Genomic DNA, 54681 nt, shown 5'->3' with positions numbered 1-54681 from the left:
GCCGCCACCAGGAAAAAGCCGAGCCAAAGGCCGTTGAGCATCCGCGATTACCCCCTGAAAAATGCCCGAATGATAGCGTATCGGCGTGCCTGGCTGGAGGCCCCGTGCTGTCGACGCGGCCCATCGCGAGCTCTGCTCGCTCCTACCAATCGTACGCAAAGCCTTTGTAGGAGCGAGCAACGCTCGCGATAGGCCGCTGCACCTTTTCGAACCCCAACAAAAAGCCCCGACAAGTCGGGGCTTTCTGCTTCAGCGGTTCAGGCTCAACGCTTGGCCGGTTCGCCAACCACAGCAGCCTGCTGCTTGTCGGCCATCAGCGAGGCGTAGTACTTCTCGCCTTTAGCTGCGTCGTACATGCCTTCCCAACGGGCAACCACCAGGGCTGCCAGGGCGTTGCCGATCACGTTCAAGGCGGTACGCGCCATGTCCATGATGCGGTCGACACCGGCGATGAAGGCCAGGCCTTCCAGCGGGATGCCCACGCTGCCCAGGGTGGCCAGCAACACCACGAAGGAAACACCCGGTACGCCAGCGATACCCTTGGAGGTCACCATCAAGGTCAGCACCAGCAGCAGCTGCTGGCTCCACGACAGGTCGATACCGTACAACTGGGCGATGAAGATGGCCGCGATGCTCTGGTACAGGGTCGAGCCATCGAGGTTGAACGAGTAGCCGGTCGGCACCACGAACGAGCAGATCGACTTCGGCGCACCGTACTTCTCCATCTTCTCGATCACGCGCGGCAGCACGGTTTCGGAGCTGGAAGTGGAGTAGGCGAGGATCAGCTCATCTTTCATGATGCGCATGATCTTGATCACCGAGAAGCCGAACAGGCGTGCGACCAGGCCCAGCACCATGAAGGCGAAGAAGGCGATGGCGAAGTACACCAGCAGCACCAGCTTGGCCAGCGGCAACAGCGAGCTGAAGCCAAAGTTGGCGACCGTCACGGCGATCAGGGCGAACACGCCGATCGGGGCGTAGTTCATGATCATGTGGGTGACCTTGAACATGGTTTCCGACACGGCCTGGAAGGTACGCACCAGCGGCTCGCGCAGGTCGGCCTGGAGGCTCGACAGGCCCAGGCCGAACATCACCGAGAAGAAGATGATCGGCAGCATCTCGCCACGCATCAGCGCTGCGAAGATGTTCGACGGAATCAGGTTCAGCAGGGTCTCGATGAACGCATGTTCATGCTGTACCTCGGCCGCGGTGGCCTGGTACTTGGAGATGTCGACGGTCCCCAGGGTGCTCATGTCGATGCCGGCGCCCGGGTGGAACAGGTTGGCCAACACCAGGCCGACGACGATGGCGATGGTGGTCACCACCTCGAAGTAGAGGATGGTCTTCAGGCCGATGCTGCCCAGTTTCTTCGCATCGCCAACCCCGGCGATACCCACGATCAGCGACGAAATCACGATCGGGACGACGATCATCTTGATCAGGCGAATGAAGATGTCACCGGCGGGCTGGAGAACGTTGCTGATCCACCAGGCCTTTTCCGCGCTGAAGTGGTTCAGCAGCGCGCCGACTGCAACGCCCAGTACCAGACCGATGACGATCTGCCAGGCGAGGCTCAGTTTTGCCTTCTTCATGTCTTTACCCTTTGTTCTAGTGGTCACGGGCACCGACCGGAAAAAGCGCGTAACAGAGCCGTTGGCAACGTCACGGGGAGCTTTTGGCTTCCGTCCGGAGACCTCATGTAAGGACACCGCGAGCGAGCGACAAGGCGCTCGTGCCAGCGAAAAAGGCCGCAACTATTGCGATGGGGGAGGCTTAAATCTAATGCCGGAAACGCATACCCCATACCGATTCGGCATGGGCTTACAGGTCAAAATGCGCCGCACGTAAGTCATTGATTTATAACGTTCGGAAATCCGAACAAGGCCAAACCGCCATATTTCGGCAGTTTTAGCGGTATGCTGAAGCGCTGAAAAACGGCTTGTTCGACAATCCGAATGGCAGAAATGCCACTTGCAAGGCACCTTGTGTGACCCTAAAAAAATTGACGTGCGGTCATCACAAAATGTGTCTTGGAGATCAATTCCTGAAAGGAATCAGCATGAGGGGTAGATGGCGCCTCGGAAGCCAGGCCTGGGTCGGGTGATTGTCAGACACCGCCACGACCTGATGCTTCCGATTCTGCCTTTTCCTGACCCGGCCCACTGATGGAGGTACTCCCTGTACCCCTAGGCCACTCCGATCCTGTAGCAATCAGAACAGCCCGGCCCCCTGGTCATGTGCCGCTCCTCCTCGAAGCGGCGCATCATAGAAGCGAGAAAGATAGAAAGGTTCCGCTTCTATTACGTGACAGCGCGTGACCGCTGGTCAGTACCACTTCGGGTCACGCTTGAGCTGCTCCTGCAGCATGGCCTTCATGCCGTCGTCCGGCTTGCCCAGCCAGCGGTATTGGGCGTGGCGGGTCGGCGACTTGTCGCTCGGCAGGCCTTCGGGCACTTCCACGAGCATCCCGTAGGCATCGTCCTTGTCCCAGCTGAACGCCACGATCAGCCGTTTGTAGGTGCAGTTGTCGGCGGTTTCACACAGCGGGCCGACGAGGTATTTGTCGCCATCCTCGGTCACCGCCGACATCTGCTGCTGGGCACTACCGGTCAGGTTGATGACCCAATCGGGCAGGCGTTCCTCGCCTTTGATCGCATGTTGCCAAGCTGCCCGGTATTCGGGGTCCGAGCCGAGCAATTGGTCGGCCCGCACCTGGCCATCATTGGCCGCCAGCGCCGCCGTACTGCCGCCCAACAGCAGGGCGGCAGCCAGGGCAGTGGATAATCCCCTGCTCATGTTCAACCTCGACCACGTCCAAAGAAGAAGGAGGCCACGAACAACACCAGGAAGACGATGAACAGAATCTTCGCGATGCCGGTTGCGGCGCCGGCGATACCACCGAAGCCCAGTACCGCAGCGGCAATGGCAATGATGAGGAAAGTGACTGCCCAGCTCAGCATGATGATTCTCCTTTCTTTGTCGAAATCGGTCCGGTGCGCGACTTAGAACACCCAGCGTTGTGCCGGTACGGCAGTGTCGACGGTGGCCGGTGAGGTATCGGCGGCAGGCCGCTGCCCGGTGGGCTCGGCTGCCTGGACCAGGGTACTGGCACGGCTCGCCTGGATTTGCGCCAGCAGGGCGGTTTGCGCCGCCACCTGGTCGGCCAGGCGCGCGGTCTGCCAGCTGTAGTAGAAGAGGCCGGCGGCCAGGGTCAGCAGCAGCGCCATCCCGAGGATCAGGAACTGGCGCACAGGCAGTGCGGCATTGCGCGAGCGGTTGACGGATGGGCGGTTCATGCCGGCTTCTCCTGCTGTAATTTTTCTATTCAAACCTGAACAGGTAATTGCAGCCTGCGTGCCAGCCTTTTTAATCCAATAAAACCCTTATAAATCAATAAGTTAAGTAATCTTGACAATTCGATTGAGGACGTATCCTGCACGATGCCCGCTGTAGCGTCGTGCGAATTGCACGATTCACCCTTGAACTTTCGTTGCCACGCGCAACAGGTCGGCGTCCACCCCCCGCACGCCGACGATCTGCCGTGCGATCTCCACGGCAATGGTCTTCTGCTCGCTGCTGACCACCTCGCCCGAGAGCCGCACCATGCCCTGTTCGCTGGCCACCTTGATATTCAAGCCATCGAGGTTGCGGCTGAAGCGGTAGCTGGTCTGGATCTTGTCCACCACCCAGCTATCGCTTGGCTGGGGGCCACTGGGTGCACCCACCGGGGTTTCCCGCGCCTTGGCCATGGCAGCAGAGTCCAGGCTCACCAGGTTGTTGACCAGGTGCACGCCATCGGTGGAGCTTGCCAGCATGCCGGCCAGTTCCTTGGCCTCGGCGCTGTCGACCTTGCCACGCAACGTCACCACGCCTTCGCTGCTCTGCACCTCGATGGCCGCCTTTTCCGTGGTGCGGCTCCACAGCAGGCGTGCACGAATCACCGCAGCCAAGGTGGCGTCCTCCAGGCGCTGGGCATAGGCGCGCAGTTCCAGCGGGCGCTCCACCAGCTGTGCATTGACGCGCAACTGGTTGTCGACCTGGTCGATGCCCCGGGTAGCCAACGCCACCTGCTCGGCCAGGTCGCGCTCGACGGCATTTTCCACTTCACCGTCCAGGCGCGCCCGGGCGTCCTCGACCTCGACCTTGATGGTGAAAGGGTTGAGTATCCGGTTCAGCGCCAGCGCCGTTTGCAACGCGCCTTGCAGGCGGGCGTCCTGCACTGGGCCTGCGAACGCCGGCACGCAATTGGACAGCAGCGCGGCCGCCAACACGGCCATTCGGGGGTTAAAGGGCATGGCTACACCTCCTTTTGTTGGCAAAAGCTGAAAATCGTCGCAACCAATGTGCCAGCGCGCACCTCTAAGGAAATCATCGGGATATCACGGCTTGGCGTTATGAATTGGCCATTGGCTAGCATGCAAAGGACAGATTCATTCAGAATTGACCATGCAACTTGCCCGATTTTTCCCACACTAAACAAAGATCTTTCCCTAAGGAGCGCAGCACATGGAATCAGCCCAGGACAACCAAGGCCGCATTCTGCTGGTGGATGACGAGTCCGCGATCCTGCGCACCTTCCGTTACTGCCTGGAAGATGAAGGCTACAGCGTGGCCACCGCCAACAGCGCCGCCCAGGCCGAAGCGTTGCTGCAACGCCAGGTCTTCGACCTGTGCTTTCTCGACCTGCGCCTGGGCGAAGACAACGGCTTGGACGTGCTGGCCCAGATGCGCGTGCAGGCGCCCTGGATGCGCGTGGTGATCGTCACCGCCCATTCGGCGATCGACACCGCCGTCGATGCCATCCAGGCCGGCGCCGCCGATTACCTGGTCAAGCCTTGCAGCCCCGACCAACTGCGCCTGGCCACCGCCAAGCAACTGGAAGTGCGTCAGCTCTCGGCGCGCCTGGAAGCCCTGGAGGGCGAAGTACGCAAACCCAAGGATGGCCTCGACTCCCACAGCCCGGCGATGATGGCGGTGCTGGAAACCGCCCGCCAGGTGGCCACCACCGACGCCAACATCCTCATCCTTGGCGAGTCGGGCACCGGCAAAGGCGAACTGGCCCGCGCCATTCACGGCTGGAGCAAGCGTGCGCGCAAGGCTTGCGTCACCATCAACTGCCCATCGCTCAATGCCGAGCTGATGGAAAGCGAACTGTTCGGCCACACCCGTGGCGCCTTCACCGGGGCCAGCGAAAGTACCCTGGGGCGGGTCAGCCAGGCCGACGGCGGCACCCTGTTCCTCGATGAGATCGGTGACTTCCCACTGACCCTGCAACCGAAACTGCTGCGTTTCATCCAGGACAAGGAATACGAGCGGGTCGGCGACCCGGTCACGCGCCGCGCCGATGTGCGCATCCTCGCCGCTACCAACCTCAACCTTGAGGAGATGGTGCGCGAGAGCCGCTTCCGGGAAGACCTGCTGTACCGCCTGAACGTCATCACCCTGCACCTGCCGCCGCTGCGCGAGCGCAGCGAGGACATCCTGACCCTGGCCGACCGTTTCCTCGCCCGCTTCGTCAAGGAGTACTCGCGCCCGGCCCGCGGCTTCAGCGACGAGGCCCGCGCCGCACTGCTCAACTACCGCTGGCCGGGCAACATCCGCGAGCTGCGTAACGTGATCGAACGCGCCAGCATCATCTGCCCGCAGGAGCGGGTAGAAATCAGCCACCTGGGCATGGGCGAGCAACCTACCGGCAATGCGCCACGGGTGGGCGCGGCATTGAGCCTGGACGAACTGGAGCGTGCGCACATCGGCGCGGTGCTGGCCACCAGCGACACCCTCGACCAAGCCGCCAAAACCCTGGGCATCGATGCCTCGACCCTTTACCGCAAGCGTAAGCAGTACAACCTATGAAGTGGCAAATGAAGCTGCGCACGCGGCTTTTCCTCAGCATCTCGGCGCTGGTTACGGTGGCCCTGCTGGGCCTGCTGCTGGGCCTGGTCAGCGTGCTGCAGATGGCCACCGTGCAGCAAGAATCGGTGCGCGAGACGACCCAGGCCCTGGAAACGGGCCTGAAGTTGCGGCAAAACCTTGGCGAGCAACTGACCTTGCTGCTGGACGAGGACACCGCGCCCACCAGCCTGGTGGCCCTGCAAGACAACTTCAAGGCACTGCTCGACCAAGGCCTGGCCCAGGGCGGTGAGCGCTCGGGCTTCAGCAAGGCCAACAGCAACTACCAGGCGTTCCTCCAGGCCTACCACGAAAGCCCGGCACCGGCCCGCAGCATGGGCGCGGAACAGCCGCTGGGAGCTGCGTTCAACCAGGTGCGCAGCGACCTGATCGACTCGCACAAACAGGCGCTGGAGCTGATTACCCGCAGTGAAGAGCACACCCGCGACCGCGCCCTGCTGGTCAGCGGCGTGCTCGGCCTGATGGGCCTGGTGGTGCTGGTGTTGGGCTTCATCACCGCACACAACATCGCCCGGCGCTTCGGCCAGCCGATCGAAGCGCTGGCCAAGGCCGCAGACCAGCTGGGCCAGGGCAACTTCGATGTCACCCTGCCCGTGACCCAGGCCATCGAGCTCAACCAGCTCACCCGCCGCTTCGGGCTGATGGCCGATGCCCTGCGCAAGCACCAGGCAACTAACGTCGACGAATTGCTGGCCGGCCAGCAGCGCTTGCAGGCGGTGCTCGACAGCATCGACGACGGCTTGCTGATCATCGACCGCCAAGGGCGCCTGGAACACCTTAACCCGGTGGCCCAGCGCCAACTGGGCTGGAGCGATAGCCGCGTCGGCAGCGCCCTGGCCGAGGCCCTGCAGCGGCCAGAGCTGGAAGCGCAACTGCGCCAGGTGCTGCGCGGTGGCAGCCTGGACCGCCCGCCCGAAGACCTGAGCATCGAGGTCGACGAAGAAATGCGCTTGCTGACCTACAGCCTGACCCCGGTCAGCCACCCGCAGGGGCCGATTCTCGGTGCGGTGATGGTGCTGCACGACGTGACCGAGCAGCGCGCCTTCGAGCGCGTGCGCAGTGAATTCGTGCTGCGCGCCTCCCATGAACTGCGCACCCCGGTCACTGGTATGCACATGGCCTTCGGGCTGTTGCGCGAGCGGGTGAAGTTCCCGCCCGAAGCACGCGAGAACGACCTGCTGGAAACCATCGGTGAGGAAATGCAGCGCCTGACCCAGCTGATCAACGACCTGCTGAATTTCTCGCGCTACCAGAGCGGCCTGCAAAAACTCGAACTGGCGCCGTGTGCCATAGACGAGTTGCTTGAGCGCGCCCTGGCACGGGCCAGTGAGCACGCGGCGGACAAGCAAATCGAGCTGGTCAAGGCGCTGGAGCCGCCGTTGCCGCGTATTCAGGCCGACATCGCGCAGCTGGACCGGGTACTCGACAACCTGCTGCACAACGCCATCCGCCATACCGCCAACGGCGGGCGCATCCGCCTGCACGCACGGCGCCATGCCGAGCGGGTGATCGTCAGCGTCGAAGATAACGGCGAGGGGATAGCCTACGGGCAGCAGGGGCGGATTTTCGAACCGTTCGTGCAGGTGGGGCGCAAGAAAGGCGGGGCAGGGCTGGGGCTGGCCCTGTGCAAGGAGATCGTGCAGTTGCATGGCGGGCGCATGGGCGTGTTTTCCCGGCCAGGGCAGGGCACCCAGTTCTACATGGCCTTGCCCGTTTGATGTCGCCTGGTAGGAGCGAGCGTAGCTCGCGATGGGGCGCACAGCGGCCCCGGGGTTTCAGCGCGGCACAGAATGGCGGGGCTGCTTTGCAGCCCATCGCGAGCTGTGCTCGCTCCTACCCGGCTTATCGCCAACTTCCCCGGAGTGCTCAAGGCTCATCATCGATCCTCACCCGCCGCGGCTGCCGCCCACGGGTCACCAGCTCGGCGAACTGCCGGGCATTGAGCGGGTGGGCGAACAACCACCCCTGCCCGTAGTTCACCCCCTCGCTGTTGAGCAACACCGCCTGCGCCTCACATTCGATGCCCTCGGCAATCACCCGCAGGTGCAGGTCATGGGCCATGCGAATGATATGAGGCGCCACGCCACTGCTGGCCGCGTCATGCCCCAGGGCATCGATGAATGCCTTGTCGATCTTCAGGCAATCCACCGGCAGGGTCTGCAAATAGGCCAGGCTGCAATAGCCCGTGCCGAAATCATCGATCAACACCTGGTGCCCCACCGAGCGCAGGGCCTGCAGGTTGTCCCGCGCCACCACTACGTCGATCAGCCCACGTTCGGTGACTTCGAAGGCAATCTGGCTGGCCGCCACCCGGTGCAGGGCCAGCAGGCGCGCCGCCACCCGGCCGATGCGCGGGGCCATCACGTCACAGGCCGCCAGGTTCACGGAAATGTACAGGTTACGGTGCGAGCGCAGCAGCTGCCCCAGCTGCTCCAGCACCCGCTGCAGCACGAAATCGGTGATCTGGCGGATTTGCCCGGTGTTCTCCGCCAGGGGAATGAACAGGTCCGGGCTGGTCAGGGTGCCGTCCGGGCGGCGCCAGCGCACCAACGCCTCGGCGCCGACACAGCGGCGGCTGTCGAGCTCGATGATCGGCTGGTACAGCACCTGCAGCTCACCACGGCGCAAGGCGTTCTGCAGCTCCGAACTCATCGAGCGGCGCTGCTGCACCAACTGCAGTACCAGCCAGCCAATGCAGCAGGCCGCCAGCAGGCTACCGGGGAACAGCAGCCAGAGCATGCCGTTCATGCGCAAGGGCAGGCTGGCGCGCGGCGCAATCAGCATCAGCTGGTAGTCCGGTGACTTGGTGGGCATGCGGTACACCAGCCGGTCACGCAACTCGAACAACGATTTATGGCTGGGCGGTGGCCAGTCGCGGGTCGGGGGCCAGGCCTGGGCCGGGCCAAGCACCGGTATCGCCCGGGTTCCCCCATCGAGCACCACCAGCAAGCTGCCGCCCGGCGGCAGGTCGACCACATCGGTCAGGTGCCCACGGGACGTGGACACCAGGAAGTTGCCCCGCGCCAGCATCAGCGCTGCCAGGTTCTCGTTGGGCTCGGTGGTGGTGTTGAGCCAGTAGCTGTAGGTGGGCCCGCGAATGTCCGGGGGCCGGGTCGGCACGAATGCCCGGTCACCGCCGCGGTTGGAGCAGGCGACATTGGCATCGACGTAGGCCGCCTCATAAATGAAGCGCGAACCCAGGCCGACCCGCTGCAAGGTCGCGATCATTGCCGGGCTGCAGCCACGCAAGGTTTGCCCCTGCAACTCGTCGACGCCTTCGCGCAACTGGCCGAAGACCTGCTCCAGGCGGTCGAGAAAGCGCTCGCCCTGGGCGTTCATCTGCGCGCTTTCGCTTTCCTTCATCTGGTGCAGGGCAATGCCAATGCTGGCAGTAAGCAATACGGCAGCGCTGGCCAGTGCTGCCAAGGTGGCCAGCATCCAGGGACGGTAAAAAAATTGGCGCAGCGCAGAAATCAGAGCAGACATGGGCAGCATCCAGTTGATTAACAAGGTATAGCAACTGGAATGGGAATCGGCCCCTGCCGTTTGGCGGGAGCCGAGAGGCCTCAGCGCATGCGGTTGAGTACCTGCAACATGGCGGCAGTCTGGGCGTCAGGCACGCCGTCGAAACGCTGGGGGCGGAAGTGCATCTGGAAGGCGGCAATGACATGCCGGGTGGCCACGTCCAGTTGCCCGGTCTGCTCGATGGCATAGCCAAAGCGCGCCAGTTCCTGCTGGTACCAGCCGACGGTTGGCGGGTTGGCGGCGAAATACATCTGCTGGCGGGCCACTGCGTTGGCATCCGGCCAGATGCCCAGGCCTTCGTCAGCCAGGCGCTTCCACGGGAACAGCGGCCCCGGGTCGAGCTTGCGCAGCGGCGCGATGTCGCTGTGCCCGATGATGTGCCGTGGCTCGATATGGTTACGCTTGACGATGTCCTTGAGCAAGGCGATCAGCGACTGCACCTGCGCCTCGCTGTAGGGGTACCAGATCCGGCCATTGGGCGTTTCGTCAAAGCCCGGGTTGACGATCTCGATGCCGATCGAGCTGGAGTTGAGCCAGGTTCGCCCCTGCCACTGGCTTTCGCCAGCGTGCCAGGCACGGCGGTTTTCATCGACCAGCTGGTAGATCGTGCCCGGGCCGTCACCGATCAGGTAATGGCTGCTCACCTCGCCATGGGTGAGCAATGCCAGGGAGCGCTCCAGGGAGGCATTGGTGTAGTGCAGCACAACGAACTGGACGCGGTTGTCCTGGTTGGCCGAGGGGTGGCTACGGTCGATGCGCAGGCCGGTCGAGCATCCGGCCAGGGCAAGCAGCAGCAATGCGGAAAAGAACGCTTTCATTGGGGGTGCCAGGTTTGCTGGGGCAGTAATGCAACATCATAACGTATGCGCAGCCCGCCCACCCGATCAGCTTTGTTCCACGCGGTTACGGCCCAGCTCCTTGGCCCGGTACAAGGCTTCGTCGGCGCGCTTGAGCACCTGGTCGCCTCGCTCGCCAGAGCGGAACGCGCTCAGCCCGATGGAGGTGGTAATCACCACCCGCTCGCCCTTGAAGTGGAACGGGCACGCCTCGATGGCCGCGCGCAGCACCTCGCTCACCTGGGCCGCCGCCGCCGGGGGCGTCTGCGGCAGCAGCAGGACGAACTCCTCGCCGCCGAAGCGGGCGATGAAGTCGCGCCCACGCAGGCGCTTGCGCAGCTGGTCGGCGACAATCTTCAGCACCTTGTCACCGGCCAGGTGGCCGTAGCTGTCGTTGATACGCTTGAAGTGGTCCAGGTCGAGAATCGCCATGGCCAGGTGGCCGCCATTTTCCTGCCAGTCGCGCATTTCATGCTCGACGCGCTCGCTCCAGGCGGCGCGGTTGGGCAGGCCGGTGAGCGGGTCGATCAAGGCTTTCTGGCGCTGCTCCTCAAGGTGCTCGCGGTAACCGAGGGCTTCCTGCTCCATGCTCGCCACCCGTTCGGCCAGCCCCTGCAGGCGCCCGGCCAGCTCCTGCTCGCGGCGGTCGCGCTCGTGCTGGTGGGCGTCCATGGTGCCCAGCAGGCCTTCCAGGCGGTTTTCCAGGATGGACTTGAGGCTGACCACATCGACTGCGCCCTGCACGCTGCTCTGCAAGCCGTCGACCTGCTCGCGCAGCTGGTGGTCCAGTTCACGTGCGGCCGAGCTGTTGTCGGCATGCCCGGCACTGGCCTCGTGCAAGTGGCTCTGGAAGCTTTCCAAGCGCTCGTTGAGTTGCTGCAGGTAAGTTTCGAATTCGTGCTGGCCGCTGTCGGTGATCGCCAGCATCAGAACCGCCAGGTCGTCGAGCACCGGAATCAGTTCGTACCAGTTCAGCCCACGCGCCACCCGTTCGCGCATATCCAGCGCCTGGGCCTTGTGCCGCTCGGGCAGGCTGAGGTCGTCCAGCAGGCCGAGCAGGGTATGCTCGATGTGCGCAGCCACCTGGCTGTACGGGGGTTCGACCGCATCGGGGAGGGCGTAGGGCCCATCTTCGCCAAACACCTCGTCAAGGGGGGGCAATGTGTCGCCATCTGCCTCGGTTTCCGGCAAGGGCACGGCCGCTTCCGGCGCGGTGACCGCCTCGGGCGCTGGCATGACTGCAGCCGCCTCGGATTCTGGCGCGGCCAAGGGCTCAGCCATCGCAGGCGGGGCCCCAACCGCGGGCTCCAGCGGTTCAACGGCAACAGCCTCGGCTTGCGGCTCGGGCACGGGCTCGGCGACAGGCTCAGCCGCAGGCACCGCATGCAGCTCATCGACATCCCGGGGCGGCAGGTCTACCAGCAGCGGCCCTTCGCGGTGGGGAAGGTCTTCAACTACGGCGACAACCGGCTGCACCGGCTCGGCCGGCGGCGCCTCGGCCTGGGGCTCGCTTTCGCGGTTGCCGAACAAGCGCTGCAGGAAACCTGGCCTGGCTTCCTCGTCGGTGCGGTTCAGCGACGACAGGGCGCGGCCCTGCAAGCCACTGAGCTCGCCCAGCAGCGGCGGCAGCTCGCGTGACTGGGCAACCCCGCCGTCGAGCTTTTTCGCCAGTTTCTTCAAGGGCCGCGACACATCGCCAGGCAAGGGCAAACCCTGCAACTGGTTGACCAGTGCGTTCAGCGCATCACTGACCTGGTTCATGCGGGTTTCGCGGCGTTGCTCGGAATCGAGCACGGCTTTTTCCAGGCGCGGGATCAACCCGGCAAGGCCGGCGTCCATGTTGTCACTGCGAATGACATCGCGCATTTCCTTCATGCATTCGTCGACCACCTTGTCGCTGCCTTCGGCGGCCAGGGTGCTGCGCACCAGGCCACGGCGCAGCAGGTCGAGGCGCGCTTCCCAGCGGCGTTCGAGCTTTTCCTGCTGTTCGATGCTTTTAAGGTATTTTTCTTTCCAGCGCTCGGCTTCTTCGGTCATGCCTGGATCCGCGACGAATGACACAACTATGGGCGGTAATTACACGCTGTCGGCGCGAAGATGCAACACTTGAGGGCGCCGTGCGGTTTTGCTGATCTAGCTCAGAGCCGGCAGCGTATCCACAGTCAGTGCATCAGGCAATCGGATCTCGACCGCAACGGGAAGATGATCGGAAATTGGCTGCGCCAGCACCTCCACCCGCTCCAGGGTCAGGCTCGGGCTGAGCAGGATGTGGTCCAGGCAGCGTTGCGGGCGCCAGCTGGGGAAGGTCGCCTCGACCTGAGGGGCAATCAGGCCCAGGTCGCGCAGGGGGGAGTGGTCGAGCAGGTCGGTGGCATGGGTGTTCATGTCACCCATGAGGATCTGGTGGCGGTAGCCGCCAATCAGCTCACGAATGTAGGCCAGCTGCAGTGCGCGGGTCTTGGCGCCGAGGGCCAGGTGCATCATCACCACGATCAGCGCGTCGGCGCCTTCGCCGAAGCGCACCAGGATCGCACCACGGCCGGCCGGGCCGGGCAGCGGGTGATCTTCCAGCAGCTGCGGTTTAAGGCGGCTGAGTACGCCATTGCTGTGCTGGGCAAAGCGCCCCAGGTTGCGGTTGAGCTGTTGGTACCAATAGGGGAAGGAGCCCAGCTGGGCCAGGTGCTCCACCTGGTTGACGTAGCCCGAGCGCAGGCTGCCGCCATCGGCTTCCTGCAAGGCCACCAGGTCGAAGTCGCCCAGCAGCTTGCCGATTTTCTGCAAGTTGCCGGCCCGCCCGGTATGCGGCAGCAGGTGCTGCCAGCTACGGGTCAGGTAGTGGCGATAGCGCTCGGTGCTGATGCCAACTTGAATGTTGAAACTGAGCAGCCGCAGGCGACCATCCTCAGGCAGGCCAGGGGCCTGCAGGTGATGCTCGTTGACCTGCGGCTGGTGCAAGCCAATGCCACGCGCGGTTCTGAAGCGGCGCATGGGGTTCGCCGCTTACTTAGCGGCGCGCTCCTTGGCAATCAGCTGGTCGGCGACGTTCAGCACGCCCTCAGGCCCGCCAGCGGTGCCCAGGTCGAAGCGGTACTTGCCGTTGACCACCATGCTCGGTACGCCGGTGATTTCATACTTCTTCGCCAGTTCCTTGGCCTGGTTGACCTGGCCCTTGATGGCGAACGAGTTGAAGGTGGCGAGGAACTTGTCCTTGTCCACACCCTGGGTGGCGAGGAAGTCGGCCATGTCTTGCGGGTCGGTCAGGCGCTTGTGCTGGTTCTGGATGGCATCGAACACGGCGGCGTGCACCTTGTGCTCCACGCCCATGGCTTCGAGGGTCAGGAACATCTGGCCGTGGGCGTCCCACGGGCCGCCGAACATGGCGGGCACGCGCTTGAAGTTGACATCCTTGGGCAGTTTGTCGACCCATGGGTTGATGGTCGGCTCGAAGTGGTAGCAATGTGGGCAGCCGTACCAGAACAGCTCGACCACTTCGATCTTGCCTGGCTGGGATACCGGAACAGGGTTGCTCAGCTCGATGTATTCCTTGCCGGCACTTGCAGGCTCGGCGGCCTGGGCGGCAGTCATACCGATAACGCTGGCAGCGACCAGCGCGGCGCTGAGAATCAGTTTACGCATGCTTTACTCCTGAGCATTCATTGGTCGCCTCGACGCCACCTGTGCTATGACCGGTGGCGAAGGGCCCGAGTTCTGTAGTGTAACGGCTGCGGATGGAAAAAAGGGCGACCCGCGCCGCCCTTTCATCTTTAGCGTTGCCGCATTAACCGAATGTTAATGCAGGCCCTGGATGTAGCTGGCCAAGGCATCGATATCGTGATTGCTCAAGCGCCCGGCAATCGTGCGCATGGTCATGGCGTCGCCGTCGTTGGTGCGGTTGCCCTCACGGAAGTCGGTGAGCTGCTTGGTCACGTACTGCGAGTGCTGGCCCCCCAGGTGCGGGAAGCCGGCCAGAGCGATGCCGGCGCCGTTGGGCGAATGGCAGCCGGTGCAGGCAGGCAGCTTGCGGTCCAGGTCGCCGCCGTTGAACAGCGCGCGGCCACGCTCGACCAGCTTGGGGTCGGCGGCGCCAACGCTGCCTTTCTGGCTGGAGAAGTAGGCGGCGATATCGGCCAAGTCCTGGTCATTGAAGTTGGCCAGCATGCCGGTCATCTCCAGCACGGTACGCTTGCCCGACTGGATGTCGTGCAGTTGTTTTTCCAGGTAGCGCTGGCCCTGGCCGGCCAGTTTCGGGAAGTTTGGTGCCAGGCTGTTGCCGTCGGGGTTGTGGCAGGCACCACAGACGGCCGTCTTGGCCTGGCCAGCGGCGGCATCGCCTTTGATGGGGTCCGCAGCAGTGGCTGCACCTGCGACACCCAGGGTCAACAGCAGACTCACGACTAGTTTGTTCATCAGCTAATCCAACACGGCTAAGGGTGAAATGTTATGTATCGGGACTGCCACTCATCCAAAGGATGACCAAACGGTAGTCCTCGGCACTGCAGTCCATGCACAATCCACGCGGCGGCATAGCCTTGAAACCCTGGGTAACATGCACCAACAGCTGCTCCATGCCTTGCGCCAGCCTTGGCTCCCATGCAGCCCGGTCACCCCTCTGGGGCGCCTGGGGCAACTGCCCGGCGTGACAAGCCGCACACGTGCGGTTGTACAACGCCTCGGGATCCTGTGTAGCCTGTGCGCTGAACATCGGCAGGAACACACCGACAGCTAGCAGCCATTTCGCCATGCGAAACGACCTGACAGGGTTGGGGGACGCGCTGCGTTCTGATGCGCGAGCTATTGTTCGACACCCCATGCCCGTTCCCCTTCGCTGGGAGAATGGGCACACAAAAACTGGGGCATTATATACTTCCGCCAACCAAACGGAAACGACACTGCTTGCCGGCCTAGGCGTTGGCAACACCCACATCGGATATCCCATGCAAGTCAAGAACCCCATCCTCGGCCTCTGCCAGAAAGCCAAATTCGCCCTCAGCGCTGCCAAGGTCGAACAATGCCCGGACGACCAGGGTTACGAGGTGGCTTTCGCCGGCCGTTCCAACGCCGGCAAGTCCAGCGCCCTCAACACCCTGACTCATGCCAGCCTGGCGCGTACCTCGAAAACCCCAGGGCGCACCCAGCTGTTGAATTTTTTCAGTCTGGACGATGAACGGCGTTTGGTCGACCTGCCGGGTTACGGTTATGCAAAAGTCCCGATTCCGCTCAAGCAGCACTGGCAGAAGCACCTGGAGGCCTACCTGGGCAGCCGTGAGTGCCTGCGTGGGGTGATCCTGATGATGGACACCCGCCACCCGATGACCGACTTCGACAAGATGATGCTCGACTGGGCCAAGGCCAGCGGCATGCCGATGCACATCCTGCTGACCAAGGCCGACAAGCTGACCCACGGCGCGGGCAAGAACACCTTGCTCAAGGTGCAGTCGGAAATCCGCAAGGGCTGGGGCGATGGCGTGACCATCCAACTGTTCTCGGCGCCCAAGCGCCTGGGCCTGGAAGAAGCCTACCGGGTGCTGGCCGACTGGATGGAACTGGAAGACAAGCCCGTCGCCTGACAGCACCGCACTTCCGGTAGGAGCGAGCGCAGCTCGCGATGGGGCGCGCAGCGGCCCCAGGTTGTCAGCTTCGCGGCTGATGATGCCGGGGCTGCTTTGCAGCCCATCGCGAGCTGCGCTCGCTCCTACAGGGCCGGGTGATTAAGGGAGTGCCTCAGGTCAAATTCCGGGCAAAAAAAACCCCGGACTTCGTATGGGGAGGGGGAAGTTCGGGGTTCAAATCTGGACCGCTAGGGCGGGGTCCAGGTATCTGCCAACACTTAACACAACATAGGAGCATCGAAAGGCTTCACCAGCCATTCAGTTACTCTGAGTTCCACTTCACCGGTTTAGTTCCGAAGCCCTCAAAACTATTTGCGATAGTTTCATGAAACTCCGGATCTAGTGGCATCGAGCCATGCCAGGATCCGCGTCACTACGCCGCAGATCCTACACAGCTTTCCCAGCTCAATCAGTGAGCTTCATCCCAATTCGCACCAACACCTACTTCGACCAGCAGCGGCACATCCAGTTTTGCGGCATTGCTCATGTGCTGGCGAATTTCATCTTTCACCTGCTCCAGCAGTTCCTCGCGCACCTCCAGCACCAGTTCGTCGTGCACCTGCAGGATCACCCGGGCGTCCAGGCCGCTGGCCTGCAGCCAGTTGTCCACATTGACCATGGCGCGCTTGATGATGTCGGCGGCCGTGCCCTGCATCGGCGCGTTGATCGCCGTGCGCTCGGCACCCTTGCGCAGGGCCGGGTTCTTGGCGTTGATGTCCGGCAGGTACAGGCGGCGGCCGAACAGGGTTTCGACGAAGCCCTGCTCGGCGGCCTGGGCGCGGGTGCGCTCCATGTAGGCCAGCACGCCTGGGTAACGGGCGAAGTAGCGGTCGATGTAGTCCTGGGACTGCTTGCGGTCGACGCCGATCTGCTTGGCCAGGCCAAAGGCACTCATGCCGTAGATCAGGCCGAAGTTGATGGCCTTGGCGCTGCGGCGCTGGTCGGTGGTGACGTTCTCCAGGGCCACGCCGAACACTTCGGCAGCGGTGGCGCGGTGCACGTCGAGGTCGTTGCGGAAGGCATGCAGCAGGCCTTCGTCCTTGGCCAGGTGGGCCATGATGCGCAGTTCGATCTGCGAGTAGTCCGCAGCCAGCAGCTTGTAGCCGGGGCTGGCGACGAAGGCCTGGCGAATGCGCCGGCCCTCGGCGGTACGAATCGGGATGTTCTGCAGGTTCGGGTCGCTGGACGACAGCCGCCCGGTGGCCGCCACGGCCTGCTGGTAGGAGGTGTGGATACGCCCGGTGCGCGGGTTGATCTGGCCCGGCAGCTTGTCGGTGTAGGTGCTCTTGAGCTTGCTCAGGCTGCGGTACTGCATCAGCACTTCCGGCAGCGGGTAGCCCTGCAGGGCCAGGTCGTCGAGCACGGCTTCGGCGGTGGACGGCTGGCCTTTAGCGGTTTTGCTCAGCACCGGCATGCCCAGCTTGTCGTAAAGGATCGCGCCCAGCTGCTTGGGCGAACCCAGGTTGAACTCCTCGCCGGCCAGCGCGTAGGCACGCTGCTCCAGTTCGGCCATCTTCACGCCCAACTCGCCGCTTTGTACGTTCAGCAGCGCAGCGTCCACCAGCGCGCCTTGGCGCTCGATGCGCGCCAGCACCGGCACCAGCGGCATCTCGATGTCCATCAGCACCGGTTGCACGCTCGGCGTTTGCGCCAGGCGTGCCTGCAGCGCGTGGTGCAGGCGCAGGGTGATGTCGGCGTCTTCGGCCGCATACGGGCCGGCCTTGTCCAGGTGGATCTGGTTGAAGGTCAGCTGCTTGGCACCCTTGCCGGCGATGTCCTCGAAGGCGATGGTGCTGTGCTCCAGGTACTTCTGCGCCAGGCTGTCCATGTCGTGACGGGTGGCGGTGGAGTTGAACACATACGACTCCAGCATGGTGTCGTAGGCCACGCCACGCATGTCGATGGCCGGCGAGCCATTGGCCAGGATGTTGATGTCGTACTTGGCGTTCTGCCCGACCTTGGCCTTGGCCGGGTCTTCGAGCAAGGGCTTGAGGGCCAGCAGTACGGCCTCGCGGTCCAGCTGCTGGGGGGCACCTTCGTAATCGTGGGCCAGCGGCACGTAGGCCGCCTCATGCGGATTGACCGCGAACGACAGGCCAACCAGTTGCGCCTGCTGGGCGTCGAGGCTGGTGGTTTCGGTGTCGAAAGCGAACAGCGGCGCCTGGCGCAGCTTTTCCAGCCAGGCGTCGAAACGGGCCTGGTCGAGAATGGTTTCGTAGGTGGGTTCCACAGGGGCAGCCGGTGCTTCAACGGGTGCCAGGTCACTGCCGGCCTTCACCGCGTCGCGCTGCACGTCGGCGATCCAGCTCTTGAACTCCATCTCGGTGTACAGCGCGAGCAGGGCTTCGCGGTCGGGCTCGCCGCACACCAGCGCCTCGACCTCGACATCCAGTGGCACGTCGCACTTGATGGTGGCCAGCTCGTAGGACAGGAACGCGGCATCACGGTGTTCCTGCAACTTGGCCGGCAGGGTCTTGGCGCCGCGAATGGCCAGGGTCGGCACCTTGTCGAGGTTGGCGTACAGGTCGCTGAGGCCTCCGCCGATACCGGTCAGCAGGCCCACCGCGGTTTTTTCGCCCACGCCCGGTACGCCCGGAATGTTGTCGACCTTGTCGCCCATCAGGGCCAGGAAGTCGATGATGTGCTCGGGGCCGACGCCGAATTTTTCGTGCACGCCGGCCACGTCCAGCACGCTGCCGGTCATGGTGTTGACCAGGGTCACGTGGCCGTCCACCAGCTGCGCCATGTCCTTGTCGCCGGTCGAGATGATAACCGGGCGGCCCTGGGTGGCGCTGCTGCGGGCCAGGGTGCCGATCACGTCATCGGCCTCCACCCCTTCCACGCACAGCAGTGGGTAGCCCAGTGCGCGCACGCTGGCGTGCAGCGGCTCTACCTGCACCCGCAGGTCGTCGGGCATGCTCGGGCGGTTGGCCTTGTAGTCGGCGTACAGGGTGTCGCGGAAGGTGCCGCCCTTGGCGTCGAACACCACGGCGAACAGGCTGTCGGGGTATTGCCGGCGCAGGCTCTTGAGCATGTTCAGCACCCCCTTGACCGCGCCGGTGGGCATGCCCTTGGAGGTGGTCAGTGGCGGCAGCGCGTGGAAGGCGCGGTAGAGGTAGGAGGAACCGTCCACCAGGACGAGAGGCGCTTGGCTCATGAGCAGAATCAACCTTTTCGGCGGGTCCGGAGCTAGAATAGCCGGATCAATGACGACAAAGGGACTAGGTTATCATGCGTACACTCAATCGCCTGTTAGTGCTGGGCCTGCTGGCCACCATGCCAGTCGTCACCCTGGCGGCGGAAGACGCCCCCTCGGCCGATCCCGAGGTGACCATTCGCACGGAAGGCGACAAGACCATCCAGGAATACCGCCAGAACGGCTTCCTGTATGCGATCAAGATCACGCCGAAAAACGGCAAGCCGTATTTCCTGGTACGCGCCGATGGCTCTGATGGCAATTTCATTCGTTCCGACCAGCCGGACATGCTGATTCCGTCCTGGAAGATCTTCGAGTGGTAAGCTGACGCGCGCACCGTTCACATCAACCCGGCACTTCCCGGCGGAAGTGCCCGTATGGGCTTTTTTTCATCATGTCAGTCTTCACCCCCGTGACCCGGCCTGAGCTGGAAACCTTTCTGGCGCCGTACGAGCTGGGCCGTCTGCTCGACTTCCAGGGCATTGCCGCCGGTACCGAGAACAGTAACTTCTTCGTCAGCCTGGAAAAGGGTGAGTTCGTCCTGACGCTGGTCGAACGCGGCCCGGTCGAGGACATGCCGTTCTTCATCGAGCTGCTGGACGTGCTGCACGGCGCCGACATGCCGGTGCCCTACGCCCTGCGCGACCGCGACGGCAACGCCCTGCGCGAATTGTGCGGCAAGCCGGCGCTGCTGCAGCCTCGGCTGTCGGGCAAGCACATCAAGGCGCCCAACGCCCAGCACTGCGCCCAAGTGGGCGAGCTGCTGGCGCACATTCACCTGGCCACTCGCGAGCGCATCATCGAGCGCCGCACCGACCGCGGCCTGGACTGGATGCTGGCCTCCGGCGCCGAGCTGCTGCCGCGCCTGAGCGGCGAGCAGGCTGCGCTGCTGCAGCCGGCACTGGCGGAAATCACCGCGCACAAGGCGCAGATCCTGGCCTTGCCACGGGCCAACCTGCATGCCGACTTGTTCCGCGACAACGTGATGTTCGAAGGCACGCACCTGACCGGCGTGATCGATTTCTACAACGCCTGCTCGGGCCCGATGCTGTATGACATCGCCATCACCGTGAACGACTGGTGCCTGGATGAACACGGCGCAATCGATGTGCCCCGGGCCCAGGCGCTGCTGGCGGCGTATGCCGCATTGCGGCCGTTTACCGCGGCCGAAGCCGAGCTGTGGCCGGAAATGCTGCGGGTGGGTTGCGTGCGCTTCTGGCTGTCGCGCCTGATTGCCGCGGAATCGTTTGCCGGGATGGATGTGATGATCCATGACCCACGCGAGTTCGAGGTGCGCCTGGCGCAGCGCCAGCAGGTGGCTTTGCACCTACCGTTTGCCCTTTGAACCGCATCGCGAGCTGCGCTCGCTCCTACAAGGCCACAATTCCCGGTAGGAGCGAGCGCAGCTCGCGAAAGGGCCGGAACAGGCTTACAACTGTTCCAGGCACCCGGCCAAATCACCACCCAGCTTCTCGAGCAACCGCTCATACCCCGTGGCATCCACCGGGTCGGTGCCGCCCAAGGCATCCAGCTCGGCCAAGCGCACCGGCAAGCCAGCCGTCAACGTCTCGGCCAGGCGCGGGCGCAGTGGCGGCTCGCTGAACACGCAGGTCTTGCCCACTTCCATCAGGCGCTTGCGCATCGCCGCCACGTGCTGCGCGCCCGGCTGCACCTCCGAGGCCACGCTGAACACCCCGGTATGCTGCAGGCCATAAGCCGACTCGAAGTAATCGAACGCCTCGTGGAACACGAAGTACGGCTTGCCGGCAATACCCGCCACCCGCGCCTTGATGCGCGCATCCAGGCCGTCCATACGCGCACTGAACGCCTTCAGGTTGGCCTGGTAACGCGCCGCATTGGCAGGGTCCGCTGCCGCCAGGTCCGCGGCCATCTTCGCCGCGATCACCCGGGCGTTGAACGACGACAACCACAGGTGCGCATCCAGGCTGCCGGGGCGGTGGTCGTGGTCATGCTCGTCCTGGTCTGCCTCCTCGTGGGAATGGCTGTCCTCGCCGAAATGGCGCAGCTTCATGCCCGGCAGCGATTGCACAGCCACCGTCGGCTTGCTGCGGGTGCCCAGCACGCGGGGCAGGAAGTTCTCCATGTCCGGGCCAATCCAGTACAGCAGGTCGGCATCGCCCACCTTGCGCACGTCGGAGGGGCGCAGCGCATAGTGGTGCGGCGAGGCGCCCGGCGGCAGTAGCACGTCGGGGCTGCCGACACCGTCCTGCACGGCGGCGGCAATCTGTTGCAGGGGTTTGATACTGGTCAGCACACGCACGTCGGCCTGGGCCGAACAGGCGATGAAAGCGACAAAAAGCACTAGGAATCGGGACACGATCAATACTCGACTCGTCAGAAACAGGTAACATAATAACGTCTCCATCCAGAACCGTCGCCGCCCATATGTCCATTACGCCGCTGGCTCACCGTCCCCACGATCATTCCCATTGCGTGCACAGCGCCCTGGCTGAAGCCGAGGTGCTCTGTACCCGCCAAGGCCTGCGCCTGACCGCACTGCGCAAGCGCGTGCTGGAACTGGTGTGGCAGAGCCACAAGCCGCTGGGCGCCTACGACATCCTCGCCGTGCTCAGCGAACAGGACGGCCGCCGCGCCGCGCCGCCCACCGTATACCGTGCCCTGGACTTCCTGCTGGAAAACGGCCTGGTGCACCGCATCGCCTCGCTCAACGCCTTCATTGGCTGCAGCCACCCCGAGCACGTGCACCAAGGCCAGTTCCTGATCTGCCGTGAGTGCCATGTGGCCATCGAGCTGGAGCAGGACAGCATCAGCGACGCCATCGTCGCCAGCGCCAAGGGCGTGGGCTTCAGCGTCGAGTCGCAAACCGTGGAAATCGTCGGCCTGTGCGCCAACTGCCGGAGCGCGGCATGAGCGAGGCCCTGATCCGCCTTGAGCAGGTCGGCGTCACCTTTGGCGGCGAGGCGGTGCTCGACAGCATCGACCTGACGGTCGCCCCGGGCCAGATCGTCACCCTGATCGGCCCCAACGGTGCAGGCAAGACCACCCTGGTGCGCGCCGTGCTCGGGCTGCTCAAGCCCCACCGCGGCACGGTGTGGCGCAAGCCGAAGCTGCGCATCGGCTACATGCCGCAAAAGATTCAGGTCGATGCCACGCTGCCGCTGTCGGTACTGCGCTTCCTGCGCCTGGTGCCCGGCGTAGACCGCGCGGCAGCCTTGTCGGCGCTGCAGGAAGTGGGCGCCGAGCAGGTTATCGACAGCCCGATCCAGACCATTTCCGGGGGCGAGATGCAGCGCGTGCTGCTGGCCCGGGCCTTGCTGCGCGAGCCGCAACTGCTGGTGCTCGACGAGCCGGTACAAGGGGTGGACGTGGTCGGCCAGACCGAGCTGTACAACCTCATCACCCGCCTGCGCGACCGCCACGGCTGCGGCGTGCTGATGGTTTCCCACGACCTGCACCTGGTGATGAGCGCTACCGACCAGGTGGTGTGCCTGAACCGTCACGTGTGCTGCTCGGGCCACCCCGAACAGGTCAGCAACGACCCGGCGTTCGTCGAGCTGTTCGGCCAGAATGCGCCGAGCCTGGCGGTCTACCACCACCATCACGACCACAGCCACGACCTACATGGCTCGGTCATCGCCCCTGGCACCCATGTTCACGGAGAGCACTGCAAGCATGGCTGATTTTCTTCTTTACGCCTTGCTTGCGGGTTTGTCCCTGGCAGTGGTGGCCGGCCCGCTCGGCTCCTTTGTGGTGTGGCGGCGCATGGCCTATTTCGGCGACACCCTGTCCCATGCCGCGCTGCTGGGCGTGGCCATGGGCTTCGTGCTGGATGTCAGCCCGGCGCTGGCGGTGACCGTGGGCTGCCTGCTGCTGGCGATCCTGCTGGTCACCCTGCAACAGCGCCAGCCGCTGGCGTCCGACACCCTGCTCGGCATCCTGGCCCCCAGCACCCTGTCGCTGGGCCTGGTGGTGCTGAGCTTCATGCACGATGTGCGCATCGACCTGATGGCCTACCTGTTCGGTGACCTGCTGGCCATCAGCACCACCGACCTTGCCTGGATCCTCGGCGGCAGTGCCCTGGTGTTGCTGCTGCTGGCGGCGCTGTGGCGGCCGCTGCTGGCGATTACCGTGCATGAGGAGCTGGCCATGGTCGAAGGCCTGCCGGTGGCGGGCCTGCGCATGGCGCTGATGCTGCTGATTGCCGTGGTGATCGCGGTGGCGATGAAGATCGTTGGGGTGCTGCTGATTACCTCGCTGCTGATCATTCCCGCCGCTGCGGCGCAGCGTCACGCCCGCTCGCCCGAGCAGATGGCGCTGGGTGCCAGCCTGCTTGGGATTGCCGCCGTGTGCGGCGGCCTTGCCATGTCCTGGTTCAAGGACACCCCCGCCGGGCCATCGATCGTGGTCTGCGCGGCGGTGCTATTCTTGCTGAGCCTGGCCCTGCCAAAACGCTGAAAACCGGGGTGTGCGCAGGCACACCCTGCAACCTTTTCACGGGTAAAGGGTCTGTAAGACCTGTTTTCGAGCGTGCGCACCTGGGTGTAGACTTGCTCGCTTTTTGCGCAAATAGAGAGTCGCAGGAATGAAGCCGTTCGCATCCCGTTATCTGCTTGTTGCCGCGTTTTCCCTGTTCCTGGCCGCTTGCTCCAGTGCGCCGGTGGAACAGGCCGATGCACCTGCCCAAGCCGATGCCTGGCAGCAGCTGCAACAGAGTATCGCCAGCAACGAGCTGGCCACCGCCGAAGACCAACTGGCCACCCTGCAGGCGCAGTCGCCCGGCGACGCCCGCCTGGAGCCCTATCAGCGCCAGCTCGCCGAGGCCTATCTGCAACGCAGCCAGATCGTGCTGCAGAAGGGCGATGTCAACGCCGCCGCCACTGCCCTGGCCCGCGCCCGTGCACTGATGCCACAGGCGCCGGCGGTCACCGGTGGCGATGCCGTGTCCCAGGCGCGCAAGGCCGAGCTGGAGAAAGCCGAGGCGGCATTGAAGGCTGCCGAGGCCAAGCCCCAGGCCCGGGTGATCGACCCGACCGCACCAAGCACCGTGGTGGCGCTGAAAACCACCGACATCCGCGCGATGCGCCGCCAGCTCGACGAAATTGCCAAGGACGTGGTGAATTACCAGTGTGACGTGGTGTTCCAGGTGCCACGGACACAGGATGCGCCGTGGCTGAAAAGCCTGCTGGAGAAGCGCGTGCACAAGCTCGATGGCGATTTCAAGCTGAAGCAGAAGCATGAGATTCAGCGCTCGATGCCGGCCCAGGTGGTTCTGGTTCCGCACCAGCGTTAAGGCCCTTATCGCGACCTGGCGGTCGCTCCTACCGCAATCTCCTGGTAGGAGCGACCGCCAGGTCGCGATGGGCTGCCGAGCAGCCCTTAGGCCGGCACCGCCTCCGCCGCTGCCTCCCGCTCCCAAACCCGATGCCCCTCCACGGCTTTGACAAAGGCATCCACGCTCTTCTGCTCATCCCCCAGCAGCAGCCCCTTGTCCTCCTTGAGCCCCAGCCCGCTCAACAGATCCTTGGTCAACACCATGGCCTTCAGGTGCTTGTACCCTTCCAACAGAAAATGCTTGGCCAACCCGCTCGAAGCCAGGGCCTTGTCCACCCCCTTGGGCACCACGATCCCGTCGAACATCACCGACGGCATCCCCTCCATCGACGCATCCACCGCCAAGGCCTTGCCATCTGCCGCCCTCACCGGCGCCGAGGTCGGCCCCAACAGCATCGGCCTGGCGCTTTCGGCTTCCAGCGCCTTCACCAGCGTATCGACGCTACCGCTGTCCACGCCATCGGCCACCAGCAGGGCGATCTTGCGCCCCTTGATGCCCACATCCCCCGGGTGGCTCATCTGGCTCAAGGCCTTGGACTTCGCGGGTTTGCCACCTTTCACCTTGACCGTACCCTGCTTCGGCGCAGGCAGCCCCAGGTTGCCCGCCACCGCCGCCGCCAGCTTCAGGTCGATGTTGGCCAGAATCTCGTCAACCACCCGCTGGCGAATGTGCTCGCGCTCCACCTTGCCCAGCTCGAAGCTGTAGGCCTTGATGATGTGCTGCTGCTCGGTGGGGCTCATGCTGTGGAAGAACAGCTGCGCCTGGGAGAAGTGGTCGCCGAACGACTCGCTGCGCTGGCGGATCTTGTGCGCGTCGATGCGCTCCTGGTAGCTCTCGAAGCCACCATCCTGGGCGGCAGGCGGCGTTTCCCGGGGCCAGCCGCCATCGATGGAGTTGGGCTCGTAGGAAGCCCGGCCCTTATCGATGGTCATGCGGTGCATGGCATCGCGCTGGCTGCTGTGGTTCGGCGCCACCGGCCGGTTGATCGGGATTTCATGGAAGTTCGGCCCACCCAGGCGGCTGATCTGCGTGTCGGTATAGGAGAACAACCGGCCCTGCAGCAGCGGGTCGTTGGTGAAATCGATGCCCGGCACGATATGGCCCGGGCAGAAGGCCACCTGCTCGGTTTCGGCAAAGAAATTGTCTGGGTTGCGGTTGAGCACCATCTTGCCCAGCTTGGTCACCGGCACCAGCTCCTCGGGAATCAGCTTGGTCGGGTCGAGCAGGTCGAAGTCGTACTTGTGCTCATCGGCCTCGGGCACGATCTGCACGCCCAGCTCCCACTCGGGATAATCGCCGGTTTCGATGGCGTCCCACAGGTCGCGGCGGTGGTAGTCGGTGTCCTTGCCCGCCAGCTTCTGCGCCTCGTCCCACAGCACCGAATGCACGCCCTGGCGCGGCTTCCAGTGGAACTTGACGAAGCTGGCCACGCCCTGGGCATTGATCAGGCGGAAGGTGTGCACGCCAAAGCCTTCCATCATCCGCAGGCTGCGCGGGATGGCGCGGTCGGACATGGCCCAGATCACCATGTGCGCCGACTCCGGCACCAGCGAAACGAAGTCCCAGAAGGTGTCGTGGGCCGAGCCGCCGGTGGGCATCTCGTTGTGCGGTTCAGGCTTCACGGCGTGCACGAAGTCGGGGAACTTGATCGCATCCTGAATGAAGAACACCGGCATGTTGTTGCCAACCAGGTCGAAATTGCCTTCATCGGTATAGAACTTCACGGCAAACCCGCGCACATCACGCACCGTGTCACCTGAACCCCGGGGGCCCTGCACGGTGGAAAAGCGCACGAACACCGGGGTGATCTTCTCCGGGTCTTGCAGGAAACCCGCCTTGGTCAGCTCGGCATGGCAGCCGTAGCTCTGGAAGTAGCCGTGGGCACCGGTGCCGCGGGCATGCACGATACGCTCGGGGATGCGCTCATGGTCGAAGTGGGTGATCTTCTCGCGCATGATGAAGTCTTCGAGCAGCGACGGCCCGCGCGCGCCCGCCTTGAGGCTATTCTGGTTGTCGGCGATCTTCACCCCGTGGTTGGTGCGCAGCGCCTGGCCGGTGGCATCGCTGCGAAACGCCTCCAGGCTCTGCAACTTGGCATTGGTGTTGGCCCGGTCAGGGGTCTGGGTACCGGCGGCCTCGCTGTGCTTGGGCGCGTCCGTGGGTTTGTTCGGCATGGTCGGCTCTCCTCATCAGTCTTCAGGCGTGCCCTCGAAGGGCTTGTGCAAGTAGTGACTGGAGGGCTTTGCCGAGCGTTCAATCAGGATTACCGGTTGTCGCGTTATGCCCGAAGGATTGGAGCATTACGAAATAAATGCTAAGAACAGCTATGGGAAAAGGCTAAAATGCGCGACCCCAGCTAACCGCTGACCCCCATTCCATGCGCCCCACAAGGTTCGCTACGTGATCGAGTTCCAACAGGTACATAAAACCTACCGCGTTGCCGGTAGGGAAATCCCCGCACTGAATCCGACAACCCTGACCATCGAAAACGGCCAGGTGTTCGGCCTGATCGGCCATTCCGGCGCTGGCAAAAGCACCATGCTGCGCCTGATCAACCGCCTGGAAGAACCCTCCGGCGGCAAGATCATCGTCGACGGCGAAGACGTCACCGCCTTCAACGCCAACCAACTGCGCGGCTTCCGCCAGCAGGTCGGGATGATCTTCCAGCACTTCAACCTGCTGGCCTCCAAGACCGTCGCCGACAACGTCGCCTTGCCGCTGACCCTCGCCGGCGAGCTGTCGCGCAGCGAAATCGACAAGCGCGTCACCGAGCTGCTGGCCCGCGTAGGCCTGCAGGACCACGCGAAGAAGTACCCGGCCCAGCTCTCCGGCGGCCAGAAGCAGCGCGTCGGCATTGCCCGCGCCCTGTCCACCAACCCGAAAATCCTGCTGTGCGACGAGGCCACCAGCGCCCTCGACCCGCAAACCACGGCATCGGTGCTGCAACTGCTGGCCGAGATCAACCGTGAGCTGAAGCTGACCATCGTGCTGATCACCCACGAGATGGACGTGATCCGCCGGGTTTGCGACCGCGTGGCCGTGATGGACGCCGGGCAGATCGTCGAGCAAGGCTCGGTGGCCGAGGTGTTCCTGCACCCGCAGCACCCCACCACCAAGCGCTTCGTGCAGGAAGACGAGCAGGTCGACGAAGGCGAACAGCGCGACGACTTCGCCCACGTGCCGGGGCGCATCGTGCGCCTGACCTTCCAGGGCGACGCTACCTACGCGCCGCTGCTGGGCACCGTGGCCCGTGAAACCGGCGTGGACTACAGCATCCTCGCCGGGCGTATCGACCGCATCAAGGATGTCCCCTATGGCCAGCTTACCCTCGCCTTGATTGGCGGTGACATGGAAGCGGCGTTCGCCCGCTTCAAGGCAGCTGACGTACATATGGAGGTACTGCGTTGATGGACGCCCTGAATTTCTTCGCCAACGTCGACTGGGCCGAAATCTGGCTGGCCACCGGCGATACCCTGATCATGCTGTTCGGCTCGCTGCTGTTCACCGTGTTGCTCGGCCTGCCGCTGGGCGTGCTGTTGTTCCTGTGCGGGCCACGGCAGATGTTCGAGCAGAAGGGCGTTTACGCGCTGCTGTCGCTGGTGGTGAACATCCTGCGCTCGCTGCCGTTCATCATCCTGCTGATCGTGATGATCCCGTTCACCGTGCTGATTACCGGCACCTCCCTGGGCGTTGCCGGCGCCATCCCGCCACTGGTGGTGGGTGCCACGCCATTCTTCGCACGCCTGGTGGAAACCGCCCTGCGTGAAGTGGACCGCGGCATCATCGAAGCCACCCAGTCGATGGGCGCCACCACCCGCCAGATCATCACCAGCGCGCTGCTGCCTGAGGCTCGCCCGGGCATCTTCGCGGCCATCACCGTCACTGCCATCACCCTGGTGTCTTACACCGCCATGGCTGGTGTGGTCGGTGCCGGCGGCCTGGGCGACCTGGCGATCCGCTTCGGTTACCAGCGTTTCCAGACCGACGTGATGATCGTCACCGTGGTGTTGCTGCTGGTGCTGGTGCAAGTGCTGCAGAGCGTTGGCGACAAACTGGTCGTGCATTTTTCCCGTAAGTAACCCCAATGGGGTCGGCCCGGCCGACCCGTTCGGGGGCCGTCGCGGCCCTCACAAGGAGTGATCAATGAAGAAGCTGCTTGCTGTTGTCGCCGCTGTCGCGGCCTTTTCGGCCAACGCTGCCGAAACCCTGAGCGTTGCCGCCACCCCGGTGCCGCACGCCGAAATCCTCAACTTCGTCAAACCACAGCTGGCCAAAGAAGGCGTGGACCTGAAGGTGAAGGAGTTCACCGACTACATCCAGCCAAACGTGCAGGTGGCCGAAAAGCGCCTGGACGCCAACTTCTTCCAGCACCAGCCGTACCTGGATGAGTTCAACAAGGCCAAGGGCACCGACCTGGTGAGCGTCGCTGGCGTGCACATCGAGCCGCTGGGCGTGTACTCGACCAAGATCAAGAAGCTCGACGAGCTGCCGTCCGGCGCCACCGTGGTCATCCCCAACGACGCCACCAACGGCGGCCGCGCCCTGCTGCTGCTGGACAAGGCCGGTGTGATCAAGCTCAAGGACAACAAGAACATCCTGTCCACCGTGAAGGATGTTGCCGAGAACCCGAAGAACGTCAAATTCCGTGAGCTGGAAGCGGCCACCATCCCGCGCGTGCTGACCCAGGTCGATGCGGCCCTGATCAACACCAACTACGCGCTGGAAGCCAAGCTGAACCCGGAAAAAGACGCCCTGGCCATTGAAGGCAGCGACTCGCCCTACGTGAACATCCTGGTCGCCCGCCCGGACAACAAGGATTCCGATGCCATCAAGAAGCTGGTATCGGCGCTGCACTCGCCTGAGGTGAAGCAGTTCATTATCGAGAAGTACAAGGGCGCTGTGGTTCCGGCGTTCTAAGCAAACCATCGCGAGCTGCGCTCGCTCCTACCGGAAATCGCAATCCCTTGTAGGAGCGAGCGCAGCTCGCGATTGCGCCGCGCACGCGGCGCTCAATCCCGCTTCACAAGCCCCGGCAACTGCGCCACCAGCTTCTGGTTGTTGAACGGCGCACGAATGAACCCACGCTGGCGCCCATCCGGCCCGACGATCGCCAGGTTGCCGCTGTGATCCACGGTATACCCAGGCTTGCTGGTATCGGCTGGAATGAAGGGAATGCTCAAGGCATTGGCCAGCTTCTGGGTATCCTCGATCGACCCCGCCACCCCCACGAAATCCTTGTCGAAATAGCCCAGGTACTGCTTGAGCTGGTTCGGCGTGTCGCGGTTCGGGTCCACGCTCACCAGCACCACCTGCAGGCGGTCCACGGCGTCCTTGGGCAGCTCGCTCTTCACCTGGCGCAATTGGGCCAGGGTGGTCGGGCAGATGTCCGGGCAGTAGGTGTAGCCGAAGAACAGCAACGACCATTTGCCCTTGAGCTCATCCAGCCGCACCGGCTGGCCGTCCTGGTTGGTCATGCTCACATCGGCCACGGTGCGGCTCTGCGGCAAAAGGATGATGCCGGCATCGATCAGCTCGGTAGGGTTGAGCTGGCCACGGCCACTGAGCACCTTGTTGACGGTCAGGCCCATGATCAGCGCGACCAGGGCAACGAGGATGAAGACGGTTTTCTGGGTTCGGGTCATAGGTTCAGCAACAGGTAGTGGTCAACGAGCAACGCGATGAACAGCGCGAACAGGTAGCCGATAGAGTACTTGAAGGTGCCGATCGCCGCGTGCGGCCGGCTGCCACGGTACAACACCCAGGCCCATTGCAGGAAGCGCAGGCCCAACGCCAGGGCACAGCCCAGGTACAGCGGGCCGCTCATGTGGATGGCGTAGGGCAGCAGGCTCACCGCCAGTAATATCAGGCTGTACAGCAGGATATGCAGCTTGGTGTAGCGCTCGCCATGGGTCACCGGCAGCATTGGGATATCGGCCTTGGCGTACTCCTCCTTGCGGTGAATGGCCAGGGCCCAGAAGTGCGGTGGCGTCCAGGCGAAGATAATCAACACCAGCAGCAACGGCTCGGCGCTGACGTGCCCGCTTACCGCCACCCAGCCCAGCAGCGGCGGCGCGGCGCCAGCCAGGCCGCCGATCACGATGTTCTGCGGCGTGGCGCGCTTGAGAAAGCCGGTGTAGAGCACCGCATAGCCCAGCAGCGAGGCCAACGTCAGCCAGGCGGTGAGGGCATTGGTGAACGCCAGCAGCAAGGCCAGGCCCACCACCGCCAGGGCCAGGGCGAACAACAGGGCCGGCAACGGCTCGACCCGGCCCTGGGCCAGCGGGCGCTTGCGGGTACGCGCCATCAGCGCGTCGATACGCCGGTCCACCACATGGTTGACCACCGCCGCGCCGCCCGCGCACAGGGCGATGCCCAGGTTGCCGAACAGCAGCACGCTCCAGCTCACCCCGGCGCGGGTCGCCAGGAACATGCCCACCAGTGAAGTGATCAGCATCAGCACCACCACCTTGGGCTTGGTCAGCTCCAGGTAGTCGCGCCAGCCGGCCCGCCGCGCCGTTAGAAGCGTCGCCACGTATCGTTCCTCATGTGATGGGTCAGCTCAACGCCGGCCACCGGCCGCAGCCGCCAGCCCTGGCCGATGCCGACACGTACCTTGTCGACCACACGGATGCGGTAGTTCACCAGCACCATGCACAGCAGCAGCAGTGCACCACCGGCGTTGTGCGCCACGGCCACGGCCAGCGGCAGGTGCAGCAACACGTTGCTGATGCCCAGGCCCACCTGCAGCGCCAATGCCAGCAGCACCAGGCGCGCCAGGCCCGTGAGGCCACAGCGGTGCAGCTTCCAGCTGAGCATCAGCAGCACACAGGTCACCAGCAGCGCCCCCAGGCGGTGGCTCAGGTGGATGGCCGTGCGCGCATCGCTGTCCAACTGCCCGCCCAGGTAGTTGGGGCCGACGTGCTGGGTCAGGTGAAAGCCGTTGCTGAAGTCCGCTGCCGGCCACCATTGGCCATGGCAGGTTGGCAGGTCGATGCAGGCCACTGCCGCGTAATTGGCACTGACCCAGCCGCCCAACGCGACCTGGCCGATCACCACCAGCAGCGCCAGGGCGGCAATCCTGCGCAGGCTCAAGGGCAGTTTCGGCAAGGGCGCAAAGGCCCGGGATAGACGCAGGGATAACAGGAACAGCAGGCTCAAGGTGGTGAAGCCACCCAACAAGTGCGCGGTGACCACCTGCGGCCACAGCTTGAGGGTAACCGTCCACATGCCAAAGGCCGCCTGGGCCAGCACCACGCCCAGCAGCAACACCGGCAGCCGGTAGGGTTGGCCGTCGCGGGCGTGGCGGCGCAGCGCCTGCACGGCGAGCAGGGCGATCAGCACGGCCAGGGTGCCGGCGAAATAACGGTGGACCATTTCCGCCCAGCCCTTGGCTTGCTCCACCGGGTGGTCGGGGAAATGCAGCTCGGCATGGGCCAGCTGCGCCTCGCCCTTGGGCACGCTGATGAAGCCGTAGCAGCCCGGCCAGTCGGGGCAGCCAAGGCCGGCGTGGGTCAGGCGGGTGTAGGCCCCGAGCAGGACGACCAGCAGGGCCAGCGAAGTGGCGAACACAGCAAGGCGAAATCCAGGTCTGGCCATGGCAGGCTCCTAGCCGATGTTGGACAGCTTGAGCAGGTGGCGCAGGTCGTCGAGCACATGCTTGCCGTTGACCTTGGCGTCGTAGCGCAGCACCAGGTTGCCGTGGGGGTCGACGATCCACAGTTGCGGGCCGACTTCACCCACCTTCTGGCTGTAGCGCTGGGCGTCGAGTGGATAGCGCTGCAATTGCGGATATTCACGGCCGAGCAGCGCCTGGTACTCGGCGTTCAGTGGCTGCGCGGTGGCCAAGGCATGGCTGGCGCGGCTGGCGTCGCGGCCCAGGCCAACCTGAATCTGCCGCACCAGGTAGACCAGCCGCTGGCAGTCCTCGGTGCAGGCCTGCGGGGCGCTGACCAGCAACTGCCAGCGCTCGTCCTCGCCAGCGATGCCGATATCGGCGCGGCTCAGGCCATTGCCGATCATCGCGCCGTGGTAGCTGCGGCCATCGGGCACCCAGAACTGCAGCTTGTACATGCAGGTGGCCAGCACCATCGGCCCAAGCACCACCAGCAAAATCAAAATAAGCTGCAAACGCCCGCGGGCTCTGGGTTTGCTACGGTCAGGCAGGTCCAGTGGAGTGGCGGCGGCCATGGGGTTTCTCCTTCTTGTGGTGCCAGCCAAAGTAGAGGTAGAGCAGTACCAGGGCGGTGGCCAGGGCGAACCATTGCACCGCGTATCCCAAGTGCTTTTCCGGGCCCAGGGCCACGATTGGCCAGCCCAGCCGGTAGCTGGCAGCGCCCGGTTCCAGGCGCAGTTCATGGGCGAAACCTTCGCGGTCGAGCTGCTGCCAGAGCGTGGCCGGGTCGACGGCAGTGAGCAGGTGCGGCCACTGCCCGCCGACTGGGTCGGGGTGTAGCTGGAAGGTCTTGCCCGGCGCCACGTACACCGTGGCATCCAGTGCCAGGGCCTGATCGGGCGTGGTGAATGTCACTGGCACGCGGCGATCCGGCCACGGCAGCCAACCGCGATTGACCAGCAGCCACAGGCCGCTGGCCTGGTCATGGAAGGGTTGCAGCAGCTCCACGCCGGCCTGGCCGTCACGCATGCTGTTGTCCAGCAGGATGCTGTGCTCGGCATCGAAGCGGCCGAACAGGCGCACACGGCGGTAGGCGGGGTCTTGCGTTTGCGGGAGCTGGCTGGTGGCCACCGGTGGTTCGACTTCACGCTCGGCATAAGTGGTGAGCAACGCGCGTTTTTCATCGGCGCGGCCCAGCTGCCAGCAGCCGAGTGCGATCAGCCCTGGCAGCAGCGCGAGCACCAGCAGGGTGGGTATCCAGCCTGGGCGAAACGGCCTCACGGGCGCCTCGCTATACTTATCCACATCACTGCATTCCCCCGGAGTAGCGCCATGCTCAAGGCCACGATTGTCCTGATGCTGTTGGCCACGGTGGCCAGCCTGTTCAGTGGCCTGGTGTTTCTGGTCAAGGACGACGACCCATCCACTCGCCTGCTCAAGGCCCTGACCGTGCGGGTCACCCTGGCGGCCCTGACCGTCGGCCTGGTTGCCTGGGGCTTCATCAGCGGCCAGCTGGTTTCCCACGCGCCCTTCTAAAAGCGTTCACCTCCCCCCTGTAGGAGCGGGCTTGCCCCGCGAATGCGCCGGCACATTCAACATCGCATTCGCAGGGCAAGCCCGCTCCTACAGCACGTAGACAAAGATAAACAGCCCCACCCACACCACATCGACGAAGTGCCAGTACCAGCTCGCCGCCTCGAAACCGAAGTGCTTGTCGGGGTTGAAGTGCCCGCGCAGGATGCGCACGAACATCACGATCAGAATGATCGTGCCCAAGGTCACGTGGGCACCGTGGAAACCGGTGAGCATGAAGAACGTCGCGCCGTAGATCCCCGAACCCAGCGTCAGCCCCAGCTGGGTATAGGCCTCGTGGTACTCGTAGGCCTGCAGCGAGATGAAGCTCACGCCCAGCAGGATGGTCAGCGCCATCCAGAATTTCAGCGGCCCCCGGTGGTCACGGCGCAGGGCGTGGTGGGCGAGGGTGATGGTGACGCTGGAGCTCACCAGCAAAATGGTGTTGATCAACGGCAGGTGCCACGGGTTGATCACTTCCTTGGGCGGCGGGAACAGTTTCGGGTCTGGCGTGTGCAGCAATGGCCAGGCGAACTCGAAGCTCGGCCACAGCATGTGGGCGATGCCCTTGTGCCCTTCACCACCCAGCCATGGCCCGGCCAGCACCCGCACATAGAACAGCGCGCCGAAGAAGGCCATGAAGAACATCACTTCCGAGAAGATGAACCAGCTCATGCCCCAGCGGAACGAGCGGTCCAGCTGCGGGCTGTAGAGCCCCGCGCGGCTTTCGCGTACCACCGAGCCGAACCAGCCGAACAGCATGTAGGCCAGGAACAGCGCACCGACGAAGAAGATCAGCGGCCCGTGCGAAGACGGGTGGCCGGCCTTCATGTCGTTGAACCAGGTGCCCAGGCCGAACACCGTGATGAACATGCCGAGGGTGGCGATGATCGGCCACTTGCTCTGCGCCGGTACGTAGTAGTGGTCATGACTTGCCATTGCCGATCTCCTTCCCTTAGCGGGCGCCCTGGGCGTTCTGCACCGCGGCATGGGCAACCGGCGGATGACGCGCAGTGATGTCGAACAAGGTGTAGGCCAGTGTCAGGTGCTTGACGCTGGCCGGCAGGTCGCGGTCGACGATGAAGCGCACCGGCATCTCGATGCGCTCGCCCGGCTGCAGCACCTGCTGGGTGAAGCAGAAACACTCGGTCTTGTGAAAATACGCCGCGGCCTCGGCCGGGGTGATGCTGGGGATGGCTTGCGCACTCATCGGCCGGTTGGTCGGGTTGTGGGCAATGAAGATCATCTGGTTCACCGCCCCTGGGTTGACCTCCAGCTGGTCGGCGGTGGAATAGAAGTCCCAGACCATGTCGGCGGCGTTGGTCGACATGAACTGCACCCGCACCGAACGGCTCGGGTCACTGACCTGGCTGCCTTCATACTGGCCACCGGTCTTGCCGTTGATGCCGAAGGCCTTGCACATCACGTCGTACATCGGCACCAGGGCGAAACCGAAGGCAAACATCACCACCGTCAGCAGCAGCAGGCGGGTGACCAGGCGCTTGAGCGCAGAGCCGTTCATGGCCGCACTCCTACTTCACGTCTGGCGGGGTCTGGAAGGTGTGGTAGGGCGCAGGCGAGGGAATTTCCCACTCCAGGCCCTCGGCGCCGTCCCAGGGTTTGGCCGGCGCCGGCGCACCGCCACGGATGCACTTGATGACGATGAACAGGAAGAACAGCTGGGTGGTGCCGAACAGGAACGCGCCAATCGACGACACCATGTTGAAGTCGGCGAACTGCAGGTTGTAGTCGGGAATTCGCCGCGGCATGCCGGCCAGCCCCACGAAATGCATGGGGAAGAAGGCCATGTTCATGCCGATGAACGACAACCAGAAGTGCAGCTTGCCAAGGGTTTCGTCGTACATGTGGCCGGTCCATTTCGGCAGCCAGTAGTACGCCGAGGCGAAGATGCCGAAGATTGCCCCGGGCACCAGCACATAGTGGAAATGCGCCACCACGAAATAGGTGTCGTGGTACTGGAAGTCCGCCGGCGCAATGGCCAGCATCAGCCCGGAGAAGCCGCCGATGGTGAACAGGATGACGAAGGCGATGGCGAACAGCATCGGCGTCTCGAAGCTCAGCGAGCCTTCCCACATGGTGCTCACCCAGTTGAACACCTTCACCCCGGTAGGCACGGCGATCAGCATGGTGGCGTACATGAAGAACAGCTCGCCGACCACCGGGATGCCCACCACGAACATGTGGTGGGCCCAGACAATGAACGACAGGAAGGCGATGGCGCCGGTGGCGTACACCATCGAGGTGTAGCCGAACAACGGCTTGCGCGAGAACGCCGGGATGATCGAACTGACCGCGCCGAAGGCCGGCAGGATCATGATGTACACCTCGGGGTGGCCGAAGAACCAGAACACGTGCTGGAACAGCACCGGGTCGCCACCACCGGCGGCGCTGAAGAAGCTGGTGCCGAAGTGGATGTCCATCAGCATCATGGTCACCACCCCCGCCAGCACCGGCATCACCGCAATCAGCAGGAACGCGGTAATCAGCCAGGTCCAGACGAACAGCGGCATCTTCATCAGGGTCATACCCGGGGCGCGCAGGTTGAGGATGGTGGCGATCACGTTGATCGCGCCCATGATCGAGCTGATGCCCATCAGGTGAATGGCGAAGATGAAGAAGGTCACGCTGGCCGGCGCGTAGGTGGTGGACAGCGGGGCGTAGAAGGTCCAGCCGAAGTTCGGCCCGCCGCCTGGGCTGAACAGGGTCGAAACCAACAGCAGGAAGGCTGCGGGCAGCAGCCAGAAGCTGAAGTTGTTCATCCGTGGCAGGGCCATGTCCGGCGCGCCGATCATCAGCGGGATCATCCAGTTGGCAAGGCCGACGAAGGCCGGCATCACCGCGCCGAATACCATGATCAGGCCGTGCATGGTGGTCATCTGGTTGAAGAACGCCGGCTCGACGATCTGCAGCCCGGGCTGGAACAGCTCGGCGCGGATCACCATGGCGAAGGAGCCGCCAAGCAGGAACATCATGAAGGCGAACCACAGGTACATCGTGCCGATGTCCTTGTGGTTGGTGGTCAGCACCCAGCGCATCAGGCCCTTGGCCGGGCCGTGGGCGTGGTCATGGCCGTGGGCGTGGTCGTCGATCACTGCACTCATGTCCTGTCTCCTGCAATCTGCTGATTGCCGCGCGAAACCCGGTTCACTTCGCTTCTGCCTGCTTGAGCGCCAGCACGTCCTTCGGCGTGACCATGTCGCCCTTGTTGTTGCCCCAGGCGTTGCGCTCGTAGGTCACCACGGCGGCGATGTCGACTTCCGAAAGCTGCTTGCCGAACGCGGCCATCGCCGTGCCCGGGCGGCCATGGAACACCGTGCTCAGGTGTTCCTCCTTCGGCCCTGTGGCCACTTTCGAGCCTTTGAGTGCCGGGAACATCGGCGGCAGGCCCTGGCCCTCGGCCTGGTGACAGGCCACGCAGGTGGTGTGGTAAACCTTGTCGCCGCGCTCGACCAGCTCCTGGAGCGTCCACTCCTTGCTGGTGAGTTCTTTGAGCTTGGCGGCCTCGGCCTTGCGCTCACCCAGCCAGGTGTCGTAGTCGGCCTTGGACTTGACCTCGACCACCACGGGCATGAAACCGTGGTCCTTGCCGCACAGCTCGGTGCACTGGCCGCGGTAGATGCCGGGCTTCTCGACACGGGTCCAGGCTTCGTTGACGAATCCGGGAATGGCGTCACGCTTGACCGCGAAGGCCGGCACCCACCAGGAATGGATGACGTCGGCGGCGGTTACCAGAAAGCGCACCTTGGCGCCCACCGGCAGCACCAGCGGTTGGTCGACTTCCAGCAGGTAATGCTCGTCCTTCGGCGCCTGGTTGTGGATCTGCTCGGCGGGGGTGGCCAGATTGCTGAAGAACTCAACGTCCTGGCCCAGGTATTTGTAGTGCCACTTCCACTGGTAGCCGGTGACCTGGATGTCGATGTCCGACTCGCTGGCGTCATAGATGTCGATCAGCGTCTTGGTGGCCGGAATCGCCATGGCCACCAGAATCAGGAAGGGGACGATGGTCCAGAGGATTTCTACCCAGGTGTGTTCGTGGAAATGCGCCGGTTGCTGGCCGGTGGAGCGCCGGTGGACGACCATGGACCAGAACATCGCGCCAAACACCACGACGCCGATGATCACGCAGATCCAGAAAATGGTCATGTGCAGGTCGAACACGGCGTTGGAGACGTCCGTCGCCCCTGGGTGCATGTTCACGGTCCAGGCAGCGTTGGCCTGACCAAAAACCGACCACAACAGCAGGCCCATCCAGACATGTGGATGTCGCATCATTGCGGGTTCCCCTTCTCGTTCTTGTAGTCCCGGAGGCATGGCCTGGGCAAGAGGGAACGGCGGTCAAGACTGCCTGGCTTCGACGACCGAGCCCCTGCTGGTAGCAGCTGGGCCTCATCAACGAATCACGTTCACCGGGAGTATAGACAGCGACCAATGGCCCGCAACGGCGCCGGTTAAAACATCGTCACGAAATCGGGAAATGCCGGCAGAAGCCCGTGTTTGAAGGGTTATGGCACAATAATGGCCTGCCCATATAGCTAACTGCGCACACGTTTGCGTCATCTATAACAAATGCGTCTTAGGTATGCTGTATACCGAGCTAAGTTAGTGTCTTCCGTTTGAAACGTCCTGTCCCTGGAGTTGTCATGAACATCGCTGCTGTACGCGAGCAGATTAGCCAAGCCCACGACCACGAAGGCCGCACCGGCCAACTGAAAGAGCGTCTCGAGCTGCAACTGCCCCACCTGCACCCCTCGATCCAACTGCCTGAGCAGGACGCCCAGGGTACATTGGCGCGCTTCGTCAGCGCTTACATCGATCAAGTTCCGGAGCTGCTGGAAGCTGCCCACGACGTGGCCCGCGAGGCCGGTATCGAATCGCAGATCAAACCGGTGCTGAAAATCGCCGAGGCCTATTTCCTGCAGCCACCGAGCGTGATGCAGGGCCATGTGGGTCTCGATTGCCTGCTGGATGAGGCCTACCTGGCGCACCGCCTGGTTGAAGAGGTCAACGACCTGTACATCCGCCACTTCCAGCAGCCGCTGATTCCGGTGGACACCACGGTGGCCAACCTGATCGCCCATCAGCTGATCGGCGAAACCTTTGCCAACCAGCTCGATGAGGTGGTGCACCATTCGGTGGACGAAATGCTCGACGAAGACAGCTTCGCCGCAGAATCGGTGGAAGCCTACCGCGAAACCCTGTGCAGCCCGGAAACCGGCGCGGCCTGGAAGCGCTGGCCTTGCCTCTCGCGCCAGTTGGGTGTGGAGCTGGGCCAGCCGGCCTGATGCTTCCTGTGGCGGCCTCTTCGCGGGGCAAGCCCGCTCCTACAGGCGATGGGTAGCCATCGAAGGCTGTAGGAGCGGGCTTGCCCCGCGAAGAGGCCGCCACGCCTTTCACCTCAAGCCCCGACTCCCGCGGTGGTGCGCAACCGCCCCTCGATCCGCCGCTTCAAGCGCCGCTGCTCGATCAGCAACCGCGCCCCATTGGCCGCATTGCTCCGGCCCCAGTCTTCAAGCAATTCCAGGCACGAGTGGTCGATGTAGCTCAGGTTGCCCAACGGCACATGCAAGGTGGTCCCCGCCGGCACGCTGTCGAGCACCTGGGTCAGCGCCGGCACCTTGAGGAAGGTAGCCGCGCCGCTCAGGCGCAGTTCCATGTGGCCATCATTCTCCAAGCTCACCAGGTTGATCTTCAGCCGCGCCGCCTTGAACGCCAGCTTCAGCAAGGTCAGGGCGAAGCCCAGCAGCACGCCGGTCAGCAGGTCGGTGAAAATAATCGCCAGCGCCGTGGCCGCGTAGGTGAACATCGGCATCCGGCCGTAACGGCCCAGGCCCTTGAACGCCTTGAAGTCCACCAGCTTCACCCCGGTGAACACCAGCACGCCCGCCAGGCTCGCCACCGGAATCTGCTGCAGCACGCTGCTCAGTGCCACCACGAACGCCAGCAACCACAGGCCATGCAGGATCGCCGAGGCACGGGTTTGCGCACCGGCCTGCACGTTGGCCGAACTGCGCACGATCACCCCGGTCATCGGCAGCGCGCCCAGCACCCCGCAAAGGATGTTGCCGACACCCTGGGCCGACAGCTCACGGTCGAAATCCGAGCGCTGGCCGCTGTGCATTCGGTCGACTGCCGCCGCCGACAGCAGCGTTTCGGCACTGGCGATAAAGGCCAGGGCAAAGGCCGCCACCAGCAGGGTTGGGTCGGCCAGCTTGAACAGGTCGGCCGGACGAAGCCAATCAATTGCCTGCGACAGGTCGGCCGGCACCTGCACACGGTTCACCGGCAGCGCCAGCCACATGGCGATGGCGGTCATCGCCGCCACGCCCAGCAGCGCCCCAGGTACAAAGCGCAGCCGCTGCGGGCGCAAGCGCTCCCAGCCCCACATGATGGCGATGGTGCCAAGGCCCAGGGCACCGGCCATCCAACCAGAACCTGCGCTTTCCTGGGGCAGCGCCGCGGCCACGGTGGCCGGGAATTCCAGCAGGTTCTGCATGCCCGAAGGCTGCGGCGCCGTGTCGAACATCACATGCACCTGCGACAGCACGATCAGCACGCCGATACCCGCCAGCATGCCGTACACCACCGCCGGGGCGGTAACGCGGAACCAGCACCCCAGGCGCAAGCGCCCGGCCAGCAACTGCAGGATGCCCGCCAGCAGCAGGATCGGCCCCAGCATGGCCATGCCATGCTGGCGCACCAACTCGAACACCAGCACCGCCAGGCCCGCGGCCGGGCCGCTGACCTGCAACGGCGAGCCGGCCAGAAAGCCCACCACGATACCGCCGATGATGCCGGTGATCAGGCCCTTGGCCGGCGGCATGCCCGAGGCGATCGCAATGCCCATGCACAACGGCAGGGCAACCAGGAACACCACCACCGACGCCAGCAACTCTCGCGGCAGGGCCGCTTTCAACTGTGTCATGTTCACCATCATTCTCCTTACTTTGTCACACGGCCATTCCCCTGGCCGTGGGCACGTTTGGCCCCTGACGTGCGCGCAGGCGCGGGCCGCCAGCGCAATCGCCGGCAGGGCAGTCAGGGCATTTTCAAGGCAGCCGAAGGCCGCGCCACACCCCTGGCGGGTGCAGCCGGCTATTCAAGGTTCAGCTGTGGACGGGTCGCTTAGTAGCGGCCTCTCGGAGTGGCGCTTGGAACCGGCTCGCCGGCGGCCAGGGGCAGGAAGCTGTCGCTGACGGCGTCATAAGCTTCGATCTTGCTGGTTTCGATGTCGTAGACCCAACCGTGGATGAACAGCTGGCCCGCTGCCAGGCGCGAGGCCACGGACGGGTGGGTGCGCAGGTGGTGCAGCTGGGCGATGACGTTTTCCTTGGTCAGCACCTGCATGCTTTCGTGTTCGCTGCCGCACGAGCAGTTGTTCTCGACCACGGTGCGGGCCACTTCGGCGTGGCGCAGCCAGGCACCGACGGTAGGCATCTTGTCCAGCGAATGCGGGTTGAGCACCGCACGCATGGCGCCACAGTCGGAGTGGCCGCAGATGATGATGTGGTGCACCTTCAGCGCCAGCACGGCGTACTCGATGGCACTGGACACGCCGCCGTTCATCTGGCCATAGGGCGGTACCACGTTGCCTACGTTACGGGTCACGAACAGGTCGCCAGGCGAGCTCTGGGTAATCAGCTCGGGCACGATGCGCGAGTCGGCACAGGTGATGAACATCGCACGCGGGGTTTGCGCGGTGGCGAGCTTCTTGAACAGCTCCTGCTGCTCGGGGAAGACGTCATGGTGAAAACGCAGGAAGCCGTCGACGATGTGCTTCAGGGCGGCATCGGCGCTCTCCGCGGGGGCTTGCGGAATGACCTTGGATGGGTCCTTGACGGGCATGATTCATCCTCTTGACGGTGTGTAGGTAAATCCATTTTACCGGTGAAAGATTCTGGCTATGCGCAGATTTAGATGACGCGCACGGGCGATAAATCACAGTCTTCGCTGACTGGTTTCCTACGCTAGCGGGGAAAACTTAACTGAAACTTAATTCGAAGGCTCTAGAACGGGTGTTCCAGATGAAAAAGGCGGGAATTGAATAATAGCAAAAAAGCATCAAAAGCCAACAAGGATTACCCAAATTATTGCCTTGAATGAGCCACGTTCGGAGATGGCAATTCAACGCTCCGGCCTGGCACGGCCCCTGTGGTTCAGCCAGGGAATCAGAACAACGCCATCTGCCCACCCGGTGGGCAGAACGCCGAACAATCCAGCGCCTGCACCTCGCGCCCTTCGAAGCCCAGGCGCTTCATGGCCTTGGCGAAACGCTGAGCCAGCAACTCGGCGAACACCCCTTCACCGCGCATCCGCGCCCCGAAGCGGCTGTCATACAACTCACCGCCCCGGCTCTGGCGAATCAGGCTCAACACATGGGCGGCCCGTTGCGGGTAATGGTCGTGCAGCCATTGCTCGAACAGCGGTGCCACTTCCAGCGGCAGGCGCAGCATCATGTAGGCTGCGCTTTGCGCACCCGCCTCCTTGGCCGCCTCCAGCAGCCGTTCCAACTCGCTGTCGTTGATCATCGGAATCATCGGCGAACACAGCACACCCACCGGCACCCCGGCCTCACGCAGCACCCGAATGGCCCGCAACCTGGCTTTGGGCGAAGCTGCGCGGGGTTCGAGCACCCGCTTGAGGTCGTCATCCAGGGTGGTGAGGCTGATCATTACCCGGGCCAGGCGCTGGTTGGCCATCTGCGCCAGCAGGTCGAGGTCGCGCAGTACCAGCGCGCCCTTGGTGACGATGGTCACCGGGTGGCGAAAACGCAGCAGCACCTCCAGCAACCGACGGCTGAGTTGCTGTTCACGCTCGATGGGCTGGTAGGGGTCGGTATTGGCGCCCAGGTTGATGGGTGCGCAGACGTAGCCGGGCTTGCTCAACTGCTGGGCCAGCACCTCGGCGGCGTTGGTCTTGGCGATAAGCTTGGTTTCGAAATCCAGCCCAGGGGAGAGGTCCCAGTAGGCATGGGAAGGGCGGGCATAGCAGTAGATGCAACCGTGCTCGCAGCCCCGATACGGGTTGATCGAGCGGTCGAAGGGCAGGTCGGGCGAGGTGTTGCGGCTGATCACCGACTTGGCGATCTCGACCCGCACCTCGGTGCCCTGGGTCAGCGGCACCTCCTGGTACCAGCCGTCATCCTCGGCCACCGAATGGCTCGGCGCAAACCGGTTATGCGGGTTGTGCGCCGTGCCGCGGCCTTTTTGCGGGGCGGTGGGGTTCATGGCGGGCCTCTATACTGTATTCATATACAGTATATCAGCCGCCCACAATCCAACAGCCCCTTCGGTCAGCCAGCCCTTACTCGGTTGGCTTCTTCAGCTTCGGGTTAGGGAAGAACTGCACGGTCTGCACCTTGGCCGGCGCCGCCTTGGGCGCCAGGTGGTTGACCCGCGTGCCGAGCTCCTTGGGCACCGACAAGCCCTGCTCGTTGAGGGTGTCGGTGAAGCCACAGGCCACGCACTCGCGGTGCGGCACGTCGTCTTCACTCCACATCATCAACTTGTCGGGCTCGCTGCACGCCGGGCAGACCGCCCCGGCGATGAAGCGCTTCTTGGTCTTGTTCACGGCTACCTCACTCATGCCGCCGCGTCCTCGGTCAGGCCGCTGTGGCGCAACAGTGCATCGATGGACGGCTCGCGGCCACGGAAGTCGACGAACAGCACCATCGGCTCACGCGAACCGCCACGGGCCAGGATCGCCTCGCGGAAGGCGCGGCCAGTCTCGGCATTGAGCACGCCTTCTTCCTCGAAGCGCGAGAAGGCATCGGCCGACAGCACTTCGGCCCACTTGTAGCTGTAGTAGCCCGCCGCATAGCCGCCGGCAAAGATGTGCGCAAAGCTGTTGGGGAAGCGGTTGTACGCGGGCGGGCGCATCACCGATACCTCGTCACGCACGCCTTCGAGCACCTGCAGCACGCTGCGGCCATCGCCGTGGCTGGCGTGCAGCTCGAAGTCGAACAGCGAGAACTCCAGCTGGCGCACCATCATCATGCCGGACTGGAAGTTCTTTGCCGCCAGCATCTTGGCGAGCAGGTCCTGGGGCAGGGCAGCGCCGGTTTCGTAGTGGCCGGAGATCAGCGCCAGGCCCTCGGGCTCCCAGCACCAGTTTTCCATGAACTGGCTTGGCAGCTCGACCGCATCCCAGGCCACACCGTTGATGCCAGACACACCGGCATGTTCGATGCGGGTCAGCAGGTGGTGCAGGCCGTGGCCGAACTCATGGAACAGGGTGGTGACTTCATCGTGGGTCAGCAGCGCCGGCTTGCCGGGCGCGGCCGGGGTGAAGTTGCACACCAGGTTGGCCACCGGGCTTTGCAGCGCGCCTGCAGCGGTGCGGCGGCGGTCGCGGGCGCCGTCCATCCAGGCACCGCCGCGCTTGTTGGCGCGGGCATACAGGTCGAAGAAGAAGCGGCCAACGTGCTGGCCGTTTTCCTTGATTTCGAACAGGCGTACGTCCGGGTGCCAGGCGTCGAAGCCTTGCAGCTCGGTGATTTCGATGCCGTACAGGCGCTGGACGATGCTGAACAGCCCGCCAAGCACCTTGTCGATCGGGAAGTAGGCGCGCAGGGCTTCCTGCGACACGCTGTAGCGTTGTTCACGCAGCTTCTCGCCAAAGTAACCGGCGTCCCAGCTGGCCAGTTCCGGGCAACCCTGTTCGGCGGCATAGGCCTTGAGCTGCTCCAGGTCCTGGGCGGCGAAGGGTTTGGAACGCTTGGCCAGGTCGCGCAGGAAGCTCAGCACCTGGTCGCTGGACTCGGCCATCTTGGTCGCCAGGCTCAGCTCGGCGTAGTTCTTGTAGCCCAGCAGCCCGGCCAGTTCCTGGCGCAGGTCAAGAATTTCGCGCATCACCGGGCCGTTGTCGAACTGGCCGGCATTCGGGCCCTGGTCCGAGGCACGGGTGCAGTAGGCGGCGTACAGCTCCTCGCGCAGGGCGCGGTCGCTGGCGTAGGTCATCACCGCGTAGTAGCTGGGGAATTCCAGGGTAATCAGCCAGCCGTCGAGGCCCTTGGCCTGGGCGGCAGCAGCCATCTGCGCCTTGGACGAGTCGGTCAGGCCGGCCAGCGCGGCTTCGTCGGTAACGTGCTTGGTCCAGGCCTGGGTGGCATCGAGCAGCTGGTTGGAGAAGCGGCTGCCCAGCTCGCTGAGCTTGCTCTGCACTTCGGCGTAACGCTGCTGCTTGTCCGCCGGCAAGTCGATACCCGACAGGCGGAAGTCACGCAGGGCATGCTCGAGGATAGTCTTTTGCGCCACGTCGAAGCCTGCCGCTTCCGGGCTGTTGACCAACGCCTGGTAGGCATCGAACAGCGCACGGTTCTGGCCAAGTTCCGTAGAGTAGGCGCTCAGTGCCGGCAGGCAGGACTCATAGGCCTCGCGCAGTTCCGGGCTGTTGCACACCGCATTGAGGTGGCTGACCGGGCTCCAGGCAGCGCCCAGGCGGTCGTTCAGTTCGTCCATGGCCAGCACCAGGCCGGCCCAGGTGGGCTTGTCGCCCTGCTGCTGAAGGATCTCGGCAATGGCTTTACGGTTGTCGGCCAGGATCGCTTCGATCGCCGGCAACACGTGTTCGGCACGGATTTGCGAGAAGGGCGGCAGATCGTGGGATTGCAGAAGCGGGTTGTTCGCAGTCACGGTTTGGATACCTTGGCAGAAGAAACACTGCCCCATCTTAATTACAATCGACGCCGACCGCAGCAGGCAGCCTGCCTATCGGCACAGATGAGAGACGCTATCATGGCCATTCGCAGCTTCCAGCAACACACTCCGAAAGTGGGGCCCCGGGCATTCGTCGACCGATCGGCGGTGGTGCTGGGCGATGTGGAGATCGGTGAAGACAGCTCGGTCTGGCCGCTGACGGTGATTCGCGGCGACATGCACCGCATCCGCATCGGCGCGCGCACCAGCGTGCAGGATGGCAGCGTGCTGCACATCACCCACGCCGGGCCCTTCAACCCCGACGGGTTCCCGCTGATCATCGGCGACGAAGTCACCATCGGCCACAAGGTCATGCTGCATGGCTGCACCCTGGGCAACCGCATCCTGGTGGGCATGGGCAGCACCGTGATGGACGGTGCCATCGTCGAGGACGAAGTGGTGATCGGCGCCGGCAGCCTGGTGCCGCCCGGCAAGCGCCTGGTCAGTGGCTACCTGTACATGGGCAGCCCGGTGAAACAGGTGCGCCCGCTCAGTGAACAGGAGCGCGCCTTCTTCCCCTACAGCGCCGGCAACTATGTGAAGCTCAAGGACCAGCACCTGGCCGAAGGCTACGACCAACCTGAATGACCGCATTCGCGGGCAAGCCCGCGAAGAAGGCCACGCAATACTCAAGTGGAACCCCTTACATGCACCAGCAAAACCTCCTCTTCGACCTCGACGGCACCCTGACCGACCCGCGCCTGGGCATCACCCGTTCGATCCAGTACGCGCTGGCCAAGCTGGGTATCGACGAGCCGGATTTGACCCGCCTCGAACACTTCATCGGCCCACCCCTGCTGCAGGCCTTCATGCAGTTCTATGGCTTCGATGAAGCCAAGGCGTGGGACGCGGTGAATTTCTACCGCGAGCGCTTCCGAGTCACCGGCCTGTACGAGAACCGCGTGTTCGAAGGGGTGCCGGAACTGCTCGAAGCACTCAACGGCCAAGGCCGCACGCTGTACATCGCCACCTCCAAGCCATGGGAATTCGCCCGCGAGATCGCCCGGCACTTCGCCTTCGACCGGCATTTCAAGGTGATCTACGGCAGCGAGCTGGATGGCACGCGCACCAACAAGGTCGAGCTGATTCGCCACCTGCTGGATGAGCAAGGGCTGGACCCTGCGCAAACGCTGATGATCGGCGACCGCAAGCATGACTTGATCGGCGCCCGCAGCAATGGCCTGCAGGCGGTGGCGGTGGGGTATGGGTTCGGTAGCCGGGAGGAGCTGGTGGCCGAGGCGCCGGCGTTTCATTTTGCTACGGTGGCCGAGTTGCATCGGGCATTTTGTAGGGATTGAGGGGGGTGGGGCTGCTTTGCAGCCCATCGCGACCTTTGGTCGCTCCTACAGGGATCGCGTTCCTGGTAGGAGCGACCAAAGGTCGCGATGGGCCGCAAAGCGGCCCCAGCTTCACATCAACCGCTGCAACGCCGCCTTCCTCTCGTCAGCCGGCAACCGCCCAAGCTGCTCGACCCGCTCATAAAACCGCGCCCAGTCTCCATTCACCTCCCGGAACAGGGCCGCAAACGCCGGCACCCACTGGTCATACAGCCCAAACGGCAACAACTTGGCATTGTTCAACGGCGCGTAGATCCAGGCGTCATAACGTTTATCCCCGTTCCACTGGCTGTCACGCACCTGCTTGTACTCGCCCCGCAAGCGCTCGAATTCCGCCTGCTTGGCCATTCGCTTGTGCGCATCGTCCAGCGGCCCTGCATAAATCGCCTGCAACCGCTCACGGCTGGCCAGTATCAGCCGGGTGAACTGCTCACGCTGCTCGGAATCATCCGCCCCCACCGGCGCAAGCCCGCGTGCCACCCGCCATTGCCGGGTGCCTTCCTGCTCGACGAAGTTGGCATACGACTCGTTGAACTCGGTGTCGTCCTTCACATAGAACCGCTGGTGCGCCAGCTCATGGAAGATCAGCGTGGCCAGGCGTTCATCACCCCAGGCCGCCATGGACGAGAGGATGGGGTCATCGAACCAACCCAACGTCGAATAGGCCTCCACGCCGCTCACGTACACATCCAGCCCCTGCTCACGCAGCAACGCCGCGGCACCCCGGGCAGCGCCCTGCTGGTAATAGCCCCTGTACGCCACGCAGCCGGCAATCGGAAAGCAATGGGTCACCGGCTGCAGCGACAGCTCCGGCGTTGCGAACACATTCCACACCACGTAGGGCCGCTTGAGGTCGGTATACAGCCGGTAGCTGCGGTTATCTGGCAGCTTCAGGTGCTGGCTGGCGAACAACCGCGCCTGCTCGGCATGCGCCAGGCGCTCGCGCAGCTTCGCCGGGGTGGCGGGGTTGGCGATCACCTGGTCCACCGGCTGGCGCGCCCGCAGCAGCTGCCATTGGCCCTCGGCCAGCTGGCCGTAGTAGCCCAGGCTGCTGCAACCGCTCAGCGCAATGATGCCCAGCAGCGGAACCAAATGCCTGAAAACGCGGTCGAGTGGCCCAGGGCCTGAGCGCTTGAGAACAACAAAGAGATCCATCTGGGGCTTTCCCGCTCACGGCCAATGCACTTCAAGACTATCTCGCCAAGGGGGAGTTTCGCCATGCGTGCACTGTTGGTCACCGGCTCATTGTTGCTGGTTTCGGCCTGTTCGACCCTGCCAGACCCCGACCCGAACCAGGCCTGGGTCGACCTTGCGCCCTACGACAACGCCTCGCTGCACGCCGTGCAGGTAGACGAGCGCGACTGGGCCGACAACCGCTATTTCGAAGTACAGCCCGGCAGCCACGAGCTGACCGTGCGCTACCAGTTCCCGGTTGCACCGAGCAATATCGGCCCGGTCGAGGAGCCGTTGTGGCGCGATTGCCAGGTCAAGGTGGCCTACAAAGGCTTCAATGCCGGCGAACGCTACCAGGTGCAGGCCGGCAGCATCGGTTTCCGCCCCTGGATCAAGCTCTACGACCAACAGCAAAAACTGGTCGGCCAAGGCTCGCCAGCAGGTTGCCAACGCACCTGAGCCCGGCAAATGGCGCTATGCTTGTAAGCTGTAAATCGCAAGTGGGAGTTTTGCCATGCGCCAGCCCATGATGCTGATCGCCCTCAGTGCACTGGGGGCTTGCGCCAGCCCCTTGCCGCCCGCCGACCCCGGCAAAGCCTGGGTCGACCTCTATACCATGACCCCAGGCCGCCTGGTCATGGCCGACCGCCTGGACGGCCAGCGCCTGGATGATGGCCGCTACTTCCAGGTAACGCCCGGCAAGCACGAACTGGTGGTGCGCTTCGATTATGAAATCTATGCCGGCGGCATCATGACCGAGCCCAAGGACCGCACCTGCTACCTGACCGTGCGCTACAACGACTTCAAGGCCGGCGAGCGTTACCGGCTGGAGGCCCGGGCACCGGTGATGGAGCCGCAGGTGCTGCTGTATGACGCCAGCCGGCGGGTGGTGGTGAACGAGCCCAGCGATGTGTTTTGCATTCCCTGAGCGGAGCTGCCTTGCAGCCCATCGCGACAACCTGTCGCGATGGGCCTCAACCGTCAGCGATCATTCTTCTGGTAAATGATCTTCTTGGTACCACCCTCGCAGCTACCCACGACCATGTTCTGGTCCTTCACCTCGCTGTTGGGCACGATCTCCAGGGTGTAGGACTGCACCCCCTGGGCCTGGATCTTGGCTTCGATCTCAGCCTTGAGTTCTTCGCACGGTTTTACCGCCGCCAAGGCAGAAGTGGCCATCAGCGAAGCCAGCACGGCGATTGCTACGCGAATCATGGAACGGCTCCTGGAAGGGCAGCGGTGCTGCCGATGCTGTTTAGACTACAGCAAACCGTTGCCGTTGCGCCGCTTAGCCCACCAGCGTGGCATCCAGGCTGATCTTCGCGTTGAGCACCTTGGACACCGGGCAACCGGCCTTGGCCTTGTTGGCGATTTCCTGGAACTGCGCGTCACTGGCGCCGGGCACCTTGGCCTTGAGAATCAGGTGCACCGCCGTGATGGCAAAGCCGTCTGGCTGCTTGTCGAGGGTGACTTCGGCAATGGTGTCGATGCGCTCGGGGGTCAGCCCGGCTTCACCCAGCATCATCGACAGTGCCATCGAGAAGCAGCCGGCATGGGCCGCGCCAATCAGCTCCTCTGGGTTGGTGCCCGGCGAGCCTTCGAACCGTGTGTTGAAGCCGTAAGGGTTTTGCTTGAGGGCGCCACTTTCAGTGGAGAGCAGGCCCTTGCCATCCTTCAGGCCACCTTGCCAAATCGCCGATGCTGTCTTTTTCATGATGCCTCCTGGTCGCAGGGTTACTTACCTAACGGTTCAGAGGCCAGCGTCCTACGGCAAGTTCAGAGCAATTACCCCGTTAGCATTGAATCCGGCGAATGTGCCCATACAGAGTCAACAGGGCCTGCGGGCCAACCATTCTTGCGGAGGCTCCCATGACGCCGTTGCGTGACCTGAAAATATCCACCCTCGACCTGGTGCCCGTGCGCGCCGACCAAGGCCCGGCGCAATCGCTGCACAACTCGCTGGACCTGGCGCGGCATGTGGAGCGCTTTGGCTACAACCGCTTCTGGGTCGCCGAACACCACAACATGGACGGCATCGCCAGCTCAGCCACCTCGGTGCTGATCGGCTACCTGGCCGGCGGCACCTCGACCATCCGAGTCGGCTCCGGTGGCATCATGCTGCCCAACCACGCCCCGCTGGTGATCGCCGAACAGTTCGGCACCCTGGCCAGCCTCTACCCCGGGCGCATCGACCTGGGCCTGGGCCGCGCGCCGGGCTCCGACCAGATGACCGCCTACGCCCTGCGCCGCGACCGCGCCGGCAGCGCCGACGATTTCCCGGACGATGTGGAAGAACTGTCGCGCTACCTGGGCCCGCGTACCGATGACCAGAAAGTGATCGCCGTGCCCGGCCACGACACCGACGTGCCCCTGTGGCTACTCGGCTCCAGCCTGTTCAGCGCCCAGTTGGCCGGCATGCGCGGCATGCCCTATGCCTTTGCCTCGCACTTCGCGCCGCGCTACATGCATGAGGCGATTCGCATCTACCGCGACCACTTCAAGCCCTCCACCACCTTGGCCAAGCCCTACGTGATGCTGGGGATTCCGATGGTGGTGGCGGAAACCGACGAGAAGGCCGAGTACCTGGCAACCTCGGTATACCAGCGCATTCTGGCGCTGATTCGTGGGCAAAGCCTGATGCAGAAACCGCCAGTGCCGAGCATGGATGGCCTGTGGCTGCCCCATGAGCGCGATGCAGTGGGCAGTTTCCTGGGCTTGGCGATGATTGGCAGCCCGCAGAAGGTGCGGGCCAAGGTCGAGGTGCTGCTGGAGCAGACCGGGGCCGATGAGCTGATCTTCACCTGTGATTTGTATGAGCATGCGGACCGGGTGCGGTCCTATGAATTGTTGGCGCAGGCCTTGAAAACCGAGTGACGTTCTTCGCGGGGCAAGCCCGCTCCTACAATCTAATGTGTAGGAGCGGGCTTGCCCCGCGAAGAAGCCAGCCTCTCACCCACGGCGGTAGACAATCTCCTTGCTACCCGCCTCGCAGCTGCCCACCACCTTGCCCGCCGGGTCGCCTTTCTTGACGATCTCCAGCTTGTAGCCGCTCACACCCTTGGCATCGAGCTTGGCCGCGATTTCCGCCTTGAGCTCTTCACACGGCTTGCCTGCAGCCATGGCACCACCGGCCAGCGCCATCATCCCCACTGCCAGAATCAGTTTCTTCATCGATCGCATTCCTTGTTACAGATGAGAAAAGACCAGAAGGGCGCCGCCAAGGCGCCCTTCGAAGTTATAACGCCATCACGCCGGGCGATGCCAGCCCGATTACGTTTCAGCTGTTGGCAATACGGAAGCCCACCTTCAACGTCACCTGGAAGTGCGCTGCCTTGTTGTCGCGGATATGCCCCCGGGTGTCGACCACCTCGAACCACTCCAGGTGCTTGATGCTCTTGCCCGCTTCGGCCAGGGCATTGTTGATCGCTTCTTCGATGCTGGTGGGGGACGAACCTACCAGTTCGATCTTCTTGTAGGTGTGATGATCGGTCATGAGCGCTCTCCTTGGATGACAGTCAGTTGAGCCTAGCAGTGCAGGCCACGTTTACCTGCGAGCGGTAACCGCCCGGTAAAGTTCGATCGCACTTTCCCGCAGCCAGGGGGTCGCACTTGTTACAGTCCATACTGCAAAGGAGAGTCAACATGCACCGCAACTCGCTGCGCAAATCGTCCCTGGAAAGCATGGAAGCAGAGATCGAGAGCCTGCTCAAAAGCCTGGAAAACCTGAAGCATGACGCTTCCGAGGAATCGCAAAAGTCGGTGAAGGCGATACGCAGCAATGCCGAGAGCGCCCTGCGCCACTCGCGCAGCCTGATCAGCGATGCCTACCAGGAAGTCAAGCAACGCACCCGCCAAACCGGTATCGCTACCCGCGACTACGCACAGGAACATCCCTACACCACCGCCGGCGTGGCCATCGGCGCCCTCGGCCTGTTGGCGGCCTACCTGCTGTGCAAGCGTAACTAAGCGCTCTGGCGCGCCAGTTCCGCGCGCAGCCACTGCGCCAGCTGCTCGGCGCGCCCATCCGCGGCGCGCCGTGGCACCCACAGCGCCAGCGCGGCGGGGGTAGCTGAAAAGCCCCACGGCGCGCTGAGCCGCCCGGCCCGCAGGTCATCAGCCACCAGCGGCTGCGGGGCGATGGCCACCCCAAGGCCGGCCACGGCCGCCTCCAGCAAGTAATACAAATGCTCGAACGCCTGGCCGTAGTGCAACGTCGCCGGGTCCAGGCCCTGCTCGGCCACCCAGGTAGGCCAGGCTTGCGGGCGCGAGGTGGTGTGGAGCAACGCCTCATCGAGCAATGCCTTGGCAGGCGCGCCCTGCAAGCGTTCGAAGCCGTTGAAGTGCGGGCTCAGCACCGGGCCAATGCGCTCCTGGGCCAGCACATGCACCTGCATGTCTGCCGGCCACGGCGGCTCGGCGTACACCAACAGCGCATCCAGCCCGGGCCGGCGCGGGTCAAGGTCGCCTTCGCCGGCGGACAGGTGCAGGCGCAAGGCCGGCAGGTCGGCGTTCAACCGGCCAAGGCGGGGAATGAACCAGCGCGCCAGCAGGCTGCCGGAGCACCCCAGCACGAACGGCGCTTCGCTCACATCCCGGCTCAGCTCGGCGCAGACGCTACGCAGGCGGTCGAATGCCTCGCCACTGGCATCGCGCAGGCGCACCCCGGCATCTGTGAGTTTGATGCCGCGCCCGTCCTTGGTGAACAGGGCCACGCCCAAGTGCTCCTCCAGCACCTTGAGCTGCCGGCTGACGGCCCCGTGGGTGACGTGAAGCGCTTCGGCTGCCTGGCTCACGCTGTTGAGCCGGGCAGTGGCTTCGAAGGCCCGCAGGGCATTGAGAGGAGGGAGGTCGTGGGCCATGTTACCTGTGAGTTTTTCTGACAAGTTTGCGCAATCTTATCGGTTTTCAGCCGGGCGCGCCGTGGTTACAGTAAAGCCCATCACTCATTCACTACGCCCTGGAGCGACCCATGTCCCAGTCCCAATACCGTCCCGGCCCCGACGCCAACGGCCTGTTCGGCTCGTTCGGTGGCCGCTACGTGGCCGAAACCCTGATGCCGCTGGTGCTGGACCTGGCCCGCGAATACGAAGCAGCCAAGGCCGACCCGAAATTCCTCGAAGAGCTGGCCTATTTCCAGCGCGACTACATCGGCCGCCCCAACCCACTGTATTTCGCCGAGCGCCTGACCGAACATTGCGGCGGCGCGAAGATCTTCTTCAAGCGTGAAGAACTCAACCACACCGGCGCACACAAGGTGAACAACTGTATCGGCCAGGTGCTGCTGGCCAAGCGCATGGGCAAGAAACGCCTGATCGCCGAAACCGGCGCCGGCATGCACGGCGTGGCCACCGCCACCGTCGCTGCCCGCTTCGGCCTGCCGTGCGTGATCTACATGGGCGCCACCGACATCGAGCGCCAGCAGGCCAACGTGTTCCGCATGAAGCTGCTGGGCGCCGAGATCGTACCGGTCACCGCCGGCACCGGCACCCTGAAAGACGCCATGAACGAGGCCCTGCGCGACTGGGTCACCAACGTTGAAGACACCTTCTACCTGATCGGCACCGTGGCCGGCCCACACCCGTACCCGGCCATGGTCCGCGACTTCCAGTCGATCATCGGCAAGGAAACCCGCGCCCAACTGCAGGAAAAGGAAGGCCGCCTGCCAGACAGCCTGATCGCCTGCGTGGGCGGTGGCTCCAACGCCATGGGCTTGTTCCATGAATTCCTCGAAGAGCCAAGCGTGCAGATCATCGGCGTCGAAGCCGGTGGCCACGGCGTGCACACCGACAAGCACGCGGCCAGCCTGAACGGCGGCGTACCGGGTGTGCTGCACGGCAACCGTACCTACCTGCTGCAGGACGAGGACGGCCAGATCACCGACGCCCACTCGATTTCCGCAGGCCTGGACTACCCCGGCATCGGCCCGGAGCACGCCTACCTGCACGAAGTGAAGCGCGTGGAATACGTCAGCATCACCGACGACGAGGCGCTGGATGCGTTCCACGCCACCTGCCGCCTGGAAGGCATCATCCCGGCCCTGGAAAGCTCCCACGCCCTGGCCGAGGCGATCAAGCGCGCGCCGAACCTGCCCAAGGACCACCTGATGGTGATCTGCCTGTCGGGCCGTGGCGACAAAGACATGCAAACCGTGATGAACCACATGGCCGCCCAGGAGAAACAGGCATGAGCCGTCTTGAACAACGCTTCGCCGAACTGAAAGCCGAAGGCCGCGCGGCGCTGGTCACCTTCGTCACCGCCGGTGACCCGGGCTACGACGCTTCGCTGCAGATCCTCAAGGGCCTGCCAGCCGCCGGTGCCGACGTGATCGAGCTGGGCATGCCGTTCACCGACCCAATGGCTGACGGCGTGGCCATCCAGCTCGCAACCTTGCGCGCCCTGGAAGCCGGCCAGACCCTGGCCAAGACCCTGCAGATGGTTCGTGAATTCCGTGTGGATAACCACACTACGCCAATCGTGCTGATGGGCTACTACAACCCGATTCACCGCTTCGGTGTGGATAAATTCGTCGGCGAAGCCAAGGCTGCCGGTGTCGATGGCCTGATCATCGTCGACCTGCCGCCAGAGCACGACGCCGAACTGGCCACCCCGGCCCAGGCGGCGGGCATCGACTTCATTCGCCTGACCACCCCGACCACCGACGATGCCCGCCTGCCGCGGGTGCTGGAGCGCAGCTCCGGGTTCGTCTACTACGTGTCGGTGGCGGGTGTGACCGGCGCAGGCTCGGCGACTACCGAGCACGTGAGCGAGGCGATTGCCCGCCTGCGCCGGCATACCGACCTGCCGGTCAGCGTTGGTTTCGGCATTCGCACGCCGGAGCAGGCGGCAAACATCGCCCGCCTGGCGGATGGTGTGGTGGTGGGCT

At 64.0% G+C, this 54681-nt stretch carries 57 protein-coding genes and 1 pseudogene (2 of these 58 running past the window's edge); 22 read left to right on the top strand and 36 right to left on the bottom strand.

Going from position 1 to position 54681, the window contains the following annotated elements; all coding sequences use genetic code 11:
- The 6 genes from F3J44_RS17175 to F3J44_RS17150 all read right to left on the bottom strand — a co-directional run.
- Positions 1-41: the beginning of a nucleoside recognition domain-containing protein gene (locus tag F3J44_RS17175; protein WP_167274300.1), read on the bottom strand. Its footprint begins 1189 nt before the window's first position; the window shows 41 of its 1230 coding nt (coding positions 1-41); it begins with the start codon at positions 39-41; the stop codon falls past the left edge of the window.
- A gap of 222 nt (positions 42-263) precedes the next feature.
- Positions 264-1592 (bottom strand): glutamate/aspartate:proton symporter GltP, encoded by a 1329-nt coding sequence (gene gltP / locus F3J44_RS17170; RefSeq protein WP_167063955.1) that lies wholly within the window; start codon positions 1590-1592, stop codon positions 264-266.
- Positions 1593-2325: 733 nt separating this feature from the next.
- Positions 2326-2796, bottom strand: coding sequence for an inhibitor of vertebrate lysozyme family protein (locus F3J44_RS17165; RefSeq protein WP_167274297.1), 471 nt, complete (start codon positions 2794-2796; stop codon positions 2326-2328).
- 2 nt (positions 2797-2798) lie between these two features.
- Entirely contained in the window at positions 2799-2960 is a 162-nt protein-coding gene (locus F3J44_RS17160; RefSeq protein ID WP_167274294.1) for a DUF1328 domain-containing protein, read from the bottom strand.
- A gap of 42 nt (positions 2961-3002) precedes the next feature.
- Entirely contained in the window at positions 3003-3296 is a 294-nt protein-coding gene (locus F3J44_RS17155; protein WP_167274291.1) for a hypothetical protein, read from the bottom strand.
- 177 nt (positions 3297-3473) lie between these two features.
- On the bottom strand, positions 3474-4295 hold the full coding sequence (locus tag F3J44_RS17150) for a BON domain-containing protein (RefSeq protein ID WP_167274287.1): 822 nt from the start codon (positions 4293-4295) through the stop codon (positions 3474-3476).
- Between the two features lie 211 nt (positions 4296-4506).
- Here F3J44_RS17150 and algB point away from each other — a divergent pair, with 211 nt between their 5' ends.
- Entirely contained in the window at positions 4507-5853 is a 1347-nt protein-coding gene (gene algB, locus F3J44_RS17145; RefSeq protein WP_167063943.1) for a sigma-54-dependent response regulator transcription factor AlgB, read from the top strand.
- An 8-nt stretch (positions 5854-5861) separates the two neighbouring features.
- Positions 5862-7628, top strand: coding sequence for a KinB sensor domain-containing domain (locus F3J44_RS17140; protein WP_205299943.1), 1767 nt, complete (start codon positions 5862-5864; stop codon positions 7626-7628).
- A gap of 148 nt (positions 7629-7776) precedes the next feature.
- Here the strand turns inward: F3J44_RS17140 and F3J44_RS17135 are convergent, their stop codons facing one another.
- The 7 genes from F3J44_RS17135 to F3J44_RS17105 all read right to left on the bottom strand — a co-directional run bounded on the left by F3J44_RS17135 (position 7777) and on the right by F3J44_RS17105 (position 14973).
- A complete protein-coding gene (locus tag F3J44_RS17135; protein WP_167063937.1) occupies positions 7777-9396 on the bottom strand; it encodes an EAL domain-containing protein in 1620 nt (539 codons plus the stop codon).
- 80 nt (positions 9397-9476) lie between these two features.
- A complete protein-coding gene (locus F3J44_RS17130) occupies positions 9477-10253 on the bottom strand; it encodes an N-acetylmuramoyl-L-alanine amidase (RefSeq protein WP_167274282.1) in 777 nt (258 codons plus the stop codon).
- Between the two features lie 66 nt (positions 10254-10319).
- The gene (locus tag F3J44_RS17125; protein ID WP_167274279.1) at positions 10320-12308 is read right to left on the bottom strand and encodes a diguanylate cyclase; all 1989 of its coding nucleotides are present in this window, start codon (positions 12306-12308) and stop codon (positions 10320-10322) included.
- A gap of 96 nt (positions 12309-12404) precedes the next feature.
- Positions 12405-13259 carry an endonuclease/exonuclease/phosphatase family protein gene (locus F3J44_RS17120; protein ID WP_167274276.1) on the bottom strand — a complete coding sequence of 285 codons (855 nt, stop codon included), beginning with the start codon at positions 13257-13259 and terminating at the stop codon, positions 12405-12407.
- A 12-nt stretch (positions 13260-13271) separates the two neighbouring features.
- The gene (gene dsbA / locus F3J44_RS17115; protein ID WP_167063925.1) at positions 13272-13907 is read right to left on the bottom strand and encodes a thiol:disulfide interchange protein DsbA; all 636 of its coding nucleotides are present in this window, start codon (positions 13905-13907) and stop codon (positions 13272-13274) included.
- 153 nt (positions 13908-14060) lie between these two features.
- A complete protein-coding gene (locus F3J44_RS17110) occupies positions 14061-14678 on the bottom strand; it encodes a cytochrome c (RefSeq protein ID WP_167063921.1) in 618 nt (205 codons plus the stop codon).
- Between the two features lie 31 nt (positions 14679-14709).
- Positions 14710-14973 (bottom strand): cytochrome c5 family protein, encoded by a 264-nt coding sequence (locus F3J44_RS17105; protein ID WP_240158412.1) that lies wholly within the window; start codon positions 14971-14973, stop codon positions 14710-14712.
- 232 nt (positions 14974-15205) lie between these two features.
- Here F3J44_RS17105 and yihA point away from each other — a divergent pair, with 232 nt between their 5' ends.
- Positions 15206-15838 carry a ribosome biogenesis GTP-binding protein YihA/YsxC gene (yihA, locus tag F3J44_RS17100; protein WP_167063915.1) on the top strand — a complete coding sequence of 211 codons (633 nt, stop codon included), beginning with the start codon at positions 15206-15208 and terminating at the stop codon, positions 15836-15838.
- 451 nt (positions 15839-16289) lie between these two features.
- Here the strand turns inward: yihA and polA are convergent, their stop codons facing one another.
- Positions 16290-19046 carry a DNA polymerase I gene (polA, locus tag F3J44_RS17095; protein ID WP_370526385.1) on the bottom strand — a complete coding sequence of 919 codons (2757 nt, stop codon included), beginning with the start codon at positions 19044-19046 and terminating at the stop codon, positions 16290-16292.
- Positions 19047-19111: 65 nt separating this feature from the next.
- Here polA and F3J44_RS17090 point away from each other — a divergent pair, with 65 nt between their 5' ends.
- Together F3J44_RS17090 and F3J44_RS17085 are read left to right on the top strand one after the other, a co-directional pair.
- The gene (locus tag F3J44_RS17090) at positions 19112-19399 is read left to right on the top strand and encodes a DUF2782 domain-containing protein (RefSeq protein ID WP_167063909.1); all 288 of its coding nucleotides are present in this window, start codon (positions 19112-19114) and stop codon (positions 19397-19399) included.
- A 71-nt stretch (positions 19400-19470) separates the two neighbouring features.
- A complete protein-coding gene (locus F3J44_RS17085) occupies positions 19471-20421 on the top strand; it encodes a homoserine kinase (protein WP_167274269.1) in 951 nt (316 codons plus the stop codon).
- Between the two features lie 84 nt (positions 20422-20505).
- On the opposite strand, the gene F3J44_RS17080 is transcribed toward F3J44_RS17085, so the two are convergent.
- Positions 20506-21414 (bottom strand): metal ABC transporter solute-binding protein, Zn/Mn family, encoded by a 909-nt coding sequence (locus F3J44_RS17080; protein WP_205299942.1) that lies wholly within the window; start codon positions 21412-21414, stop codon positions 20506-20508.
- Between the two features lie 68 nt (positions 21415-21482).
- On the opposite strand from F3J44_RS17080, the gene zur reads away from it, so the two are divergent.
- The 4 genes from zur (at position 21483) to F3J44_RS17060 (ending at position 24348) form a co-directional block, all read left to right on the top strand.
- The gene (gene zur / locus F3J44_RS17075; RefSeq protein WP_167063900.1) at positions 21483-21968 is read left to right on the top strand and encodes a zinc uptake transcriptional repressor Zur; all 486 of its coding nucleotides are present in this window, start codon (positions 21483-21485) and stop codon (positions 21966-21968) included.
- Complete coding sequence (gene znuC, locus F3J44_RS17070; protein ID WP_167063898.1) at positions 21965-22738, top strand: zinc ABC transporter ATP-binding protein ZnuC; 774 nt, start codon at positions 21965-21967, stop codon at positions 22736-22738. The genes zur and znuC overlap by 4 nt, the downstream gene beginning before the upstream one ends.
- Positions 22731-23513 carry a zinc ABC transporter permease subunit ZnuB gene (znuB, locus tag F3J44_RS17065; RefSeq protein WP_167063895.1) on the top strand — a complete coding sequence of 261 codons (783 nt, stop codon included), beginning with the start codon at positions 22731-22733 and terminating at the stop codon, positions 23511-23513. Before znuC ends, znuB begins: the two co-directional genes overlap by 8 nt.
- Before the next feature lie 127 nt (positions 23514-23640).
- Positions 23641-24348, top strand: a complete 708-nt coding sequence (locus tag F3J44_RS17060) for a PA5502 family lipoprotein (RefSeq protein WP_167063892.1) — start codon at positions 23641-23643, stop codon at positions 24346-24348.
- A gap of 86 nt (positions 24349-24434) precedes the next feature.
- Here F3J44_RS17060 and katE read toward each other — a convergent pair.
- Positions 24435-26573, bottom strand: a pseudogene (gene katE / locus F3J44_RS17055) (catalase HPII); the annotation flags it as partial.
- 217 nt (positions 26574-26790) lie between these two features.
- Between katE and F3J44_RS17050 the strand changes: the two are divergent.
- The 3 genes from F3J44_RS17050 (at position 26791) to F3J44_RS17040 (ending at position 29307) form a co-directional block, all read left to right on the top strand.
- A complete protein-coding gene (locus F3J44_RS17050) occupies positions 26791-27798 on the top strand; it encodes a methionine ABC transporter ATP-binding protein (protein ID WP_167063885.1) in 1008 nt (335 codons plus the stop codon).
- A complete protein-coding gene (locus tag F3J44_RS17045; protein WP_240158399.1) occupies positions 27795-28469 on the top strand; it encodes a methionine ABC transporter permease in 675 nt (224 codons plus the stop codon). Before F3J44_RS17050 ends, F3J44_RS17045 begins: the two co-directional genes overlap by 4 nt.
- 64 nt (positions 28470-28533) lie before the next feature.
- Positions 28534-29307: a MetQ/NlpA family ABC transporter substrate-binding protein gene (locus F3J44_RS17040; protein WP_167063879.1), complete on the top strand. Its 774-nt coding sequence runs from the start codon at positions 28534-28536 to the stop codon at positions 29305-29307.
- A 92-nt stretch (positions 29308-29399) separates the two neighbouring features.
- Here F3J44_RS17040 and F3J44_RS17035 read toward each other — a convergent pair whose 3' ends face one another.
- The 5 genes from F3J44_RS17035 to F3J44_RS17015 are packed head-to-tail and all read right to left on the bottom strand — an operon-like array spanning position 29400 to position 33283.
- Complete coding sequence (locus tag F3J44_RS17035; protein WP_167274259.1) at positions 29400-30032, bottom strand: SCO family protein; 633 nt, start codon at positions 30030-30032, stop codon at positions 29400-29402.
- Complete coding sequence (cyoE, locus tag F3J44_RS17030) at positions 30029-30922, bottom strand: heme o synthase (RefSeq protein WP_167063873.1); 894 nt, start codon at positions 30920-30922, stop codon at positions 30029-30031. Before cyoE ends, F3J44_RS17035 begins: the two co-directional genes overlap by 4 nt.
- Positions 30907-31986 (bottom strand): heme A synthase, encoded by a 1080-nt coding sequence (locus tag F3J44_RS17025; RefSeq protein WP_167063870.1) that lies wholly within the window; start codon positions 31984-31986, stop codon positions 30907-30909. Before F3J44_RS17025 ends, cyoE begins: the two co-directional genes overlap by 16 nt.
- 9 nt (positions 31987-31995) lie before the next feature.
- The gene (locus F3J44_RS17020; protein ID WP_167063867.1) at positions 31996-32577 is read right to left on the bottom strand and encodes a hypothetical protein; all 582 of its coding nucleotides are present in this window, start codon (positions 32575-32577) and stop codon (positions 31996-31998) included.
- On the bottom strand, positions 32546-33283 hold the full coding sequence (locus F3J44_RS17015; protein ID WP_167274257.1) for an SURF1 family protein: 738 nt from the start codon (positions 33281-33283) through the stop codon (positions 32546-32548). The genes F3J44_RS17020 and F3J44_RS17015 overlap by 32 nt, the downstream gene beginning before the upstream one ends.
- 51 nt (positions 33284-33334) lie before the next feature.
- On the opposite strand from F3J44_RS17015, the gene F3J44_RS17010 reads away from it, so the two are divergent.
- Positions 33335-33538, top strand: a complete 204-nt coding sequence (locus F3J44_RS17010; RefSeq protein ID WP_167274253.1) for a twin transmembrane helix small protein — start codon at positions 33335-33337, stop codon at positions 33536-33538.
- Between the two features lie 87 nt (positions 33539-33625).
- On the opposite strand, the gene F3J44_RS17005 is transcribed toward F3J44_RS17010, so the two are convergent.
- Genes F3J44_RS17005 through coxB form a run of 4 tightly spaced genes read right to left on the bottom strand, consistent with a single transcriptional unit; the run spans position 33626 to position 37867 of the window.
- Positions 33626-34513, bottom strand: coding sequence for a cytochrome c oxidase subunit 3 (locus tag F3J44_RS17005; protein ID WP_167063862.1), 888 nt, complete (start codon positions 34511-34513; stop codon positions 33626-33628).
- A gap of 16 nt (positions 34514-34529) precedes the next feature.
- Entirely contained in the window at positions 34530-35096 is a 567-nt protein-coding gene (locus F3J44_RS17000; RefSeq protein WP_167274250.1) for a cytochrome c oxidase assembly protein, read from the bottom strand.
- Positions 35097-35106: 10 nt separating this feature from the next.
- Complete coding sequence (gene ctaD, locus F3J44_RS16995; protein ID WP_167063856.1) at positions 35107-36696, bottom strand: cytochrome c oxidase subunit I; 1590 nt, start codon at positions 36694-36696, stop codon at positions 35107-35109.
- A gap of 43 nt (positions 36697-36739) precedes the next feature.
- Positions 36740-37867 carry a cytochrome c oxidase subunit II gene (coxB, locus tag F3J44_RS16990; RefSeq protein ID WP_167274247.1) on the bottom strand — a complete coding sequence of 376 codons (1128 nt, stop codon included), beginning with the start codon at positions 37865-37867 and terminating at the stop codon, positions 36740-36742.
- Positions 37868-38235: 368 nt separating this feature from the next.
- Here coxB and F3J44_RS16985 point away from each other — a divergent pair, with 368 nt between their 5' ends.
- The gene (locus tag F3J44_RS16985; RefSeq protein WP_167063850.1) at positions 38236-38877 is read left to right on the top strand and encodes a hypothetical protein; all 642 of its coding nucleotides are present in this window, start codon (positions 38236-38238) and stop codon (positions 38875-38877) included.
- A gap of 113 nt (positions 38878-38990) precedes the next feature.
- Here the strand turns inward: F3J44_RS16985 and F3J44_RS16980 are convergent, their stop codons facing one another.
- The 5 genes from F3J44_RS16980 to prlC all read right to left on the bottom strand — a co-directional run bounded on the left by F3J44_RS16980 (position 38991) and on the right by prlC (position 45225).
- Positions 38991-40517: a SulP family inorganic anion transporter gene (locus tag F3J44_RS16980; RefSeq protein WP_205299941.1), complete on the bottom strand. Its 1527-nt coding sequence runs from the start codon at positions 40515-40517 to the stop codon at positions 38991-38993.
- Between the two features lie 200 nt (positions 40518-40717).
- Entirely contained in the window at positions 40718-41374 is a 657-nt protein-coding gene (locus F3J44_RS16975; RefSeq protein ID WP_205299958.1) for a carbonic anhydrase, read from the bottom strand.
- Positions 41375-41760: 386 nt separating this feature from the next.
- Positions 41761-42819 carry a PA0069 family radical SAM protein gene (locus tag F3J44_RS16970; protein ID WP_167274241.1) on the bottom strand — a complete coding sequence of 353 codons (1059 nt, stop codon included), beginning with the start codon at positions 42817-42819 and terminating at the stop codon, positions 41761-41763.
- A gap of 76 nt (positions 42820-42895) precedes the next feature.
- Positions 42896-43177 (bottom strand): YheV family putative zinc ribbon protein, encoded by a 282-nt coding sequence (locus F3J44_RS16965; RefSeq protein ID WP_016484250.1) that lies wholly within the window; start codon positions 43175-43177, stop codon positions 42896-42898.
- Positions 43174-45225, bottom strand: coding sequence for an oligopeptidase A (gene prlC / locus F3J44_RS16960; protein WP_370526760.1), 2052 nt, complete (start codon positions 45223-45225; stop codon positions 43174-43176). Before prlC ends, F3J44_RS16965 begins: the two co-directional genes overlap by 4 nt.
- A gap of 102 nt (positions 45226-45327) precedes the next feature.
- On the opposite strand from prlC, the gene F3J44_RS16955 reads away from it, so the two are divergent.
- Both F3J44_RS16955 and F3J44_RS16950 read left to right on the top strand, forming a co-directional pair.
- Entirely contained in the window at positions 45328-45876 is a 549-nt protein-coding gene (locus F3J44_RS16955) for a gamma carbonic anhydrase family protein (RefSeq protein WP_167063827.1), read from the top strand.
- A 59-nt stretch (positions 45877-45935) separates the two neighbouring features.
- Positions 45936-46586 (top strand): HAD family hydrolase, encoded by a 651-nt coding sequence (locus F3J44_RS16950; protein WP_167274234.1) that lies wholly within the window; start codon positions 45936-45938, stop codon positions 46584-46586.
- A gap of 111 nt (positions 46587-46697) precedes the next feature.
- On the opposite strand, the gene F3J44_RS16945 is transcribed toward F3J44_RS16950, so the two are convergent.
- Positions 46698-47780: an aminopeptidase gene (locus tag F3J44_RS16945; protein ID WP_167274232.1), complete on the bottom strand. Its 1083-nt coding sequence runs from the start codon at positions 47778-47780 to the stop codon at positions 46698-46700.
- A 63-nt stretch (positions 47781-47843) separates the two neighbouring features.
- Between F3J44_RS16945 and F3J44_RS16940 the strand changes: the two genes are divergently transcribed.
- The gene (locus F3J44_RS16940; RefSeq protein ID WP_167063820.1) at positions 47844-48257 is read left to right on the top strand and encodes a hypothetical protein; all 414 of its coding nucleotides are present in this window, start codon (positions 47844-47846) and stop codon (positions 48255-48257) included.
- Between the two features lie 55 nt (positions 48258-48312).
- Complete coding sequence (locus tag F3J44_RS16935; protein WP_167063817.1) at positions 48313-48726, top strand: hypothetical protein; 414 nt, start codon at positions 48313-48315, stop codon at positions 48724-48726.
- A gap of 53 nt (positions 48727-48779) precedes the next feature.
- Here F3J44_RS16935 and F3J44_RS16930 read toward each other — a convergent pair whose 3' ends face one another.
- Both F3J44_RS16930 and F3J44_RS16925 read right to left on the bottom strand, forming a co-directional pair.
- On the bottom strand, positions 48780-49013 hold the full coding sequence (locus F3J44_RS16930) for a DUF1161 domain-containing protein (RefSeq protein ID WP_167063814.1): 234 nt from the start codon (positions 49011-49013) through the stop codon (positions 48780-48782).
- 73 nt (positions 49014-49086) lie between these two features.
- Complete coding sequence (locus tag F3J44_RS16925; protein ID WP_167063811.1) at positions 49087-49512, bottom strand: OsmC family protein; 426 nt, start codon at positions 49510-49512, stop codon at positions 49087-49089.
- 155 nt (positions 49513-49667) lie between these two features.
- Between F3J44_RS16925 and F3J44_RS16920 the strand changes: the two genes are divergently transcribed.
- Entirely contained in the window at positions 49668-50672 is a 1005-nt protein-coding gene (locus F3J44_RS16920) for an LLM class flavin-dependent oxidoreductase (RefSeq protein ID WP_167063808.1), read from the top strand.
- Between the two features lie 75 nt (positions 50673-50747).
- Here F3J44_RS16920 and F3J44_RS16915 read toward each other — a convergent pair whose 3' ends face one another.
- Positions 50748-50969 (bottom strand): DUF1161 domain-containing protein, encoded by a 222-nt coding sequence (locus F3J44_RS16915; protein ID WP_167063805.1) that lies wholly within the window; start codon positions 50967-50969, stop codon positions 50748-50750.
- A gap of 106 nt (positions 50970-51075) precedes the next feature.
- On the bottom strand, positions 51076-51291 hold the full coding sequence (locus tag F3J44_RS16910) for a dodecin (protein ID WP_003253076.1): 216 nt from the start codon (positions 51289-51291) through the stop codon (positions 51076-51078).
- Positions 51292-51440: 149 nt separating this feature from the next.
- Between F3J44_RS16910 and F3J44_RS16905 the strand changes: the two genes are divergently transcribed.
- Positions 51441-51764 carry a YqjD family protein gene (locus tag F3J44_RS16905; protein WP_167063802.1) on the top strand — a complete coding sequence of 108 codons (324 nt, stop codon included), beginning with the start codon at positions 51441-51443 and terminating at the stop codon, positions 51762-51764.
- Here the strand turns inward: F3J44_RS16905 and F3J44_RS16900 are convergent.
- Positions 51761-52657: a LysR family transcriptional regulator gene (locus F3J44_RS16900; protein WP_167274229.1), complete on the bottom strand. Its 897-nt coding sequence runs from the start codon at positions 52655-52657 to the stop codon at positions 51761-51763. The genes F3J44_RS16905 and F3J44_RS16900 overlap by 4 nt on opposite strands.
- A 110-nt stretch (positions 52658-52767) precedes the next feature.
- On the opposite strand from F3J44_RS16900, the gene trpB reads away from it, so the two are divergent.
- Positions 52768-53985 (top strand): tryptophan synthase subunit beta, encoded by a 1218-nt coding sequence (gene trpB / locus F3J44_RS16895; RefSeq protein WP_167274226.1) that lies wholly within the window; start codon positions 52768-52770, stop codon positions 53983-53985.
- On the top strand, positions 53982-54681 hold the 5' portion of the coding sequence (gene trpA / locus F3J44_RS16890) for a tryptophan synthase subunit alpha (protein ID WP_167274224.1). The gene runs 110 nt beyond the window's last position; 700 of the gene's 810 nt are visible here — the first part of the coding sequence; it begins with the start codon at positions 53982-53984; its stop codon lies off the right edge, out of view. The genes trpB and trpA overlap by 4 nt, the downstream gene beginning before the upstream one ends.

It is taken from the genome of Pantoea sp. Tr-811 (assembly GCF_011752535.1).
Taxonomy (GTDB): domain Bacteria; phylum Pseudomonadota; class Gammaproteobacteria; order Pseudomonadales; family Pseudomonadaceae; genus Aquipseudomonas.
Note: the sequence above shows the minus strand (reverse complement) of the source record. Positions and strands in the feature narration are given on the sequence as shown.

Bases quoted from the DNA above. Each gene is read 5' to 3' on its own strand.
- F3J44_RS17155 (WP_167274291.1), bottom strand. From the start codon at position 3,296: ATGAACCGCCCATCCGTCAACCGCTCGCGCAATGCCGCACTGCCTGTG.
- zur (WP_167063900.1), top strand. From the start codon at position 21,483: ATGTCCATTACGCCGCTGGCTCACCGTCCCCACGATCATTCCCATTGC.
- F3J44_RS17020 (WP_167063867.1), bottom strand. From the start codon at position 32,577: ATGGCCGCCGCCACTCCACTGGACCTGCCTGACCGTAGCAAACCCAGA.
- gltP (WP_167063955.1), bottom strand. From the start codon at position 1,592: ATGAAGAAGGCAAAACTGAGCCTCGCCTGGCAGATCGTCATCGGTCTG.
- znuB (WP_167063895.1), top strand. From the start codon at position 22,731: ATGGCTGATTTTCTTCTTTACGCCTTGCTTGCGGGTTTGTCCCTGGCA.
- F3J44_RS17025 (WP_167063870.1), bottom strand. From the start codon at position 31,986: ATGGCCAGACCTGGATTTCGCCTTGCTGTGTTCGCCACTTCGCTGGCC.
- F3J44_RS17040 (WP_167063879.1), top strand. From the start codon at position 28,534: ATGAAGAAGCTGCTTGCTGTTGTCGCCGCTGTCGCGGCCTTTTCGGCC.
- F3J44_RS17085 (WP_167274269.1), top strand. From the start codon at position 19,471: ATGTCAGTCTTCACCCCCGTGACCCGGCCTGAGCTGGAAACCTTTCTG.
- ctaD (WP_167063856.1), bottom strand. From the start codon at position 36,696: ATGAGTGCAGTGATCGACGACCACGCCCACGGCCATGACCACGCCCAC.
- F3J44_RS17135 (WP_167063937.1), bottom strand. From the start codon at position 9,396: ATGTCTGCTCTGATTTCTGCGCTGCGCCAATTTTTTTACCGTCCCTGG.
- F3J44_RS16940 (WP_167063820.1), top strand. From the start codon at position 47,844: ATGCGTGCACTGTTGGTCACCGGCTCATTGTTGCTGGTTTCGGCCTGT.
- F3J44_RS17125 (WP_167274279.1), bottom strand. From the start codon at position 12,308: ATGACCGAAGAAGCCGAGCGCTGGAAAGAAAAATACCTTAAAAGCATC.
- dsbA (WP_167063925.1), bottom strand. From the start codon at position 13,907: ATGCGTAAACTGATTCTCAGCGCCGCGCTGGTCGCTGCCAGCGTTATC.
- F3J44_RS17090 (WP_167063909.1), top strand. From the start codon at position 19,112: ATGCGTACACTCAATCGCCTGTTAGTGCTGGGCCTGCTGGCCACCATG.
- F3J44_RS17165 (WP_167274297.1), bottom strand. From the start codon at position 2,796: ATGAGCAGGGGATTATCCACTGCCCTGGCTGCCGCCCTGCTGTTGGGC.
- F3J44_RS16925 (WP_167063811.1), bottom strand. From the start codon at position 49,512: ATGAAAAAGACAGCATCGGCGATTTGGCAAGGTGGCCTGAAGGATGGC.
- yihA (WP_167063915.1), top strand. From the start codon at position 15,206: ATGCAAGTCAAGAACCCCATCCTCGGCCTCTGCCAGAAAGCCAAATTC.
- znuC (WP_167063898.1), top strand. From the start codon at position 21,965: ATGAGCGAGGCCCTGATCCGCCTTGAGCAGGTCGGCGTCACCTTTGGC.
- F3J44_RS16905 (WP_167063802.1), top strand. From the start codon at position 51,441: ATGCACCGCAACTCGCTGCGCAAATCGTCCCTGGAAAGCATGGAAGCA.
- F3J44_RS16970 (WP_167274241.1), bottom strand. From the start codon at position 42,819: ATGAACCCCACCGCCCCGCAAAAAGGCCGCGGCACGGCGCACAACCCG.
- F3J44_RS17005 (WP_167063862.1), bottom strand. From the start codon at position 34,513: ATGGCAAGTCATGACCACTACTACGTACCGGCGCAGAGCAAGTGGCCG.
- F3J44_RS17120 (WP_167274276.1), bottom strand. From the start codon at position 13,259: ATGCGCCGCTTCAGAACCGCGCGTGGCATTGGCTTGCACCAGCCGCAG.
- F3J44_RS16910 (WP_003253076.1), bottom strand. From the start codon at position 51,291: ATGACCGATCATCACACCTACAAGAAGATCGAACTGGTAGGTTCGTCC.
- algB (WP_167063943.1), top strand. From the start codon at position 4,507: ATGGAATCAGCCCAGGACAACCAAGGCCGCATTCTGCTGGTGGATGAC.
- F3J44_RS17150 (WP_167274287.1), bottom strand. From the start codon at position 4,295: ATGCCCTTTAACCCCCGAATGGCCGTGTTGGCGGCCGCGCTGCTGTCC.
- F3J44_RS16950 (WP_167274234.1), top strand. From the start codon at position 45,936: ATGCACCAGCAAAACCTCCTCTTCGACCTCGACGGCACCCTGACCGAC.
- F3J44_RS16930 (WP_167063814.1), bottom strand. From the start codon at position 49,013: ATGATTCGCGTAGCAATCGCCGTGCTGGCTTCGCTGATGGCCACTTCT.
- F3J44_RS17105 (WP_240158412.1), bottom strand. From the start codon at position 14,973: ATGTTCAGCGCACAGGCTACACAGGATCCCGAGGCGTTGTACAACCGC.
- F3J44_RS16900 (WP_167274229.1), bottom strand. From the start codon at position 52,657: ATGGCCCACGACCTCCCTCCTCTCAATGCCCTGCGGGCCTTCGAAGCC.
- F3J44_RS17035 (WP_167274259.1), bottom strand. From the start codon at position 30,032: ATGACCCGAACCCAGAAAACCGTCTTCATCCTCGTTGCCCTGGTCGCG.
- F3J44_RS17010 (WP_167274253.1), top strand. From the start codon at position 33,335: ATGCTCAAGGCCACGATTGTCCTGATGCTGTTGGCCACGGTGGCCAGC.
- F3J44_RS17160 (WP_167274294.1), bottom strand. From the start codon at position 2,960: ATGCTGAGCTGGGCAGTCACTTTCCTCATCATTGCCATTGCCGCTGCG.
- F3J44_RS16920 (WP_167063808.1), top strand. From the start codon at position 49,668: ATGACGCCGTTGCGTGACCTGAAAATATCCACCCTCGACCTGGTGCCC.
- F3J44_RS17060 (WP_167063892.1), top strand. From the start codon at position 23,641: ATGAAGCCGTTCGCATCCCGTTATCTGCTTGTTGCCGCGTTTTCCCTG.
- F3J44_RS17130 (WP_167274282.1), bottom strand. From the start codon at position 10,253: ATGAAAGCGTTCTTTTCCGCATTGCTGCTGCTTGCCCTGGCCGGATGC.
- F3J44_RS16955 (WP_167063827.1), top strand. From the start codon at position 45,328: ATGGCCATTCGCAGCTTCCAGCAACACACTCCGAAAGTGGGGCCCCGG.
- F3J44_RS16965 (WP_016484250.1), bottom strand. From the start codon at position 43,177: ATGAGTGAGGTAGCCGTGAACAAGACCAAGAAGCGCTTCATCGCCGGG.
- trpB (WP_167274226.1), top strand. From the start codon at position 52,768: ATGTCCCAGTCCCAATACCGTCCCGGCCCCGACGCCAACGGCCTGTTC.
- F3J44_RS16980 (WP_205299941.1), bottom strand. From the start codon at position 40,517: ATGACACAGTTGAAAGCGGCCCTGCCGCGAGAGTTGCTGGCGTCGGTG.
- F3J44_RS16945 (WP_167274232.1), bottom strand. From the start codon at position 47,780: ATGGATCTCTTTGTTGTTCTCAAGCGCTCAGGCCCTGGGCCACTCGAC.
- F3J44_RS17000 (WP_167274250.1), bottom strand. From the start codon at position 35,096: ATGAACGGCTCTGCGCTCAAGCGCCTGGTCACCCGCCTGCTGCTGCTG.
- coxB (WP_167274247.1), bottom strand. From the start codon at position 37,867: ATGATGCGACATCCACATGTCTGGATGGGCCTGCTGTTGTGGTCGGTT.
- F3J44_RS16915 (WP_167063805.1), bottom strand. From the start codon at position 50,969: ATGAAGAAACTGATTCTGGCAGTGGGGATGATGGCGCTGGCCGGTGGT.
- F3J44_RS17110 (WP_167063921.1), bottom strand. From the start codon at position 14,678: ATGAACAAACTAGTCGTGAGTCTGCTGTTGACCCTGGGTGTCGCAGGT.
- F3J44_RS17140 (WP_205299943.1), top strand. From the start codon at position 5,862: ATGAAGCTGCGCACGCGGCTTTTCCTCAGCATCTCGGCGCTGGTTACG.
- F3J44_RS16985 (WP_167063850.1), top strand. From the start codon at position 38,236: ATGAACATCGCTGCTGTACGCGAGCAGATTAGCCAAGCCCACGACCAC.
- F3J44_RS16935 (WP_167063817.1), top strand. From the start codon at position 48,313: ATGCGCCAGCCCATGATGCTGATCGCCCTCAGTGCACTGGGGGCTTGC.